Below are 57,671 nucleotides of genomic sequence, written 5' to 3'. Positions count from 1 at the left end.
CGTTCTTCCATTTCAATTTTGGCGAGGGATAATAAATCCTGGACGGATGCTTCCACATCGTTAATATCGGGTAGGGTCATGATTTATCCTCGATAGTATTTAATTATTTCAACTAAATTAGGTAATCACTGGCGTTCTTCATTAATAAAAATCCTCCGAATTGCGCTGGGATTCCCGGCTAACAACTCAGACGACTTTGTAAATGAATTTATTGTCAAGAAATAATGTCTACTACAGCTAGTGGAGAGTATGCATTGACCATAGCAGGGTAGATAGAATCAAGACAATCTATCGGTATTTTATCTTAAGTTAGCCTGTTTGATTTCGCGTGTGAAGATGTCAGAGTCCGCAAGGGGTAAGGGTTTTAACAAAACTGTACTGGGAATTACAGGAGGCATTGCCACAGGTAAATCAACCGTTGCCAATTATTTAGCCCAGGCCCATGCTGTCCCAATTCTGGATGCTGATGACTTGGCCCGCAAGGCAGTCGCCCCTGGAAGTGAGATTTTGCAAAGGATTCAGGTGCATTTTGGCAATGGAGTGCTTGATGAGCATGGGGCATTACGGCGGGAAACCCTAGGAAATCTTGTTTTTAACGATCCTCGGGAACGGCAATGGCTAGAGTCCCAAATTCATCCTTTTATCCGTCAGCAACTCATGATCCAGACCCAGGCCTTGTTAGGAACTCATGACCAAATTGTGATGGTGATCCCCCTGTTATTTGAAGCGGACATGAGGGATCTCGTGGATCAGGTTTGGGTCGTGGCCCTAGCACCAGAGTTGCAGTTAAGTCGCCTCATGGCGCGGAATCGTCTCACCTTAGCCCAGGCCGAGGCCCGAGTCAGGAGCCAAATGCCACTGTCAGAAAAAATAAAGCAGGCTGATTGGGTTCTCGACAATCAGGGGACACTGGCAGACCTATATCAACAAATTGACCAGGCCTGGGGCCATGTTGGAGCTTTTATGACTAGGGTAAATAATCAATAAGAATATCCTGGCCAGGCAGCGGGGCCAGACAACCAGAATGGAGCAACTGTTGACATACTCCACCGCCCTATAGCTTGCGTGCAGAGCAAGACGGTTTTTTTCAAACGAGGAAGCTCTACAGACCCAGGAGTTTTCGATGAGCCACTTTTTTACAGTTATTATCTCCTGACAAGATAGGGAATAGAACTTACTTTTTCTGCCCCGTCTGGTCTTGCCTGAAAACTCTTTCTCTGACTTGGCGGCGGCTGTTTACTGATCTCAAACTCGGGTTATGATAAGTTTTATTACAGTTTTGACCCTTCTGCCGACTCCCACTTGGGATTGAACACTATGAACCTTGATCCAATTCTGAAAACGCTCCTCACCTTTGCTCACCCTGTTTTGATGTGGATTTTGTTGGGGTTAACCCTCTATGCCATGTACTTGGGAATTCAAATTCGGCGGACAAGGACAGCAGACAAGGATGCTAAAAAAGAACTGATCCAGGCCAAATATAATCTTCGACATCACCAAATTAGCTCGATCCTGCTGGCATTTATGGTTTTAGGTACCATTGGCGGCATGGGCGTGACTTACCTCAATAATGGCAAACTGTTTGTCGGCCCCCATTTACTCGTTGGCCTGGGTATGACGGGGGTGATTGCTATTTCGGCTAGCTTGACCCCATTTTTGCAAAAGGGAAACGACATTGCTCGCTACAGCCATATTTTTTTGAACATTGTTTTAACGGCTCTCTTTGGTTGGCAAGCGCTCACAGGAATGCAAATTGTCCAAAAAATTCTCACATCGGCTTAGCAGCACCCTTGAGCGGCAAAAGTATTTGACAAAACTCCCCTTTTATCGCAATACTAAAGATCGCCCAATTTAAGCAATCAGGGGACTGTAGTTCAATTGGTTAGAGCACCGCCCTGTCACGGCGGAAGTTGCGGGTTCGAGCCCCGTCAGTCCCGTTCTAATTTAAAAGAAACACATTCAAAGTTAGATAGGATTTAGAAATTAACCATTTCTTATAAAATTCCTATAAAACAGTGATCAGGAAATATACATTTATTCTTATCTGCTGCTGTGGGCTGATTTCAATCTTAACGGCCTGCGCTGGGGACTCTCCTAAAACGCAGCAAGGCTTATTAAAATTGGTCTTTGAAGCAATTAAAAGTAATAACTCTCAAGAATTTAATGATTTGACTATTACCTCCGCTGATTTTGTTTTAGATGAGTATGATGCTGGCCATTTTCAAGAAAAAATGAGCTACGTGGGGCAAGTCTTAAAACCAGAGGAACTGGAAATTCAAGCCAGCCAATTTCAACGGGCCGTAGCTGGGGGCGAAGGGTACATTAACTTTCAGCAATCTAAGTTTTTGGGGTCTCGCTTACTCGAAGAGGGCAATTACGAATTAATATCTGGCAGTATGATTCAATACCAAACCTACAGCCTTATTCTTGAGACTAATGGACAAAAACAGGACTCTGAAACCTTGCAGCCTCAGTTTGTGATTACTCCCTGGAAGAAACAATACCGCCTCTTAGGCCTCAAGTTTGCTAACTAACTTTTTGTTTGATTCACAATCGGGATTTGAGCCTCTTCCCCGAAATGACTTCGATCTCCAGATTCTAGATTTAATGACTATGGAACAGTAATGACCGTTTCTCCTTCGGAACAATAACCGGTCAAGGGAATATCCCAGGCCTGTGTGGGTAACTTCTCAACACAAGCATCATGAAAAACAATTCCTAAGGTTTTTATTTTTTGCCAGGCCGGTTCCGCTAACATCCGGTCATAAAAGCCGCCCCCATAACCCAACCGATAGCCCCGCCGATCCACCGCCACACAGGGAACTAAAATTAAATCTACTTCTGCCGCTAAAATCACCGGAAAATCGGCTGGAGGTGTGAGAATCCCATAGCGATCCGGGCGTAACTGCTGTGCTTGACCCGGCCAAAACCGATGCCAAACTAAGGCCTGACCCTGAGTCCGTGGCAAGCCCCATTTTTTACAGGTGTTGGAGGTCTGAAATAATCCGCTTAAATCTGGCTCCTGTTGGTGGGGGATATAAGCAAGAATGGTCAAGGCTTCGATAAACCAAGGGAGGGCCTGGATGCGCTGACAAATTTTCTGACTTTTACTTTGCCAAATATCCCTCTCTAGGGCCTGGCGTTGTTGAAGGAATTCCTGGCGAAGTTTATCTTTACTCATGAGGGGTTAGTCTCTCTCCGTTGCCTCATTAACTCAATCCAACAACCATGCCAGAAAATCAGTCCCAGATTCCAGGCCCCAGGCCCGCTGAGAGCATCACCAGCAACAAATCTGAAAAAATTCTCTGTCCCCATTGTTTACGCACCGCGACAAACGGGATTAAATGTCAGGGAATTTGCGTGGCAGATAGTGATTACTAAGAGAGAAATGGATTTTATCAGCACCTTACTGATTAGTAATTCAGTCATTTATTGGCTTGAAGGTAAGGCAGCAGGCAGTGTTCTTTGGGTTAAGGGGGAAAACAAAAACTGTTGGGTCTGATTTAATTGTGCTCCTTGGACGGTGTTACGGACAAAGAGATAGGTTTCATTTTGCCAGAGAGGAATAAAAGGAACTTGTTCAGCGGTGAGTTCTTGGAGGGCCTGGAAAATCTGGCGGCGGCGATTGGGATCTGCTTCTTTGCGACTTTGGTTAATCAATTCATTGGCCTTGGGACTATAAAAAAACGACCCCCAAGCGGCACTCGCCCCCACCTTGCACCCCTGTTCTAAATTTCCCTCTTCACAACTGAGAAAGGGTTCGACATAATTATCGGGGTCATAGAAGTCCCCATACCAATCCAGCATTACCAATGGATAGGCTCCGGTATCCAAGTTGCGGTAAATGGTGGCCGATTCCGTACTATCCAATTCCACCTGAACAGCGGCCCCAATATCCCGTTCCAGAGAAGCCTTAAACACTGTGGCCGCCAAGACATTACTGGGAATATTAGCCCGATACCAGAGATTCACGACGAGGGGATTCGCTACGGAAAAACCAGCCTGCTTGAGCCATTGTTCGGCACTTGCGGGTGTCCCGTTGCCATAGAGTTGCTCAAATACAGGTTTACTGGCCGGAAAAATCGTTGGAATCATGGAATAAAGAGGCAAGGCCTGATCCAGAAATACTCGTTCTTGGAACCGTTGCCGATTGATACTCGCAGCCAAGGCCTGGCGGGCCCCAAGTTGATTCCAAGGGGGTTGGCGGAGGTTAATCGAGAGTAAAGAAATGACATTCCCCGGCCCCTGTAAAACCTGCCACTGATCTTTTTCTTGGAGCAAAACTCGGACTTGATTGGGGTCGAGGGGCGGTGTGGCTAGGTCAACATTTCCAGTACGAAAGGCATTAAAAAGATTGGCACTACTGGAAAAAATTTGAATATCCACTCCGGGATTGCGCGGCGGTGTTCCCCAGTAGTCTTCAAAGGGGGCCAGCCGGAGGGCATCACTACGATAGCTGACTAGGCGATAGGGGCCGGTTCCGACAAAGGTAGTCGGGTTAAATTCTCCTTTGCCGATTCGATAGGTCTGGGGCGAAACAGCACAGAGACCACTGAAGGCGAGTAATTCGGGAAAGGCAATAAAGGGTTCCTTGAGATGAATTTCTAGCTCATACTCCCCTGTGGCTTGAATTTTGGTGACACGACCGGCTAATAATCCCGCAGGTTGCCCCCCATTGTCCATAAACCGTTGCAGAGAAAAGACCATCGCCGCCGCATTAAAGGGAGTGCCATCATGAAACCGTACCCCCTGCCGCAACGGAATCCGGTAGATGCGCCCATCTGGACTAATCTCAGGCATTTGGGTTGCTAATTGGGGTTCCAGGGTGACACCATCGGTTCCATAGGCATAGAGACGATCCCCCAAATTGGTCAGCAGGTTTCCAGCTAGGACTTCATAGGCATCGGCCGGATCGAGGGTGCGAATGCGGGAGGTGGTACCAATGACAATTTGCTGGGAATGAGACTGTAGTTTCTCGGATGTTCCCAGGAACAAACCAACGTTCTGACATCCCCAGGCCAGGGCAAGGATGAATAGCCCCAAAAGCCAACGCCACGACCAAGATTTACGCAAGAGAGACTGCAAGGGGAGAAGTACGTCCTAAAATAACAGGCCAGGATTACGAAACTGGAGGCGGGCTGTCCCGGTCATATTGCCAATTACCTTTTCACCGAGAGGATAAACCGTAACCCCAAACAAATATACCCCAGGCACAGTCGGATTACGGACAGCGGTGAGAATTAAGGTCACGTTCTGGCCGGGTTGAATCGGGGGTTCCAAGAGAAACTCATTAGTACGGGGTGGATTATTCGCCATTTGGGTGATGGTAATGGGAATTTTGGGATTACCGGTCACAACCGCTTGATTCAGGCCGGATAAAAATTCAATCGTGCTATTGCCTGAAATTTGCTTTAACTGAACGCGACTGAGGGGGACTAGGCTTGTGGCAGGGACGGCCAGGGTGAAGTAATACTTTGGGCGGAAGGTGAACGTGATGGGGTCGTAGGTTTTGGCCCCAAGGAACTGGGGAATTTGATTAAAAAATACAGTTCCATCGGCAAACTGACTGACGGGGGGAAGTTCGGCCTGGAATTGCGGGTTGGAACGCGGTGTAGATTGGGCCTGGGCAAATTCTGGGGTAGCACCAAGGCCCATGAAACTTAATCCGCCCCCAACCCCGATTAAGGTTAACCGTTGTAATATCCAGGCCAGGTTTTTGAACGGATTCAAGATGCGTGATGTTGGCATTGGTCTAGGGTGACGGAGTGTTTAAGCTTTTTTTCAGAATACTCCAGGCCTGGGGGTGTCTGGGGGAATATTGGTGATGGGAAGGGGTTCTGTAAACCTTTATGAAACCTTGCCACAACAGATATCAGATTCCCACCCAGCCATAGTAGGCTTATAGCTATTGATCCGTTTTAATAAGGATAGATTCATGGTTCAACGTGGTTCTAAGGTAAAAATCCTACGTCCAGAGTCTTACTGGTACAATGAAGTTGGTACGGTCGCGTCCGTGGATCAAAGTGGGATTAAATACCCGGTGATCGTCCGGTTTGACAAGGTTAATTACAGTGGCTTCAGTGGCAGTGCCAGTGGCGTGAATACCAACAACTTTGCTTTGACGGAAGTTGTCGAAGTTGAAGCACCCAAGAAAAAATAACCACAATCCCTCTCAATTGCTCAATACCTTAGCGAGTCTGTTGGGTTAAGCCCTGTGCCGGAACTGCCTGAAGTTGAAACGGTACGTCGTGGTTTAGCCGAATTGACCCTTGATGTTCCCATTTTAGGGGGAGAAGTTCTCTATCCAAAAACAGTCGCCTATCCTCTTGATCCTGATGAATTTATTTCAGGATTAGTTGGGCAATCCCTCCAGGCCTGGGAGCGGCGAGGAAAATATCTGATTGGCAAACTCAATTCAAGGGGCTGGTTGGTTGTCCATTTACGGATGACGGGCCAGCTTTTTTGGTTGTCCCAAGAAATTCCGATGGCCAAACATACCCGTGTTAGGCTCTTTTTTGGGTCGGGGCAGGAACTTCGCTTTGTGGATCAACGCACCTTTGGGCAAATGTGGTGGCTACCGGCAGCAGATTTATTACCTCAACTAATGCCAACCCTAGCGGGCCTGGGGCCAGAACCCTTGGGACCAGATTTCACAGTTTCGTATTTAGCTCAAAAACTCCAACATCCCCACAAGCCAATTAAAAACGCCCTCCTTGACCAGGCCTTGATTGCGGGGATTGGCAATATCTACGCCGATGAAGCCCTATTTTTGGCTCAGATACATCCCCAGGCCCGCTGTTGTGATCTCACCCCTGTCCAAATCCAAACCCTCCACCAAAAAATCAAAGCCGTTTTGCAATTAAGCCTGGCGGTTGGGGGAACGACTTTTAATACCTTTACAAGCGTAGAAGGAATTAATGGGAACTATGGGGGCCAGGCCTGGGTTTATGGACGCAAAGGGCAACCCTGTCGAGTCTGCCAAACTCCGATTCAACAAATACGCTTAGGGGGTCGCTCGGCCCATTTTTGCCCCCAATGTCAGCCGCTAACAAATTGACAACTACCCTTAGACAAGGCGTATTGATATTGCTGAGATAAGTTTTTTGATGTTTTCTGGGACACGCCGGGAACTCGTTGTAACGCTGTACAGTCTGTATGCACTGGCAAAAGATGTTCCTCCTCAAGGTTTCAGGCTTTGACTAACCCAACACCAGCTTCCTCACCCGTTTTTGCTACGGATGCGAATGGCCGTGTCCACATGGCCTGGAACCAAAATGGCTTAATCTATCACTCCTACTATGATCCAACCTTTGGTCAGTGGGTCGAGGCGGCTCCCATTGCCGGAAGTACAAGTTCCAAGGAGCTAAAGATTGTCACTGGAGTCAATATCTCCGGAAATCCGAGCAACTCCGAAAACCCAACCGGAATCTTTGTGTCTTGGCTAGAAGGGGAGGGAAATAATGCCGATGTCAAGGGTGCCAGTGGAATCATTAGTAGCCTAGGGCAATACCAGTGGAGTGATGAACTCAAGCTCACTGAAGACAATGTCAACGATGGAAATCATCGCCTGATGGCAACCTCAGAGGGAAACTTAGTTCTCCTGACTGAAAAACTTAACCTTAACAATCCTGAGGCAGACAAAGACCTCTACAGCCAGGTTATTGACTTACGGGATAAGTCTCCTACGTTCAATTCCCTCACTCAATCTAAGCCATTGAGTACAGATAGCTCTATCACCAACTCAGTGGATGCGGGAAATGTTAATTTAACCGACCTTTTCCCCAGCAATTTCTTGAGAATTTATGATAAAGACTTGGGTGGAAAACTTCCACTCGCTTTCTTTGAATTGCAGTTTAAGAATACTGCTTCTTTTGGGGGATCGATTATTACTTCGGAAGAAAATGGGAGTATTAATCAAATAGAGCAATTTTTGCAATTAGATGATGAACTAAAGCTGAGCATTAGCGTTGGTAGGTTATCAGTTGTTCCACGACTCCGCGCTCTGGGGCGACTAAGTATCATTATTGATGATATTGGAGGTACTTTAGACGTAACTAGTTCCGCTCGATTTCGGACTGATGTTGAACTTAATCTTTTACCACCTAAGCTTAGCAGAGAATTCTTCGGGATTAGTTTTGAGCTTAAGGCAGGCTTACTCGGTTCAATATCTGTAACCTGGGCACAGAACTGGAATGCTGACCAAGCCTTTGCGGTTTTAGGGATATACGACTATCAATTAGTCCGAGCGGATGGGACTCCGGCCCAGGAGGGGGATGACCCTAATGAACTCTACTGGAAGATTGATTCCGAACAGGCTGCTGGTAAATTATTTGAACCACCCGAGCTGTTGGGAATTATTGAAGATGTTGTTAATACGGTCTCAACTCAAGTTGGTCTGGGTGTATTCGGCAAAGCAAAAAGTAAAGCAGGGGATGTAACCTTTTGGGACTTGGGGGCAAAACTCGAAACCTTTTTTACGTGGAACCTCTATCCTGAACCCGCATATCAAGGTATTTCATTTGCCGTTGAATTATCTGCCACAGTTTTTGGTTGGGGCTGGAAGTTGCAGAAGGAATTTGGTCCCTATCCAACTGAAACTGAGTTTAATAGCCAGAATCCAATCATTCCTGAGAATGAACTTTTCCTAGGAATCTCGCCCCGCCCAATTTTAGGAAGTTCAGAGGTCTATACAGGAACTCTATTGAATTGGGATAGTAGCTCAGAGAACCTGACCAATGACTCCAGTGCCAGTCTAGCCATAGCTCCGGATGGTTCAATTTTTGCCACTTGGATTCGAGATACCCACGTCACCGATTTCCAGGCCAGCAACTATCTTTCTGAAATTGTTTTATCTCGCTCCACCGATGGGGGTAAAACTTGGCAATCTTTACCAGCCATTCCCCAAAGCCAGGGCGCTAACTTTAATCCAGTTATTCAGATCATGCCTTCCGGTCAGATGGTCGTGGCCTGGGCTAATAGTAATACCAATATTTTCAACCCGGATGGTACGCCGAATCGCGAGCTTTACATTGATGCGGTTGGTTCATCAACGTTAGTATTTGCCACCTCTAGTGATAACGGCATTACTTGGAGTAATCCAACCCCTCTCCCCTCTAATATTACTAACCCAGGCCAACTCGTTTTAGACAAAACAGCCGATGGCCAATTACTGTTGACTTGGATTATTTCTGATGGTGCAGGGGAAACCGCTATAGATTCGCTCTATGGTGCGTTCTGGAATGGCACGGCCTGGAGCAATCCCCAACTAATTGGTTCAGGGACAATCGTGACCCTTGATGCGCCGGGGGGAATTGTCTTGGATGGTCAATCAGCAGTATTTTGGACGGCCGAATCCCCCTCAACAACCCCCAATGGAGAACCTGAATCAACGGTTTATTACAGCACCTTTAATAAAGATTTTCAACAGTGGACACCCGCCCAACTCTGGAATCCAGTCCAGTCAAATCTCGCCAGTCCCCAGGTTATTCTTGAGGGTATTGCCAATGCTCAACAACAGGCCACGCAACCAACCAGCCAGGTAAACGAAGCCCGTCAAGGTATCTACAACCGTGTTAGCCCAGAGCAAGACTTTAGCCTAGTTTTACCTGCCATAGCGGGTAGTAGCATTACCCAGGTGAAAATCACACCAACCGCCGCCCGTGAAACTGATGCCTTTGCTACAATTATCCTCCACCGAACTGGCAATGTTGAAAATGAGCTTAAGTTAAACTTTAGGACCATTGACGGCTCTGCCACCGCTGGCTCTGACTATGTGGCTAAATCGGGCCTAGTAACGTTTCAGCCAGGCCAAGCAACCCAAGAAATTCGGATTGCGCTATTAGATGACTCACTATCGGAAAGACGGGCTGAGAGTTTCCGAGTTGTTGTGAGTAGCCCCCAGCCAGAAGCCTATTTGACACTGAATGGTTTGCGCCTGAGTTCAACCCAGTCCGAACTTGTGACCACGGTGACGTTGATTGATGATGAGCCAACTAACCTGGCTGAAATCCAAAGCGGCTTTATTCTTCAGGGTGATGCCCTAGCCCATGTTGGGGAAGCGATTACTGCGGCTGGAGACCTGAATCAGGACGGATTTGACGACTTTCTGATTGGTGCTCCCCTTAAAAATGAAGGTTCAGGAGCTGTTTATGTTGTTTATGGTAGCTCCAACATTGGGATTGCCAACCAAAACCTAGATTTAGACAGTTTGAATGGGACAAATGGCCTAGTTGTTGTTGGTGAAACAAATAGTAATCTTGGGACTGGCTTAACAACGGCTGACTTTGATGGCGATGGCAAAACTGATTTAATTTTAGGCGCCCCCTCTACCTTTGTGAACCCGAGTACAGCAAAAGTCCACATTCTGGCAGGAACAAGTTTAAGTGGGAAAAGCAGAATTGAACTTAGCCAAACCCCAGGCCTGGTTTTAGAGTCGAATCAGCCTGGTAGCCTGGCCGGGGCCCGAGTGGCAGTTGGCAACGTTACCAATCAGTCAATTCCAGATTTGATCATCACCGCCCCAGTTACTGACACTGTTTATATTGTTTTTGGGCAAACGATTCGTGATGCACTTCGGAACAACACCCCAACTATTGATCTTGATAACTTAGGGAGTAACGGCTATGTCCTGACAACCGGTACTGGACAAATTGGGACTGGATTAACTCTGGCGGATATTAACCAGGATGGGATTAAGGATATTCTTCTCGGTGCCCCAACTGCCAATCCAGTCAGTTATCCAGCAGGTGTGGATGGTGACGCTAAACCCCCAGCCTATGGCGGCCAAGTGTATGCGATTTTTGGAGGCAGTACTCTCAACAGCAACCTCAACTTAAACGGGTTGAATGGGACGAATGGACTCATCTTGAAGGGGGAGGCTTTCTATAACCCTTCTAACGAAGATGGTAGTTCAGTGATTGATCCCAATGTTCCCCCCGACTTCACCCTTGCCGATGCAGCCGGTAGTAGTATCGCCAACGTTGGAGATATTAACGGTGATAACATTGACGATTTTGTCATCAGTGCTGAAACCTCCGGGACAGGTGGGATTACGAATCGCGGGCGGGCCTATGTTGTCTTTGGTAAATCGAATAGTCCAGCCTGGCCCAGCCTGATTAATCTGCCAGCTCTGAATGGCACCAACGGGTTCATGATTAATGGCATCTATGATCTAGTGCGCCAAACGGGGGGAAATACAGGATACACAGTTGCTGGCGTAGGTGATGTCAATAGCGATGGGATTAAAGATTTTCTTATTAGTGCCCCAACTCTCAGCACCAATGGTGACGACAGTGCCACGGGTCAAACCTATCTATTTCTGGGTACAAATCAGTGGAGTGATTTTCTCAACAATGGGGTTTTGGACTTAAGTGATATTGATGTTTTGACCCAGCGTGTATTTTTATTTAATAATCCCAACTCTGGAGAACAACTGGGCTTAGGCCTGGGCAGTATTGGTGATGTCAACAAAGATGGATACCTTGACCTCGCCATTGCTACACCCCAATCTTATCCAGGCCAGGAAAAGACGAACTTCTATGTTTCCTTTGGTTATCCCTGGGTCGGTGCAGGGGGGAGCATTGATGTCACCAAACTCAGAAGTGACAACGGCTTTATTTTTCAGCCCATTACTCGTAACGAAGTTGCTACCGTCCAACTGGGAGGGGATATCAATGGGGATGGCTATGCCGATACCCTAATTGCTGATGCAGGTTTTGCTGGGAGTGGCGGGCAAGCGTTTTATCTATTTTTTGGCAGTGACCCCCTTCAGCCCACAACCAACATCCCCAGTTTGCCCGTCACCCTCAAACCTGAAGCTGGAACCCTTAAAGGAAGACAGACCCTAGGCTTTGGCGACTTTAATAACGATGGCATTACAGACTTTGTTGTGTCTCGGAGTGGGGCAACGGACAACCATTTTGCAACTATTATCTTTGGCAATCAAGACAGTTCATTTTGGTCTGAGTTTGATCCCAGTACAGGAGTTGACTTTGATTTACTCTTGACGGAGAGTGGCGGTGTCAACATTAACTTGCCGACTAGCTTTGCCAATGCGGGTCAGAATGTCAATCTCACTAGCGGTGACTTTAATGGTGACGGTACGGATGACCTGTTGATTCAGAGTGCCTATTTCAATCCGTTTATTGTTTTTGGCAAAACGAGTTGGCAGCCTAGTACCGTAACCAACTACGATGCCCTCCCGCAACTATTACCCATTTTACCGGAGTACAACCTACCAATTTCCTATGTGAATAACTTGGGGGATATCAATGGGGATGGGTACAGCGATTTTGGACTAGTTGGCTTTAACTCTGATCCCAAAGTCCTTGCCTTTGCGGCCTATGTTGTTTTTGGGCAGTCTAATTTAAGTGATATTCCCCTGATTGATCTGGCAACACTGAATGGTCAGAATGGCTTCAAGCTAACAGAGGAGATTGTTTCCCCTAATCAAACTGTTATCCCCAGTATCAGTGAGGCTGGCGATGTTAACGGCGATGGTTTTGGTGATTTGCTGATTGGGGCCCAGTTTGGCGATGTCGGCCAGGCCTATGTGATCTTTGGCGGGCGGTCTGTGGGGAGCAATGGCCGTTTAAATCTTGATTCCTTGAATGGCAGTAATGGTTTTTTAATTGAGAAACAAGTTAATGGCTCAAAGAGTTCCTCCCTTGGCTACAGTGTGACGGGAGGGGGCGATATCAATGGTGACGGTTTCGATGACATTGTTCTTGGTAATCCAACACAACCGGGCGATCCAGCTTTTAAAGGTGATGTTTTCACTATTTTTGGCCGGGCAGACATTGGCTCTGGCGGTGTTTTCAATGTCAATACCCTTGATGGAGCTAATGGGTTTAAAACTGTGGGAGCCCAATCCTTTGCCAAGGCCGGTTCTTTTGTCAGTGGTCTTACGGATGTGAATGGGGATGGCTTTGCTGATATTGGGATTGGTGCCCAAGGTAACAACAGTGAAAGTGTGTCTGGGTTGGGCTACAACATATTCGGGAATCACTTCAATTTAGATATTCCGTCTAACTTTTTAGGAACTTTTGAGGACGATATCCTTTCTGCTACGTCCCTGGCCAGTCAAGCAACCCCTCACATCATGAATGGGGCCCAAGGGAATGACATTATTCAAAGTGCTGGTGTCGCCAACCCCAGTGACGGCAAATTTGTGGTCATGAATGGGGGGCAAGGGGATGACCTACTCTCCATCGGTAGCCTCAGTTTTGGTCAAATGAACGGGGGAACTGGGGTTGATACCCTCCAACTCAATTCCTACATTCTCAAGTCCAATAATCTGGATTTATTGGATACACGAATAGGGAGTCGCATCAGTGGAATCGAAACGATTGACCTTGGTTTTAGCAATCGCCTCACCTTTAATCTCCCCACCTTAACGGCTTTATCTGAGACAACTAACAGTTTTAAAGTCCTTGGCTATGGTGCTCTTCTGGTTGCTAATGACTTTGGCAACTGGATTAATCAAGGCACTGTGACTGAGTCGGGACTGACGTTTGATAAATATACGAATCAAGGGACGACTCTTTTAATTCAAAACAATAACAACTTAAACAATCGGGATAAGAATAGTTTTGTTGCGACTGCGACGACTCCCACTCAACACGCTGTTTATGGAACTGAAAATAACGATACTCTCAAAATCACGCCCTCTGAGGTTTCTCCTGCATCCAACCTGCAAATGTTTGCCTTGGGGGGTGATGACGTCATAGACGGAAGTTTGGGTTTAGGAAATAATACCCTCTACGGGGGTGCGGGTAACGACCAGTTGTTGGCAGGTAAGGTTGATTTTCTTTACGGTGGGATTGGCCATGACATTCTTGATTCCCGGCCTGGTAGCGGTGGTAATCATCTTTATGGTGAAGCGGGAGATGACCAATTCTACCTTTTGGAAAATGACTTCGCTTACGGTGGAGAGGGAGATGATCTCTTCTTAGTTCAAGGCGGTAAGCACAATGCCTTAACGGGTGGAGATGGGACAGACCAGTTTTGGTTAGCTGATGCAAATTTACCCCTCAATCTCAATGCGGTTCTTGACTTTGAAGCAGGTGAAGATGTCATTGGATTTAAGAATTTAGCCAGTCGCCGCAACGAGTTTTACTTAACCCAATATGGCCCTGATGTTCTGGTGAGACTTGGCAACGACTATATCGGGCGGGTTACCGGGGTCTATGTTCCGCAACTGGAATTTGTGACTCAAGGCAATGACCTACTTTTACAAGGAGCGACTGTCAATACCTTCAAGGTGACAAACGTTAATGATTCCGGGCCTGGTTCTTTGCGGCAAGCCATTATTGATGCGGGTAATGCCCCCGGCCATGATGTTATCGATCTCATTAGTGTTGGTAATCAAACCATTCGCCTTAACAGTGCCTTACCCAAAATTAATACGGGTAATGATATTACATTTCAAACCGCTGGAGTCTTGGGTAGCCCGACTATTCAAGCACCTGGAACGGGTTACAACAATATTTTTACCGTTGATGGTGCAATTGTTAATTTCTCCTATCTGAATCTCAGTAATGGCTGGGCTAAGGGCGGAAATGGCAATGTTGGCGGCGGGGGTGGCCTGGGTGCAGGGGGCGCTTTAACAATACTGGCGGGTAGTCAAGTCACCGTTGACCGCGTCACTTTTGCCGGAAACCAAGCTCAGGGAGGGGCTGGGGCAGTTGGCGCTTCTGGTGGGGGTGGCGAATTTGCTGGCACTCCTACTGACAGGCCAGATGCAGGTGGTGGTGGGGGTGGTTTCAATACATCTGCTACAGGCACAAGTGGAGGCTCGGCCGGCTCTATTGAAAATGGCGAGAGCGGTGGTAGAGGAGGCACAGGGGGAACAGCTAGCACCCTAGGTATTGGCGGTGGCGGTGGTGGCGGCGGCGGCGGCGGTAGTGGCGGTACGTTTGGGACTAAAGATTCCGATGGCGGTAATGGTGGGGCTGGGGGTAATGGTACCTACGGAGCTGGCGGTGGGGCCGGTGGCGGCGGTGGTGGAGCAGGCCCCAAAAATAGCTCTAATAGGGCGGGGTCTGGTGGTGCTGGCGGTAATGGCGGCGGAACAAATCAATCGACCAATGCCACACTTGCGGGTAACGGGACTAATGGTTCAGCAGGTAAACCCCCAGACGTATTTTCCGGTAGTGGCCCTGGCAGTGGGGGGACTGGGGGGGGCGGCAGTGGCCTGGGCGGGGCAGTATTTGTTTACGGGCCTGGTTCAAACCTGATCATTACTAACTCTAACTTCGTGGATAACAAGACCTCAGGTGGCTCTGGCGGTCAGGTTGGACAAGGTTTGGGCGGTGGCATTTTTATTTCACCCGACGCGACGGTGGCTGGCAATAGCCTAAGTTTTAGGAACAACACCGCTCCCAATAGTCCCGGCGGAACTTTCACCAATGTCTATAATCAGTTTCAAAACAATAACGATGTGTATGGGACGATTAATGCTTACTCTGGCAGCCCATCGGATTTATTTAACCTATCGCCTTTAACGCAGCAGCCCCAACTGACTGTATCTCCACTGGTAATCTCACCTGCTGATAACATTGGCTTCTTCAGGATTGAACGGAGTGGAAACCTAGAGCAATATCTCGGTATTAGTTACAGCACTCAAGATAGTCTCGGTAAAGCTGGCTTAAACTATCTGCCTGTAACTGGACGGACTACCTTCAACCCAGGGGAAAGGTTTAAGGAAGTTCAAGTTTTTCTACTCGACAACCCGTTATCTGATCCGACAAAAAATGTTGTTTTGAATGCAACAATCATTAATCAAGCCTCTAGTTCAAATGTTCTCAGGAATACTTTTAATATCCAAGGAGAGACTTCCGATCTAGAAATTAAGAATTGGCAACAGATATTTTTTGAACCTTCAACTAACAGCCTCTTAGAATCCGCACTTGCGTTCAATACAGCAACCCAACAAGGCAAGGCTGAGGTTAATTTGAATCTTCAGTATCAAGATGATTTCAATGATTTCTTAAATTGGAATTCTGAAGCCAATCGTTACGAGTCTTTCATGTTTGATGGTCAGACTGGGGCCCGTTTCCTCGCCCCTGAGATTGCAAATTCATCCTTAGATGCCTCCAAGAATGTCAACCTGGTTTTAGAGGATGGGAAGCGAGGTGATGTGGATCAGGGTGTGAATGGACTAGTCGGGACAAACGGTTATATCAGCCGCACTATCCCCGGTCTCATTACCAACAACAATCAAACCTTTAGGGCTCCAACGGCTGCGGACGGTAATGTTCAGTGGCGGCTCGTAAATGTGCCTCAAGAATCAGAGTTTGGTTTAGTAAAAGTAGAGGATGTCCAAGGGCGAATAAATGGCCTCTTACCCACAGATTCAGGCTATGAAGCTGCCGCACTCGCTCGTCGGCAAGTCTTGTTTGATAAGAGTTTTGGAGCCAGTAATCAGTCTCTTTCTCGAACAATTGCTGAAGATAGTTTCATCAATCCTGATTTATTGGTTGAGACAGAATCTGAATTCTTCGGAAGCTTACAAAACTCATTCCTCACTCCCAATGACTACTATATTCTTTACAGTCGCTCTGGAGATTCAACAACGTTTTCCACAACCACAGCACCTGATATTGTTTCAGATTCCCGTGGATATCACCAAGTGACTCTCGGACAAGTGATAGTGGAGGTTGGTTCAAGCGCGATTGTCATCCCTGGGGCTATCAATCAACCTGTTTCCTTTACATCTTCCCTAAGTCGGGCTGCTGCCTTTGATAACTTGATTGGTCTTTATCAAGTTGATAGCTTAACCGGAGGACTAGACATTGATGGGAATGGAACCATTGATGTTAGGCCTGGGGATTCTAACTATGCGCAATTAGCCCTACTCCGTGCCAAAGACTCATTAACTGGGCAAGTACTGACAACGCCAAACAATTTTTCCACCGCAACCGACACATTTGAGTTGACGGGGGGTGGAATGTATGGTGCATTTATTATTCCCAATGCGACTATTGATGACGTTCTGAAAATGAATCCGAAGAATCTAAATATTAATCAGCCTCAGGCTTTCTTCTCATTTGGAGCTGCTAACTCCGATAACCTTAACCACATGACTCGTTTAGGAGCAAACCTTTTTGGTTTTGAAGATATTGTTGGTGGTGGCGATTTAGACTATAACGATATGGTTCTTAAGCTAGAACTGATATAAAAATCTACTGGCTGAGTCGAGCATCAGTCCATAATTACTGTCTTTATTAAAACTTATCTATAGTTATTCTGGTTAAGAATAGGACATTAGGCAGTACAATAGTTTCGGATAATTTCATCAATAGAAGTTCCGGGTTCTGCGTACATTCTGGCTTGCTTTAGAGCACTGAAATCATGCTTTATCTTGTTATAAACCAACGGTCGTGCGAAACAGTCTGGGGAGTATTTGAGCAAAAAGAGGACTTGATGTCCGGCTACTTCAACAAGGTCTTGTAGACCAACGGTCGTGGGCAGGATCACTGCCTTTTGGTGTATCGGGGCATTATCCAGAATCAGGCGCGAGGGTTGTTCTAATGCTGGTAAGCAATAACCGCTCAACCATCTGGCAAATCCCACCACATCCAAAGAGCCGTTAAACACCATCGGTGCAATAAAATCCTTGATATGATTTTGCCGGGCTGCCACCAGGCTCTCTCGTTTTCCTTGTTGCGTTCTAAATAAACGTTGCCCCCGTTTTGATCAGCCATAGACGCAGGTAGGATTGGGGTCAAACCCAGTTTTACCGACGTAAACAAGACTAGAGCTACTCTGCTGTTTTGCCCACACTTGCAGTTTTTGTATTTTAGAAATAATATTGGTGGCTTGAGTAATTTGACTACCCTGTTGGAGATAGGCAATCACCTGTTGGCGTAAATCCAAGCTGTAACTCATAACCATTATGGATGACAACAATTATTGAGTTTAGTGCTTTTCTCTCCTCACTGTTCCACTCTTATCTGGAACAGCTATAAGCCTAAACCACTATTCATCTCACATTACTTCGTCATTTTTAATCTGTTAGGGATTTACAACCTTAAATACTATCCCGTAAGAATCTCGAAAAACAGGCTTATAGGTCTGGATATCTCTCAATAAATACTTAATATCTGGTGATACCTTGCCAGTAAATGGATCAACTGAAAAAACAATATATTCAGGATGCCATGTTTGTTGTGTCTGTTGAAATGACTGGTATTGCCAAGATTCTGGGCTGCCACCACTGATGACCCGGTTCGTAAAGGGAAATCCATACAAACCATAGGGGCGCAGGCCAACCGCATAAATTATCTTGTTGTGAATATTTTTTTGGATCCATGCATAAATTTGACTTTGACTCTTAGGACTATTTTGATTGATTCCAGTAAAAAGAATTGAACCATATCCAGGTAAACCCAGTGGAGGTTGATAGGTTGCTAGTTGCCCTAATCCCAACACTATCCCCACGGAAACACTACATCCTAAGTATTTCCAAGTTTTGTGAAGAGAACTAGTTTGATAAAATCGAGTTGTAATCTGCCTATAGAGTGATGTTAAGCGGAGATTCTTTTGAGGAATGGCGTAAAATAGTAAGGCGATAAGATTAATTAACAAAATCACTGTTAGTGGAATCAAAACAATCCCGTAGCGCAATTGCACGGATAGAATCATTTTCGTTCCAACCCAGTATCCAGCCCCGTGAGGTGTCAATATCCAGGCCCCGATTCCAACCCCATTAATCCAGGCCAACAGTTGTAATGGCTTTGAGTTTAGGGGCAAAAATAAAGTTTTTAGAGAAATCGTGATTATCGTGATTAATGAAGCACCAAATAAAAATAAAATTGGAAATTGAAGTTGATATAAATTTGGATTAAATAGATGCCGAATAATAGTTAACTCACGTCCAGGATATAGTATCTGATCTTGAAAAATTGTCCCCTGCACAATAATGTTGCGGGCATACCAAAATCCAGCTATTAATAATACTGGAATTCCTAACTCTGCAAAACGATGAACAAGTTGCTGCCACCATTTTGATCTTTGAAAAGCTGATTCAGCAGATTTGACCTCTTGAGAGCAGATCGGGCATAAACTTAGGATGAAAAAACCTAGCCAATAGTAAAGAGCATTGGGTTTTGTACCCACGGCAAATCCTAAACTAATACCTGTCCAAAGCAGCCAACTATGACGATTTTCTTGTGTGAAGCTAAAACGGGTGAATGTCCAAGTGGCAACCAACAGCCAAAAACCGACCGTTAAGTCATTTCGTCCCAAGTCAAACCAAATGGTCTGAAAGTCAGGCACGGAAAAGCAAAGTAACCAAAGGGCAAGAATCTGTAAACTTTGAGCAAAGGCGTTTCGAACTGTAATTACATCCCGAAGTAACAGGGTTGCCGCCAACATCAGTCCCAGGCCAAGCGTTAAAGTGGTCAAACCCAGCATCGTATCTAAACCAAGGGGCAAAAAACTCCAAATTAAGAGCAACTCATTGCCGCCCGGATATTGACTAAAATCCCCCTGCATTGTCCAGAGACTTGAGGTTTGCAGATAATCAACAGCATTGGGTAAATGATAACTGACCACATCCCAGCTTAATGGATGTACATTAAGGACTTGAATTACCAAATCAGACAGCATTGGCATGAAGGGAACTGCTAGAATAAAACCCAAAATTAGACTAGCAACAATACCGGATTGATTAAGTTCTTGATTTGCTGATTTTTCCGTAGCCACATTTAAGTCAGAAACCGTCATTTGCACCTTGATAAATTGATTACCAACAGTCAACACCAGGCCCAGACCAATACTAGTGATCACAATCATCAAAGGATGTAACTGGTTAAATAGGCCCAGACTCAAGATAATGATTGAAATTTGCCCCAAGACTAAGCAGATAAATAATAAAGTTGCGGGTAGAGGGGAGCGGGGCAAGCGGCGAGTGGATAACCAAAGGGCAACGACAATCACCACAAAACTTGAGCATAGGTAAGGAATCATCGGGATAGTGCAAGAACTGGGTCTAATGCCATATTGCCCGGAATTACTCTGCCTTAGTACTGAATTTGTAAAATCACCGTGGCTTCCACTTGTTGTTCTCCGGCAATGACTGGGGTTGGTGGGGCCGCATCAGCCGTGGCCGCAACACGCATCATCATTGGGTTCGGGGGGGGCATTGGGGGAGTAGCATTGTTAATTTGAATGCCAATAATTTGCTGAGGCTTGAGACCAAGGGTATTCAAAACAACACTGGCCTGGGCCTGGGCATCGAGGGTGGCCCGTTGGAGAGCAACTTTTTGGGCCGCAGAAAACTGGCTATCGGCTAGGATCAGGCTGACATTTTCAATCGTGGTCGCCCCAGCTTTGATGGCTGCATCTAAAATCGTGCCAGTGGATTCGGTGCTAGTGGTAAAGCTGACGGTATTCCGAGCCGTATATCCCCTTAAAATCCGTTGATTGTTGCTGTAGTCATAGTTGGGGGAAAGATTAATCCCAGTGGTTTGGAGCTTACTAACAGTATTGGCTTTCAAAACACTGACAACACTATTCATCCGGCGGGCGACTTCGGCCTGGGCCTCGGTGGCGGTTTTAGCCTGGATTTCAACCCCTAATGTCACCTGGGCCTGGGTGGGAGCTACAGCCTCTTTGCCACGGCCGGTCACAGTCAGAGTCCGGATCATCTCTTGGGCAAAAGCCACCGGAGTTATTAGACCAATTAAGGCAGCAATAACCGGAATGACCAGTAAGTTCTGGGGCCGAAATCTGGGGGAAAGAGCCTGAGAAGCAGTTCGTTTCATAGATGATGCAGAGTTCTTAAAGGAATTAGCTTCAATGTGCCATGATCAGGTCATAGTTCTTGTCTGAGTTGCAGGAATTGTAACGGCTAATGACCTAAAAGATTCGGAATCCCCTCACAGCCGCCGGGAATGGTCGCTCTGGTTTTTTCACCACCCCAGGCACAGCAGTAATAGCGTTGATCATCAGAAAGGGCCTGGACATCACTAAAGTCGGCATCTTCAATAATGGCTCCAGTTTGACTGCCAGTTTTGAAGTTAGGGGGGGTAACCCGATCTCTGGGGCTGGCGGTGGTAATGTCTCCATAAAAGAAGCGGGTGCGGCTGAGGTTTGCGGCTGTGAAGTCGGCTCCTTGGAGAACTGTTCCGGGCATATTGGCACGAGTTAAGTTACAGGCCTGGAAATTTGCACCCGTGAGATTCGCTTCACTAAATTCTGTCCACCGTAAATCTGTATGACTCAAATCTGCCCCGACTAACATACTGCCTAAGTTAATAATCCGCACCCCAAATTCAATGTCTTCTTCATAACCCCCCAGGCCATCAAAGATTGCCCGCCCCAGTCGTCGGTCGCGTTTGAGGGGAGCCAGTAATTTGGCACTGGAGAGAAACCGAATCACTTTGGCCTTGCCCTCAGCATCTAACCCGACCAAAATGGCTGCGGTGCGTCCTTCAGCAATGGCTCGTTCTGGAGGCCAGTCTTCGAGGAGGCCATCCTCTCCCAAGATCAAGTCGGAAATCCCTTGGAAGTAGCTATCAATGGTTTGCTGTTGGGTAATTCGGTTTTGTTGGGTGGTCAAATCTCGAGAAATGACATACTGTCGCCAGGCCACATAGGCAGCAAGCAAGGCCACCAAAATTTGCCCCAATGCGCCAAAGCCTTCTGCTAATGCCCCGACTGCGTCCCAATTTGTCCCCGCAAACCGCCCCTGAATCCACGGCCAAATCTCGGTCATTCCCACCAGAGCAATTAGGGAAAAGACGATACCAAACACCGCCAGGATGAACTGTCGTTGGGCAGGAGCTAAATCTTGCTGAACCCACCGCTGGGTAAAGTGCCAAAGGGTTGGAGCATTGACTAGGAACAAAACGCTTGCGGCTATGACCCCAACACTATCCCAGTCCAAGACCCAGGCCCCGACTAGGACTATCATGGCAAGCGTTCCTAAAACCTGTCGTCCCACAAGCAATACAGCAGAGTAGAATCGAGACGGCATGGGCATTTCAGAGGACTAGAGTATTAGAGTAATAAAGGTTTTAGCAGACAACAAGGCTTAAAGGGTTAATCTAAGGTTTTCAAAACATCACTGATGGTACTGACAATTTGTTCAATTTGGGATTTGTTAATAATTAAAGGCGGCGAAAGGGCAATAATATCCCCGGTCACTCGAATGAGGAGTCCTTTGGCATAACAGGCCTGGAAGCAGTCAAAACCGCGTTGCCCAGGTTGTCCAGGCCGAGGTGCTAATTCAATTCCAGCCACTAAACCCAAATTTCGTAGATCAATGACATGGGGACTGCCCTTGAGGGAATGAATCGCCTCCTGCCAAAAAGGGGCTATGGCCTGGGCCTGGTGGAAAATACCATCCTGCTTATAAAGGCTCAAAGTCGCGGCGGCGGCAGCACAGGCCAGGGGATGTCCAGAGTATGTATAACCGTGGAAAAATTCAATCCCAGCGCTGGGGCCATCCATAAAGGTTTGGTAAATACTATCGCGAGCAAACACAGCCCCCATCGGTACAGCCCCATTGGTAAGCCCCTTAGCTACAGTCATTAAGTCGGGAGTGACCCCAAAATAGTCAGCGGCAAAGGCTGTTCCTAAGCGGCCAAAGCCAGTAATAACCTCATCAAAAATCAATAAAATTCCGTGGCGATCACAGATGTCCCGTAGGCGCTGTAAATAGCCTTGAGGGGGAATTAAAACCCCAGTTGAGCCAGCGACGGGTTCGACAATCACGGCGGCAATGGTTGAGGCATCATGGAGAGCAACAATTTTTTCCAGCTCATCGGCTAGGTGCGCGCCCCAGGCCGGAACTCCTTGGCTAAAGGCATTTTGCTCTAGGTTGTGGGTATGGGGAAGATGATCTACACCAGAGAGTAAGCTACCAAAAAATTTACGATTGGGGGCAATGCCGCCCACAGAAATTCCCCCAAAGCCCACGCCATGATAGCCCCGCTCGCGCCCAATTAAACGTACCCTGGTGCCTTCACCCCGTTGCTGATGATAGGCCAAGGCCATTTTTAGGGCTGTATCTACTGCTTCAGAGCCAGAATTCGTGAAAAAGACATAATCCAGGCCTGGGGGGGTGAGTTCGGCTAAACGATGGGCCAAATGAAACGGCCCAGGATGTCCCATTTGGAAGGTTGGCCCAAAGTCTAGAGTTGCCGCCTGTTCTGTAATAGCTGCAACGATCTCCGGCCGACAATGCCCCGCATTCACACACCAGAGGCCCGCCGTTCCATCCAAAATTTGCCGCTGATCATGGCTGGTGTAATACATCCCCTGAGCAAAAACCAGTAGGCGGGGTTGGGTCTTAAATTGACGATTGGCGGTAAAAGGCATCCAGAACGCTTCTAAATCCGTGGGAACTTGGGTACTTAGGACAGGGGAGTTGAACATGACCGAAATGCCTGAGTTTTACTGACTTTCCCCATCTTAGCGAGTTTTTCTTACGTCTCTAAGAAATGTTATGAGTTTAAGTCGCGGTTAGGTTTTGGTTTAGTTACAATAGTATGGTGGTCACATCATTAAAAATGTGGTTATGAACTTAACCATTGAGATTAAACAAGCAGAAGATAGGTAGTAGATTACTGAAGTCATTGCTTTTGCGCTTCATAAATAAGGAAGAAATTGGCCCCAAAATTCTAGGGCGTGTCATCTCTGAGCGAGCAAAGTTCTACAAATGAGCCAAATGACAGAAGCAGCAAGATAAATTAAAACTACGGGTAGTTTTATCATAACGAGTCAAAGTTGCCTGGTACTACTTTAATTTTAATGCAAAAAAAGTTTACTACATGGGGCCAAGGTCTACAATCAGGCGGCGGGCTTTGTAGAGGCGTTTGTTGTAGGGATAAGGCACGTTGTGATTGACTTTTGAGGAAATAAGGGTGGCACAATTTTGCATTCGCTTGATTGATCCGAAATTCCATCGCGCTTAAACTTTGCCTAATTTTCCAGCTATATCCAGTTACTTTTAGGTATATTTCACAATTGTTTACATCTCTCAGAACTCAATCAGAGAGACAGTTTTAGGCTTAACTTCGTTGCCTGATTTTGCCATTAGGAAGATACCCCCAGGGGAATTCGAATCCCCGTCGCCTCCGTGAAAGGGAGGTGTCCTAGGCCTCTAGACGATGGGGGCAAAAACTCAGCATTTATTACGTTAACTAAACTAGGCCACTCTTGTCAATTCCTGGCCCGGTGTTTGCATAAACTTGGTTGACTCTGCCCTTAAACTTGAAGACATCCATCCACCATTTTGCTCTTATGCCCCAGGCCAGGCCGGAACTCAATTCTCTAGCAGTGATTGTCCCCCTATACAACGTCATGACCCAGCGGGGGGGGGATGTCCTTCAGGCCACCTTAGGAAGTATTGAAGCCAGTCTTACCTATTTCGATCACAAATACCCCCAGGCCGCTGCCATTAAAGCCGAGGTTGTCATTGTCGATGATGGCTCTACGGACAACACCATGGAGATTGTGGAACAATTTGCTAAAGATAAGCCCAATTACCAACTAATCAAGCTTCCGATGAATTTAGGTACGGCCGCAGCTCGTAATCTTGGGGTTAAATTTTCCCAGGCCCAGGCCCTGTTCTTTTGCGATGGCGATGACCGGTTTTTACCAGAGCATATTTTCATTGCCTTCTCTGTTCTAAATCAGGCTGTACCCCAGAGCTATCAAACCCAGACCAATCCAGAATATTTTGGGGCCGTGCGAACAGGCATCTATACCCACGATTCCCTGCATCCCCACTGGCAAAAAGCCTTGGAAAACAGTATTCCCCTCAATCTTTGTGTCCGACGAGAGGTGCATGAATTTATTGGCGGTTTCCCCGAAGATGCGGTGTTCCGAGACTTTAAGTATGGAACTGAAGATATTGCCTATGCGACTTGGCTGCAGCCCTTTTGTCACCAGGCCCGCTTAGGGCGCAAAACCGTTGAATATATTCGCTATCCTGGCAGTTATTTTGAGCGGCAATTGGCTAAGTTTCAGGCCCCCCCCGGAACCATAACCGATGATCTAGACCCTGCTGATCATGTCCATCAAATGGAGATTAATCAAATTATCCAAGACCGCCTGAATAAACTACACCAAAAATTAAGCAGTCCGGAACTGGTTACTTGATTTTGGAACCGCTCTAAATTAGAGAATATACAACAGTTACAGATTTCTACCAGTGGTTTTCATATTTATTTAGGTAGTTATTCCTGATGCTGTATTTTGCCCTCTAAACTGACTAGGCGTTATAGTAGGAATGCCTTTAACTTCTTCAATAATTAGTTGATAAATGTAGGTGTCTGGAGTTAGCTGAATATCATTAACACCCAAATTAATTATTTCTAAAGTAATAGTACCTTCAAAGCCAGCATGAATTGTTGGTGCTGTAAAGTGAACGAGTACACCACATCGGGCTAATGAGCTTTTTCCCTCAACTCGAGCTGCGTAACAATTTCCGCCTTCATTTATTGGAAAGGCTACTCTTTCTATAGTTCTTCCTAAAATAAATGTTGATGGTTTAAGTGTGTAGGGTTGAATATTAGTCAATGTTAGCCTTTGGGAATTGGTCGATAAGAAACTAGCTATCCCACCCTTAGAAGGACTCAACGCTACTGGTTGCTGAGTTGGTATAACAATTTCTGATGATAAGCGAAGATCAACAGAGGTAGTATTGAACGGGGGTTGGGCAGGATCATAGTTAGCTAGATTATCTATAAATATTTCTCCACGACTAATAGCAGCGAGAATTTCGAGATTACTCAATATCATTCTAAGTTACAGAATTAGCAACATACTGATCGGAACATTAATTACAGTTCTACCATCTTCTAATGTGCTCGATGGAAGTATTACATAAGTCGGCTCTACTTCAAAAGACTGTACTTTTAATTTTCCAGTATGTTCATTAATGTTAACTTCTTCTAGATCAGTTTTAGAAGCGAAAAGAGAAACTTTACGATTTCCCTCGACCATAATTGAAACAGCATACTCATCCCCGAACATTCCATCAAATACAGAGCACTTTAATAACGCAGGTTTTGTTGACACCTGAGACTTTAAGGGAGTTTCTTGGAGTATTTCTCTTGACATACTGAACCGCCTTTTAAGGTTCTCTAATATTACATTTTCGGCACTTAGTTCGGCAAGTATTTGAATCAAACTTCATGGCGATAAAGGTCATTTGAGAATATAAGACGCACTAAACCATCCTTTGATTTTGCAGCAAACGGTTTTATATCTGAATCTTCAGGCACTTTGTATATGAGAAATTCACTGAGCCTATATGAGTTTAGGTATAATAGGTTACGGATTAGGACTTATAGTGCCCCATTAACCGTCACTCATGAGGGACTCTTCGAGTGTTCAAATCACTCCAGGCGGATTTTCGGATTATCTTTGAGCGCGACCCTGCGGCCCGAAATTGGTTAGAAGTTTTACTCTGTTATCCAGGTCTCCAAGCCCTCTGGGTACACCGTATCTCTCACTGGTTATGGACATTAGGTTTACCCGTGGTGCCGCGCTTACTCTCCCAGTTTTCCCGCTGGATTACCGGCATTGAAATTCATCCGGGGGCAACCATTGGCCAGGGAGTGTTTATAGATCACGGCATGGGGGTTGTGATTGGGGAAACAGCTATTGTCGGGGATTACTGTCTGATCTACCAAGGTGTCACCCTCGGCGGGACAGGCAAGGAAACCGGCAAACGCCATCCGACCCTCGGTGAGAATGTTGTGGTTGGGGCCGGGGCCAAGGTTTTAGGCAACCTCTTAATTGGCAGTAATGTGCGGATTGGCGCGGGTTCGGTGGTGCTGCGGGATGTCCCTTCTGATTGCACAGTCGTCGGGATTCCGGGGCGGATTGTCTATCGGGCTGGGACAAAAGTTGCACCGTTGGAACATGGACAACTTCCCGATTCTGAGGCCGAAGCCATTCGTTATCTCCTCGACCGGATTGAAGCCCTGGAAACCCAAGTCAAAACCCTGCAAGCTGACCAACCCAGACCCGCATTAAACACGGATCAGATTCCTGTCGCAGTGGGGGCTTTAGAACGAGAACTCTCAGAGAAAAGCTGTAGTTTGCGCGATCGCGCCATTGAAGAATTTCTGAACGGTTCTGGGATTTAGGTAGAAAGTCCCTTCCTAAGCACCCCCCAACTGCTGTAACTGATAAAGGCTGGCATAGACCCCTCCGGCAGCCAGGAGCTCCTCATGGGAACCGATTTCCACCAATGTCCCCCGCTTCAGGACTAGAATCCGATCCACATACCGAATGGTTGAGAGGCGGTGGGCAATGATAATCGCCGTGCGATTGACCAAGAGTTTTTCCAAGGCGGCTTGAATCATCGCTTCTGTACCGACATCTAAACTGGCGGTGGCCTCATCCAAGACCAATATCCGGGGATTGCGAATCGCGACCCTGGCAAAGGCGAGGAGTTGTTTTTGTCCAGCCGAGAGATTCGTGCCCCGCTCTCGCAATTCTGTGTTGTAGCCTTGGGGGAGTTGCTCAATAAAGTGGGCCACATTCATTTGCCGGGCTGCCGCTTGGATCTCAGAGAGCAAGTAATCCTCTCCCAATGAAATGTTACTTTTAACATCTCCAGAAAAAAGAAAACCATCTTGGAGAATTACCCCGACATGCCGGCGCAGTTCAGTTTGGGAAAGGTTGCGGACATCGACCCCATCTACTAAAACTTGTCCCCGACTGGCTTCATAAAGACGACAGAGCAGCCGAATCAGGGAACTTTTACCGGCTCCAGTGGGGCCAACGATAGCTACTTTTTCCCCTGGTTTGATGGTAAAGTCCAGGCCCTGGAGGACATATTCATCATCTTTATAAGCTAACCAAACATCTGAAAACTTAACTTCACCGATGGCAGGGCTAGTGGCTGGACTGGGCAAAAGGGTGGGCTTTTCCGGGTCGCGGATGGCAATGGGTTGGTTCATCAAGTCGGTAATCCGTTCCACGGCCGTAAACCCAGCTTGGATGGTTGTAAATTTTTCTGCTAATTGGCGGAGCGGATCAAAAACCCGTTGGGAAAAGAGGATAAAGGTGGCCAATACGCCAAAGTCAATCTGTTGTTGCTCGACTAGTTTCCCCCCCAGCAGCAAAACCCCCGCCACTGCCGCAAAGGTGATCCATTCCAGGGTTGCGGATACGGCCGAATCATAAAAAATGGTGTGATCTACGGCTTTGACATAGCGTTTGTTAACGGTTTGAAAAAGCTGACTGTTAAATGCTTCCCGCCGAAAAATTTGGACGACCCCAATCCCAACAATGTTTTCCTGGAGGTTGGCGTTGAGGGCAGACAGCTCTTCGCGAGCTTTATAGTTGGCCTGGCGGTATTGGTTTTGAAAGTAAATAATCAACCCAGTAATTGGAATCACCATGCCCAGCAACATCGTCCCCAGCAACGGATTTGTCCAAATCATCGTGATTGCCACCACCAAAATTGAAAACAAATCACTGACGACCCCCACTGCACCAGTGGCAAACACATCCCCCAAGGCTTCCACATCACTGGTTAAGCGGGTAATTAGCTTCCCGACTGGGGTGCGATCAAAAAATCCCGCTGAGAGAGCGGTGACATGGCGAAATAAATCTTGGCGAATATCGGCGGTGATTTGCTGGCCAATTTTGGTTACCCAATAGCCCTGAATCCCTTGCAACCCAAACCGGACAACCACTGTTAAAAACAGCAGCAGGGTTAATAGATCAATCCCTTGGGTGAGTTCCAGCCCCTCGAGAAAATCATAGGTGCTCGGTTCTTGCTTGAGAAATGAAATGGCCTGACCAATGATAATCGGTTGGAGTGCCGCGGACAGGGCTAGGGGAATGAGCATGATCCCGGCGATAATTAGGGGCCGAGAGTAGGGTTGGGCATAGGGGAGCAGTCGTAAAAAGAGTCGCCAATCACTATCACGCCGGGGGGCGGAGTTGGGCAAAGAAGGTGTAGAGCTTTGCTCGTTCGTAGAAGCTTGCATAGTCCCAATGTAAATTTTCTTTAAAACAAAGGCAAATCTGTAGAGCTTGGCTCGTTCCTAAAGGTTGAGTCTCGATTGTGTCTGTCCATGTCTGGGGATGTATTAGAACTGATCCAGGCCTGGGTCAAAATACTCAACAATGTGGGAAGTACCGCGAGTTTGCCCATGCAGTTGCCCCAACGTCCCCTGATTTCCCCGTTGATTCTGATCTTGGTCACGATTGTGATTGATCGGATTGGGGAGAGTTTGATTTTTCCGATTTTGCCGTTTTTGGTCGAACCCTTTGGCCTGGATGCCTTGGCAATTACTCTGCTGTTCTCGGTGTTTGCGGCGGCGCAGTTTTTGGCAGCTCCGATTTTGGGGGCCTTGTCAGATCAGTTAGGGCGGCGACCCGTATTGCTCTTTTGTGTGTTTGGGACGGCCGTATCCTATTTTGTCTTTGCCTTAGCCAACCAGGCCTGGATATTTTTTCTTTCCCGAATTATTGATGGTGTCACCGGGGGAGTTGTTTCCACGGCCCAGGCCTATATTGCCGATAGCTCCAAACCGGAAAATCGGGCTAAGAACTTTGGCTTAACGGGGGCAGCTTTTGGGATTGGCTTTATTGTTGGGCCTGCGATTGGTGGCTCCTTGGCGGTAATTAACCCCCGCTTGCCGATTTTTTTAGCTGGAGCGATTGCTCTGGTTAATGTCGTTGTGGCTTATTTCACCTTGCCGGAGTCGTTACCCAAAGATCAGCGATCCCCAATGCGACTTCAGGATTTGAACCCGTTTCGTCAACTGGGAACCTTTTTGGTTGTGCCGCAAATTTCTGGGTTGATGGTGTCCCTGTTTATTTTTAACTTTGCTTTTGGTGGGTTTACCAGCGTGTTTGTCCTGATTTTGAAGAATGTCTTTGGTTGGGGGGTGGCCCAGGCCGGGTTAGTCTTTGTGGTTGTGGGCATTGTCAGTACGATTGTCCAGGCCGGGTTAATTCGGCAACTAATTCCTTGGCTCGGTGAAGTGCGCTTGACGATTGTGGGGTTTATTTGCTTGGCTGGATCGTTAATGATTTTGCCTTGGGTGCCGCGCCTAGAGCCGGGGGTGAGTATCGGGGTTTTTGGCAGTGTAGTGCTATTGGCTTTTGGGGTGGGGATTATGTCGCCTTCCTTGCGGGGGTTAATTTCCAACCGAGTTTCGGCTCAAGATCAAGGCAAGGTGATGGGCAGCAGTCAGGGGTTAGCCAGTGTGGCAGGAATTTTGGGGCCGGCCTGGGCGGGGTGGGTGTTTAGTGGCAGTCAATTAGCGCCGGCCTGGCAAGCGGGATTGTTGATGATGTTGGCTTTGGGATTTGCCCTCCTCAGTTTGCGCCCCGTTTCCATCAAACCTCTCTAGTGTTGACTCAAATTTGCGCTTGAGTCCGATCTAGAAGGGCTAACCACATTCGCCGGGAACCTTGGGGGCTACTGTAGAACAGCAAATCAATCAGTAAGCTTAAGGCTAATTCTGATAAATCCTCCCCAACAACCCCTTGGTGGCTCATCCGCTCTTGATAGAGTCCCGTAAAGGCATCGAGGTAATCACCGAGCAGGGGATCCTGTTGGGGTGAGCGGGCTTCTTTTTCGAGGGTTTCCCAATGTTCGATGGCCTGGCGAATTTGGGTTTGATGATTGCGGGCTAAATGGGTACTAATCAAGACTAGGGAACGGGCTTCCTCAATATCCAGTTTTTTGCGGCCGCCACTCCCCCGCCTTAAGGGATTGGATTGCCGGAGTCGCCACAGGCCCACCCGATCCGAGACAAAATCCACCAGTTTTAATTCTGAGGCTGCTTGGAGAATGGCTTCTGAACCCAGGCCAGTCAATGCTTCTAGGGCCAACAAGACCAAATCCAACTGGGTTTTGATATTATCCAGGTCAATGGCATCGCCCCCAGGCCCGACCGACCGCAATCCCTCATCCAACACCATCAACCCTCGTTAGACTCCGCAGCATACCCAAAGGCCAAGAGAAATCCATTTACCCGTAAACTCACTATCATCCAACTATACTGCCAGTCAATTCAGCTATCATTCCTCACTGTTACCGCCATTTATGCCCGTCATTACCTATAGCCCTGCTTTTACACTAGTTCCCACCTATGAATGTTTTAATCGCTGTACTTATTGTAATTTTCGGGAGGATATTGGTTCCGGGGCCTGGTTAAGGGTAGCTGAAGCCGAAGAAATTTTACGGGGGATAGCCGGCCAAGGAATTTGCGAAATTTTAATTTTGGCTGGGGAAGTCGCCCCTCAAAGTCCACAGCGCGGGGCCTGGCTAGAGTGTCTTTATCAACTGGGAGAATTAGCCTTGAACTTGGGCTTTTTACCCCACACCAATGCCGGAGTCTTAACCGCGACCGAAATGGCCGACTTAAAAACGGTGAATGTCTCCCAAGGCTTGATGTTAGAGCAGGTCACACCTCAACTTCTAAGTACTGTCCATCGCCAGGCCCCGACCAAAGCTCCGACTTTACGGATTGAACATCTCTACCAGGCCGGCCGACTCCAAATCCCCTGCACGACCGGGTTGTTATTAGGGATTGGAGAAACAGCCAAAGAACGAATGGACACCCTCAACGTTATTGCCGAACTGCATCACCGCTGGGGCCATATTCAGGAGGTAATTTTGCAACCCTATAGTCCAGGCCCCGACCAACATTTACCAGAACTTGGGTATGAACTTGATCAGTTACCGTCCCTAATTCACCAGGCCCGCCGAATTTTACCCGCCGATATTACGCTGCAAATTCCACCCAATTTAATCCCCAGTTTTGACCTCCTCTTGGCCTGTTTAGCGGCGGGGGTGCGGGATTTGGGTGGGCTTGTCCCCTATGATCATGTCAATCCAGCCTATCCCCATCCAGAATTTATTGACTTAAAAACTCGACTGGCCAAGGCTGGCTGGGACTTACACCCCCGCTTACCCGTTTATCCCCAATATTTGCAGCACCTCCCTCCCCATCTGCGCGCTCAGTCCCAGGCCTGGCAAACCCGTTTTGAGGCAGCCATAACCCTAAGCCCTAATCATTAATCCAGTCGCCTTTGTTTTCCCCCCTCATTTCTCCCTCCTCTCCCCTCGCTTCTTTCCCCTATGACCTTTCCTTCCCGCAAACTTCCGAATTGGCTGCGTTCTGGCTGGCAGTTTTCTCGTCCCCACACCATCATTGGCACGACGTTAAGTGTCTGGAGTATTTATACCTTGGCGGTGATGAATTCTGACCAGGCCTGGGACTTGCTGCCGGTCGCAATGGGGGCCTGGATTGCCTGTCTGGCAGGAAATGTTTATATCGTTGGTTTGAATCAGATTTTAGATATTCCCATTGACCAGATTAATAAGCCCCATTTACCCCTAGCAGCGGGAGAGTTTACGGTTCCCCAGGCCTGGATCATTGTTATCAGTATGGGATTGGTTAGTCTGGGACTGAGTATTTGGCAGGGGATGATTTTATTGGGCGTGATTAGCCTGAGTTTATTGATTGGCACGGCCTATTCTTTACCGCCTATTCGTCTCAAACGCTATCCTTTCTGGTCGGCTCTTTGTATTTTGGGAGTCCGGGGGATTATCGTCAATCTGGGCTTATTTTGGCATTTTCAAGCCCGACTCAATCAACCCCTAGCCATTACCAATTTAGTTTGGGCGTTAACTGGATTTGTGGTGATCTTTACGGTGGCAATTGCCCTTTGTAAGGATATTCCTGATCTAGAAGGAGATCGCCAGTTTCAAATTGCAACACTGACGGTTCAGTTAGGCACAAAAGCCGTTTTTCAGATGACCTTAGGTGTCCTTACCCTAGCCTATGGAGGGTTGATTCTAACCAGCTTTGTAGTAAATTTAGGCGTTAATTTAGGCCTGTTTGTTGGGGTACATCTGCTCCTCTGGGTCATACTCTGGCTCCAGGCCCGCCGGGTTGAATTAAACGATATCACCAGCCTCACCCATTTTTATCAATTTATTTGGAAACTATTTTTCTGGGAATACATCCTCTTACCCGTGCTAGCCGTCACAAATCATTGGCGTTAAGACCTAGAACACAATCTAGATCATCATCATGTCACCAGCCAAAGCCACAACCCCAATGGTTGATTCCCCGGACAGTACGGACTATCAAAGAAGCTGCTCCATGGCCTGAGGGATGTCCGAGTATCGCCAGCCGTGATCTCTATCCAGGGAGAAGGTGATCAAGAGGATAACAGTGCTACCTGTTTAGGTCTCGATAGAGTCAGGTTAAAACGGGTTGCGATGAGGCCAAGCCGTTACCGTTAGGCCGGGGCCGTAGATTTTGCCTTGGGGATTAGGCCTTGTTCCTGTCCGGAAAGAACCGGAAGATGTTAAGTTTTTAATCACTAAGCAAGTATGTATTTATTTTTCAAGAAAGGAGTAGTCAGTCATGGAAATTGTTGCTTATGGCCTCTGGATTGGGGGAGCTACTGGCATTGCCATTACCTTGTTCTATGGGCTGCGGTTGATCAAGTTAATCTAGGCCCGATTGTGGGTGTGATGACTGCCGATTCCAAATGAGTGGCAAGTCCAGGGTGCAGGAGTTGAACCTGCCTAAGGCGAATTATGAGTTCGCTGCCTCATCCGCTCGGCCAACCCTGGAAACTCTAGCAATCGTTGGCATTATGCTGCTGCATTAAGAGCTATTTTAGTCGCAATTTGAGTGCTGTTTTGTCATCCTGTCACCCCAACTTAACCATGAACCCGGAAAAGAGTTCGCGGCTTCAGCTTAGTCTTGTTCTTTTGGCAATTATGTTAATTGCTGGGAGTTTAAGTACTCTGGGGGGCTATTTCTTTGGCCGGGAGTCCCTGCGGGGTGTAACTCAGCCTGTGGTTAATCCAATCTTGGGCGATGTGAGTAGTGAGGCTGAAACATCAAGTCCAAGGCAAACCTTCCTGAAAGAATCCGACATTATTGCCCAGACCGAGGGGATTACGACTAACAAGCCCAGGCCGGCCCAGCCCACAGCAAGCGTTACGCCTACACCCACGCAGTCTCCTGTAAATGCTGAAGCTCCAGCGGGGGCCGGTTTTCCCAAGGTGGTAACGGTTGAGGGGGTCAAACTAGCAGTCAATTCAGTTTCTCAGGTGAATGATGATCTGGTGCTAGCCGTAACTCTGACCAATCAAAGTCCCGTGAACGTGCAATTTATCTATACCTATCTGGATATTATGAGTGATCAAGGCACGCCATTGATTGCCATTACCAAAGGCCTACCCACAGAGGTTCCAGCGAAGAGCGAATCATACTCTGGGACGATTCACATTCCCTTAACCAGTTTGGCTGAAGTGCAGACCTTGAATCTTTCCCTCACAGACTTTCCCAACCAAGATATCAAGCTTTCCATTAAAGATATTCCTGTTGAACCCTAATGCTGCTGTTGCTGACTGGGATGGTGACGTTTTGGCCCTCTGTAATGGCCTTGCCCGGAACTGCTGAACCCGGCCTGGGGTGGCGATTACTTTTTGTCATCTTCTTACTGGTGATCAATGCTTTCTTTGTGGCAGCAGAGTTTTCAATTATCAATGTCCGCCGGACGCGGGTTGAACAACTAGTTGCGGAAGGGCAACGGGGCGCACGCCAAGTTCAAATTCTCCAGCAGCGTTTGGATCGGTTGTTATCTACCACTCAATTGGGCATTACCTTGGCCTGCTTAAGCCTTGGCTGGGTGGGAGAAGTCATTGTGGCCCCCTTGGTCAGTCATCTGTTTGCCGCGGTTCCCTTTTTACCTAACCCCAACTGGAGCCATGCCTTAACAATTCCACTGGCATTTTTCCTGACGGCATACCTACAAATTGTCCTAGGTGAGTTAGTCCCCAAGGGCTTAGCCCTCCGTTTTCCAGAGGAATTATCTCGCTCTCTCGGGCCAGCTAGTTTGTGGATTGCCCGTTTAGTGAAGCCCATTATCTGGTTGTTAACCGCTTCGACTCAGGGTTTATTGGATCTCTTTGGCCTGGGCGATGCCAATTCTTTGCTTTCTTACCAAGTCACCCCAGAAGAGTTGGAAATTATGATTCGCTCGGAAGAGTCCAGTGGCCTGGAGGAAGATGAGCGGGAATTATTAACCAATGTCTTTGCTTTTGGGGATGTTCTTGTGGAGGAAGTGATGATTCCCCGAACTCAAATTGAAGCGTTACCTGATGTGGCGACCTTAAGCGATGTCCTCTCAGTTGTGGCAGAAACCGGACACTCTTACTTTCCCGTCATGCGCGAGTCTTTGGATTCTGTGCGGGGGATTCTGGCTTTTAAGGATTTAGCCGCCCCATTAGCCACAGGTGAACTGGCTCCAGCAGATAGCATTTTGCCTTGGATCAGGCCCGTTTGGTTTGTCCCAGAAGGAACTCAGTTAGGGGATTTGCTGCCTTTAATGCAACGCTATCGCCTCAGTATGGTGATGATTCGGGAAGCAGAATCACGGGGAACAGCCGGTCTGGTGACATTGAAAGACATGATTAACGAAATTATCGGTACGGACGAAGGTGAAGCAGACCCAACTCCCGCCATTCGCGCCCTAGACAATCAGACCTTTATGGTGCAGGCTCAAACTGACATTGAGGAGGTCAATGAGCGACTGGAGTTAGCCTTCCCAATCGTTGACGAATATCATACACTGGGGGGATTTTTGTTCTTTCACTTTCAAAAAGTTCCCGAAATTGGCGAGACACTGGTTTATGAAAACCTGGAACTGACGGTTATTTCCTGTGATGGCCCACGGCTGGATCAAATTCAAATCCTCAAGCACCCCAGTCTCCCTGAGTCAATAATAGACATCTAGATAATCCAACAACCGCCCCCTTCAATAGCGAACAGCAACGTCATGGGCGGGAAATTGAACCTCTCAAAAAACTTTGCTAGATTAGAGGAGTTATGAAGATTCGTAAACTAGACTAGCCCTTTATTTATTTTTGATAGGGGACTAGCTATTTAATATTGAACTCATCATCTCTCTATTCCTGTGGAGAAGTTTTATCTATGACCATTGCAATAGGGCGCGCACCAGCAGAGCGGGGGTGGTTTGACATCCTCGACGACTGGCTTAAGCGCGACAGATTCGTTTTCGTCGGCTGGTCCGGCATTTTATTATTCCCTTGTGCCTATTTGGCCTTGGGCGGTTGGTTGACCGGAACAACCTTTGTCACCTCTTGGTATACCCACGGGTTGGCTTCATCCTATCTGGAAGGCTGTAACTTCTTAACGGTTGCGGTTTCCACTCCAGCCAATAGCATGGGGCACTCCTTGTTATTACTTTGGGGTCCGGAAGCTCAAGGTGACTTTACCCGCTGGTGTCAGTTGGGTGGGTTATGGACATTTATTGCTTTGCACGGGGCCTTTGCGCTGATTGGCTTCATGTTGCGGCAGTTTGAGGTTGCTCGTTTAGTCGGGATTCGTCCTTACAATGCCATTGCCTTCAGTGCCCCGATTGCGGTGTTCGTCAGTGTGTTTTTGATGTACCCCTTGGGTCAATCTGGGTGGTTCTTTGCGCCTAGCTTTGGGGTGGCGGCTATTTTCCGGTTCTTGTTGTTCTTCCAAGGCTTCCACAACTGGACGCTGAATCCGTTCCACATGATGGGTGTAGCGGGTGTCTTAGGGGGTGCGCTCTTGTGTGCAATTCACGGGGCGACGGTCGAAAATACCCTGTTTGAAGATGGGGAAGGTTCAAGTACATTCCGGGCGTTTAACCCAACCCAGGCGGAAGAAACCTATTCGATGGTGACTGCGAACCGTTTCTGGTCACAGATTTTCGGGATTGCGTTCAGTAACAAACGCTGGTTGCACTTCTTCATGTTGTTTGTGCCAGTGACGGGGTTATGGATGGCTTCGATTGGGATTGTGGGTTTAGCGTTGAACCTGCGGTCTTATGACTTCATTTCCCAGGAGATTCGGGCCGCTGAAGACCCGGAGTTTGAAACCTTCTACACCAAGAACATTTTGTTGAATGAAGGGATTCGGGCCTGGATGGCTCCCCAAGACCAACCCCATGAAAACTTTATCTTCCCAGAAGAAGTCTTACCACGGGGTAATGCGCTCTAAGGAAGGTTGGTTAATTAATTTAAGTTTGAGGGCTGCACCAGATATTGAGTGGAGCCCTTTTTCATTGAGAATTTTAGAACCGCAAGATCAAGGCAATGGATTGATAAAGCGAAAGAGCACCATCTTCAACCAAGATGACTTTGCCACCTTTGGCCAAGACTAACTCGATAATTTCATCAACGGCATCATCCATGACATCAACACCACCAGGACTTTCGACTAATTGAAGTTGCCCGCTCTCGGTGACAATGGCCGGGACATGGTAATTCTTTTCAACCAAAAGCAGCTTGCCCCGGCCGGCCTGGGCCATATTCCAGATTTCTTCAATCATAGAAACCACATTTTGAGCACCGGCTGCCTGCCCCAATTCGTCTAGGGTCTGGTTTTGTTGGGATTCTCGCACTGATTGAATCAGCGGCCAGGCCTGGGTTAGCACTTCATGGGCAGGAACCCGGTCAAAGTTACCCCTGATGACGCCAGCAATGAAAGACGTGTATTGAGACACTTCTTGGAAAAAAGCCACCTGTCGATCCACACCCCCCAGAACCAGGGGTAGTTCTTCGCCTTGGGCATAGTCTGTTAATGCACTATCGACCTGCTGGAAAAAGCGGCGATGTCGATCATCAAGATAGCTAGAATCTGCCAGGGTCGGTATTGGGGCTGTGGCACCAGGCCCGGTCATTTCCATAGCAAAGTTAGCATCCGATACTTCTTCTAAGGTTTCCCCAGTACCCGCCAATAAACGGGTTGAAGCTTGGCTTAGGAGTAAGACCCAATAGCGGAGTGAGCGGTGGAGAGCATAAACCAAGTCTCTGGTGGCGAAGGTTTTGTCAATGACAACCCGCTCGGGGATAGTAAATGGCAGGTAGTAGAGTTTGGCAAAGTCGTGACTGACATAGAGAGCCAGGCCATCTAAGGTATGGGGGTAATCAATTTCGCTAACTAGGGTATCCAGGTGATTCAGTAATGGTTCTAATTCTCGCTGGGAAAACTCTGCCTTGAGGCGGTCAACGGCCTCACTTACTAGGTTCTTGACCCGAATTGGATCCTGTTTATTGTCGGGAGATACACGATGGGTGGGGAGCAAAATTGAGAGAGCTGGTACGTGGGTCAAGGATTGCAGATGAAGTAAGTCTTGGCGAGTGATCATGAAGATTTTTCCTAAGATGAGGGGGCAAAGCCCTGCTAGTTGGGGCCATTGTCACCAGGCCCTGCTCTATTCTAATGAACAACTCTGCACTGAAAGTATAGAGGTTTGCCTAGGGCTAAAGCTCAAGTTAACTCATTCGAGACAAAAGTTATCGTGATCCTGATTTGATGGATGAGGATGATATTCTAAATACTCTTGCACCAGTTTTTCAATACATGGTTCCAGTCCTCCACGCTACCCTACAGCCCAAACGTGCTTCCCCCAATATCGTTTTTGTATGTCTGGATATTCTTGCTGTAACAAGCGAGAGGTGCGTTCCTTGATCCGTCTAACAATTTCACTAATTGACTGGGATGGAGGGTACTCAATATGCATATGGACCTGGTCTTTGCTCACCACTCCCTGTCATGCTATAAAACCTGATCGCGATACTTCGTGCCCCATATGAGGTGGACAGTTAGACAGGTGATGGTATGACTTCCTCGGTGGGTAGTTTCGACTAGCGGGCTAGGACAATGAATAATCATCAGATGAGTGTACTCCCCCTTTATCTAATTCGGCATGGGATTGCCATTGACCGAGAACTCTTTCCCGGCCCCGATGCTGAGCGTTACTTAACTAATCAAGGGGAAAAGAAAACTCAACAGATTGCCGAGCGGTTAGTGGATTTAGGGGTGAGTTGCGATCTAATTCTCTCCAGTCCCCTAGTCCGAGCCAAACAAACCAGTGATATTCTCCTCAATGCTGGCCTGGCAGATGAAGTCCAGATCAACGAGGCCTTAGCTCCGGGGGGACGATTTGGGGATTGGCTACAGTGGTTAGACCAGTGGCACTCTCAAGCCAGAATGGGTTTAGCCTTGGTGGGCCATGAACCAGATTTAAGTCAGTGGGCCGAGTTATTGGTTTGGGGCAGTAGTCGGGGTGTATTAGCTCTTAAAAAAGCGGGAATCATTGGCCTGGATGTGCCATTAGGAGATCCAGTTGGGCAAAGCAGTTTGTTTTTGTTAACACCGCCCCGTTTTCTACTGGGAAAAGTCCCGAAGCCATAGCTCTTTTAACTAGATTTTGACTCCGATTCAATCTTAAAACCTGGGGGTTGATAGTCGGCCGGTAAGTAGTTCTCAGGAATAGTGGTTCGGTTTCCATCCCGCATGGCATGAAAGTTGGGAGACATAATTTCAATCCCGACCTGGTTGCAATAGTCTTGGAGGTTTTGATGAAGTTCTGCCAAAATCCAGGGCATTCGCTCCGGTCGGTCAGTGTAGGCATTGATCTCGTAACTAACATGGAAATCATTTAAGCTGGTTTGCCAAACAAAGGGGGCAGGTTCCTTGAGAATGTTTTGAGTTCCTAGGGCAGCATCAATCATCGCTTCATAGACCTTTTTCCAAGGGGTATCATAGCCCAAGGTAATGGTGGTAGAGAGGATTAACGGCTGACGAGTCGCGTCTTGACCGGCCGCACTAAAGTTAATAATTTGACTACTGACAACGGTGGCATTGGGAATCGTAATCGTTAAGTTCTTGGGTGTATAAATCCGGGTGACTAACAGGGTTTGTTCAGTAATTTGGCCTTGCGCCTCACCAATTTTCACGACATCTCCGACTTTGAAAGCCCTGGTGTAGGTGAGAATAGCTCCCCCGACAATGTTAGAAACTGCTCCACTAGACCCCAAGGACAGAAGTAAACCTAAAAAGACTGAAACCCCCTGAAAGGCTGGGCTTCCAGACCCCGGTAAATAGGGAAAGGCAATGATGGCCGCAAAGGCAATAATCAAGGCCCGGACAATGTTGTAGGTGGGTTTACTCCATTCTTGATAGAAACCGGGAAAAGTAATATTGCCGCGATCAATTTCCGTGAAAATAAATCGTGTAAATCGCAGGGTATAGAAGGTTACAAGAATAATAAAGCCAACAAAAATTAGGTTGGGAATGTAATTTGCAAAATCTTGCCAGAGCGTTGATACGGCAACTTGGATATTTTCGAGTAGGGACGCAGAAATTTGCCGAGTCCAGGGAAAATAACTGAGAACCAGGTGAACATAGGTATAGCTAATTAGCAGAATAAGAAAGAGAGAGACCAGCTTAAACAGTTCATCTAAACCATCGGCAACTCGATCTGCGGTGAGAATTTCTGTATCAAACAATCGAAGAGGGGGAATATGAGATCGTTCCCAGGCCTGGAGTTTTTCCTGTAGGGGAGTCCGAATTTTATTAAAAACCTTAAATATAAAAACTGTAATAATCGTCGTGATCACAGTCAAAAAAGCACCAAACAAAATCGAACTCGGCCGATGGGATTCTCGGTAATTACTGACCGCAGTTTTTATGGTCTCTAAGTGAGAGTTGGCTAACTCCTGGCGACTTAATCCCAGGCCTTGGGTATCTGTATCAAACACACTGAAAATAATGGTGTCCCCAGCCATAATATCCGTAAAACCACCTTTTGGATTATCGACAGTGCGAAATTGATCGAGTTCTAATCGAACATCTTCAGCTAATTGTTTTAAGCGTTCGGAAATGATTTTTGTCCGTTGTTCAGGGGTAAATGAACTAATTCGCTCCCGAATCGGGAATAGCTCTTGGCCATCTAGGGTGACATAGTAGGTGGGAGAAGTTGGGGAAACGGTCGGTGTGGGAGATTGGGCTAAGGCTGGCCAAAAGAGACTTAAACTCACTGCTAATAACAGGCCCAGGCCAAGGCCAATAAACCGTGACCACCATTGCAGTTGACGCGCCTTCATGCTCAATCCCTAGCTCTCAAATCGTAATAAAAATTAGCTACTTAATTATAAGCTGGATCAATTGGGACAACCTTAAGCCAAAAGAAACTTAATTCAGAGTCTTGTGGGTGAAGGATTTGGCATTGGGGCCGCTGTAATCTTGAACAACATGGCCATTCCCAACCAGTTGATATTTGTAAGTCACCAAGCCTTCTAAGCCCACTGGCCCCCGTGGTGGTAATTTGGCTGTACTAATTCCCACTTCTGCCCCCAGGCCATAGCGAAAGCCATCGGCAAACCGGGTCGAACAATTATGAAATACGCCCGCCGCATCCACATGAGCGAGGAATGTTTGAGCCGTTGCCTGATCCTGAGTCACAATCGCTTCTGTATGGCCTGAGCCGTAGGTGTCAATATGGGCCAAGGCCTGGTCAAGGGAGTCTACCACTTTGATCGAGAGAACTAAATCACAATATTCGGTGGCCCAATCGGTTTCTGTGGCAGGGGCTAGCTCGACAAATTGGCGTGAGGTTGCATCTCCCCGTAATTCGACTCCCTTGGCCTGGAGGGCATCACAAACCATTGGTAAGAATTTGGGGGCAATCTCGGCGTGAATTAAAAGGGTTTCAATCGCATTACAGGCGGCTGGATATTGAGTTTTGGAATCTACGGTAATGGCGACGGCCTGGGCTAAATCTGCGGCTTGATCAATATACAAGTGACAGATCCCATCGGCATGGCCGAGCACGGGAATCCGGGTATGGTCTTGGATGTAACGGACAAATTCATTGGAGCCGCGAGGGATAATTAAATCTACCCATTGATCCAACTCTAAAAGCTGTTGAATTTCACTGCGTTGGGTGAGCAGGGCAATGGCTGTTGGGGGATAATCCGTTTGGGCAAGTCCCTGATAAATCGCCTTGACAATGGCCTGGCAAGAATTTAAGGCTTCTTTTCCTCCTTTGAGAACGACCCCATTCCCCGATTTAATCCCTAAGGCTGAAATTTGGATCACCGCATCGGGCCGGGCCTCGAAAATGACCCCCAATAGGCCTAGGGGACAGGTCAATCGCTGCAAAATTAACCCATCACCCAGTTCCCGCTTAATCTGAATCTCCCCAACCGGATCCGCCAATTCCGCCACTTGTCTGACTCCGGCAATCGCCCCTTGGAGTTTATCGGTATCCAGTTTAAGGCGGGCAACTAAGGGGGGCGGTAATCCCTCGAGTTTGGCCTGTTCACAGTCCTGTTGATTCGCCGCTAAAATTTCGGGGGCAAAGGTTTCTAGGGCCTGGGCGACAGATTCAAGGGCCTGATTTTTTTGGGCCGGGGTGAGTTGGGCGGCCTGGCGGCTGGCCTGGTGCACCGATTGAATGGTTTCCAAGAGGGGCCGGGTGAATGCTTCGGTCATGATTCCTTTGCTACTCTGGCGATAAACTTGATACTTGAACAATTTTAGTCATGCTGCAACCAGGCCTGGAGATCCTGCCCCGTTTCAAAGTCAAAAATGGCCAGCCCCAGTTCCTCCAAGCGATCTAACGATAAGGCTGTAATTTGAGTCACCAGGCCTGGGTCGAGTTCTCCAAATCCCTGGGATAGTTGCCGCAAAATCAAAAGCTGCTCCCCTTCTTGCCGCCCTTCCTCAAGTACTTCATCCCTGATTTCTTGTTTAATTTCTTGATAGAAACGGCTCTTGTGCAATTCTGTGGTCGTAAATCCAAGCATCTCTTCAACCTCCTGCCGACTCAAATGGGTAAATTTAATAGGCAATGATCGTGGTGGCTAGGTTTATTATCGCTTGCTCTGTTGGGGGTGGATACTGCTTGGCCTGTTTGATGATATTTTCGACTAGTTCTTTTGAGTCTTCGGTCTGAGTTACCGTGAGTTGGATCAGTTGTAGGGGTAGAGAGGGGGCTGCGCCGAGTTCAAGTTCATCTAAATACACGCAATGGATTTGGGAACTGTTGAGAAGAGCTTGGTAAGGCGTAGGATTGCGTTGTTCAGTTTGGCGATTAGGTTAACACCCAAGTTAGAGTTTTTCCAGGTTCTTCTTAGAAGGCTCAGTGAATTGGTGAAATCGTGGCCCTTAAAACATAAGCCTAACTTTTGAGGTTCAGACTGATTGACGACTCCAATATTTTTCTATATGAGTTAGTTAATACTCAGGTTCAGTTTCCTTTTTCTTAACCTTTTCAGGACTCGGAATATTGACGCGAGGAGCTTTATAAGGTTCATCCTCTTGATTGCGCCAGGGATCCTGCTCAAGGTCGTCATCATATTCAATGGTTGGTTCTTGATAGGCGCGGGTCTCCGGGGTAGCTTGGTAATTAGGGCGACTCAAAGGCCGGGCTGGTGGTGTTTCATCCCAATTATCTTCTTCGTAATATTGTGGGGCCTTGGCCGGGCGGGGTTCCCGATATTCGTACTCCGGCTCTGGTTCATAGGTACGGCGGCGGGGAGCATCATAACGGCGTTCGGGGGGATAAACGGGGGTACGACTGCCTGCGGGTAATTGATTGCTCGTCGGGGTCATGGGTTGAATGTACTCATCTTCCTCCTGCTCCCAAGGGGGCGCACCCAGGCCAACCCGCTCCAAAAGACCGACAGTTAACTGATTTAAGCGACTTTCGGCCCCTTCAAAAACAATTAGCCGATCGGGGCCAGTACTGACAATTTCATCAATGGGCAATTCGTAGGTGCTGATTAACTGAGAGGGAATCCAAGGCAAGCCAAAGGAGGCAATCACTAAATCTGTGACTTTTCCAGTTTCCACCTCAAACTTAAAACCTCGGACTTTACCCAAGAGTTCTCCGGTTTCTGTAATCACTTCACTGTCAATCAGGGTGCTGTAGTTAAACACATTGACTGGCTCCAGGGAATCCTCAGTATCAACCAGCACCACGTCCCCAATTTGACGAATACTGTCTAGGTAAATGTAGCGTTGCTCCCCGGTGAAGAGAGTATTCCGCATCCCCAGGGCCACCACCGACCGCTGATCAATGTCCACCCAGACTTGATTAATTACACCCAGTTTCCGACCAGAATCCCGGGTAATTACCTGAGTTCCAATCAAATCGCCCCGTTGCAGGAATTGTTCCGAAATGGTCATGCTGCTTCTGCTTCCTAATCTAGTGTCCTGAGTGCGAACCTATCTCAATACTAGCGATTGAATATTACGAATCGTATCATTCTAGCCGAAGTGGGTTGTTTAGACAGGCAGTTGATCGAGTTCTGCCAGCAATTGGGAGGCGCTTGAATTGTGATCAAAAAAAGAAAATAGGTGCTTGTAGTGAAGTCGTCCGGCGGTGGTGATGATGAACTGGGCGGGTAGGGGTGCGCCGAGGGCCTGGCCAGTTTGATATTTTTTGAAGGTTTTGCACTCCGGGTCGCTGAGGAGGGGCATTTTGAGTTGAAGGTCTGTGACCACCATTTGACTTTGGCCAATGTCGGTACTGGTAACGAGTAAAAGCTCGGCTCCCTTGGCCTGGAACGCCTCATATTGTTGATTCAGGTCTTTAATGTGAGGCAAACAAAAGGGGCAGTATTGATGTTGGGTGAAAATGCGGGTAAAGGCAATCACTACAGGCTTCTCAACCCAGAGACTCGCTAAACGAATTCGGTCTCCCTGCTGGACAACGGGCAATTCAAAATCGGGAACCAGGCCCCCAAGGACAAGGCGATTAGTTGCTGGCACGGGGAAAAAGTTCTGCCAGAAGCGGTCATTGACCAGGCCTGTAAAGTTATTGGAACTAAAAAAGGGTAGCTGCACGTTCACCAGTGACCCCAACCACGCGTTCATTAAGTAGTTTACCCTGAGATCGGGATCAATACTCTCTCCAGACCTGGCAATGGTCAGCACAGCCTAGTAGCGTCATGTGGGTGCAAATCTTTTTGGCAATGTTACCGTTGGAAGAGTGACCAAGGAGTAATTTTATGCCAGAAATTTATTGCCGTCCCGATGGCGAAACAGTGCCGATTAACCCCAATGAGACGGTGCTGGATGCCCTGTTGCGAGCCAATATTGACCATACCCATGTCTGTGGTGGCCATGCCAATTGCTCGACCTGTCGCATCATGGTCTTAGATGGGATTGAGCATTGCACGCTGCCTTCGGGGCCTGAACTAGCCTTAGCCAAAAAGCTGGATTTTCCCTTTCATATTCGCCTGGCCTGCCAAACCAAAGTCTCCCAAGGCAAGGTAGAAATTCGCCGTATGGTGTTAGATCGAGATGACATTGGCCTGGTGGATCAGCAATTAGCCCATCAGGGGACTGGCGCAAAGAAAAATGTGGCTCTCCTGGTGGCTGGAATTCGGGGTGAGGCGGAGTTTGATGAGGTCAATTTTCCCTTTGATGTCGTTTATGTCATTAGCCGCTATTTTAATCGCCTCCATCAGGTCGTTAGCAAGTTTGGGGGTACACTCAACAACTTTTTGGGGAATCGGGCAATTGCTACCTTTGGTGTGGAGGAAAATGAGGATTCGGCTCGCCAGGCCATTTGGGCAGCTTTAGAAATGCAAACGGCGATGGGTGAACTAAACCATTTTCTCCATACCCTGTCCTACCAACCCTTGCAACTTACGATCGGTGTCCATTTTGGCCCCGTAGTTCTAGTCCCTGTGGATCCAACCCGTCCAGAATTTGTCAGCCCTTTTGGGGAAGCCGTCAATGTCGCCACCTTGATTGAAGCTGCGAATAAAAACGCTGGGACAAGCCTGCTGGTGTCTGGAGATGCCCATCAGCAAGTCAAAGATGCTGTGACGACTCAACGCACGGGCCGCCTGGCGAGAACCGGAGGAGATTTAACCCTGGTGGAAATTACTGCCATTACCGGAGAACCTCCCTTCGTAAATTCAATAGTTTCCCAGGCCACAGCACCAGGCCTATCTTTGGGACAACGGGTGACGGCATTCATGAACCGATTTAAAAAATAAACTCTGCTCAAAACCCAGAATACCTAGACATTTAGCAATGTAAACTTGCCTCTCAGCCCTGAACAGAGGCGTAGTCAGAACTTTCCAGTTAACCCTCAGCATTTTCTCAGATTTCGTTCAGGTAATTATCAGGCCGACAACCCATGATCTAAAGACAAATCAAGTTTTCGGTCACTAGGAAAAGTTATGAGAATTCAGCCTGCAACAGGATTCAAGTCTTCGGTTCGCGCTGTAATGGTCGGTTTAGCTGCGGCGGGCCTGGGACTCGTGGGGGGTATTCATGCCAGTTTCGCCAGCCCTGAGTTTTTATCTCCGACTCATCCAACCCAACTCCTTGCCCAGTCACCAAAAGTGATTAGTTCTGGCACATTTGTCTCAGGAGAACATCCCACTAAAGGCGGAGTCAAAATCCTTAAGGAGGGCAATAAACGGTTGATTCAACTGGATCAAGGATTTAGTACCTTCTCTATGGGGCCAGACTTGGTTGTTATCCTCCATCGGGCCAACAATGTCATTGGTTCTACCAAACCTCCGGCCTATGCTCTCAAAGCTGGAGATTATGTGGTGGTTGCGCCGCTGCAGAAATTTAATGGAACTCAGACCTACACTATTCCCGAAAATATCAATTTGGCAAACTATAAATCTGTAGGAATTTGGTGTCGGAAATTTAATGCCACCTTTGGTGCCGCCACTCTCAAGTAAGTTCTGGTTCTGCCCTACCTCTGCCACAATCGGAACCTTTTTGCCCCCATCCCAGTCCTGGCCTCAACTAAGATGCAAGTAGTGTCATTGGCAATTACCCATTAGCTATTAGTTGATCTCAGTGATGGTGTCTGTGCTCTCGAAAATTCTTGGGGTTGGCGTGATTCCACTAGTCTTGGGCCTCAGTGGGGAAATGGTGGTTCCGGCCCAAATCTCTCTTCCCTTTCGTTCAGTCCCAAGCAGTGAAGTCAACCCAATGGCTGGCCTGGATCAGGGGTTATGGGGGCCGGGGAATGACCGCTCAGGCTTATTACGGGCCATTGATCAGAGCTTGGCTTACCTAAACTCTCCGAAAGCCATCTCGGATTATAAAAAATATACAGCCCCCAATCAGCCAGGTGCAGTCCTTGGCCCTAATCTCAGACAACGAGTTATCCAAAGTTTACAGCGATTTCGCCAGTTGGTTATCCACAGCCCCAATCCCCAGGCCCTCAAAGTAGCGGTTAAAAATGAGTTTGCCTTTTATCAATCTGTGGGCAATGACCAGGCCGGGACAGTCCATTTTACGGGCTATTACGAAGCCGTCTATGCCGCTAGTTTGGTATCTACCCCTGAATATCGCTATCCCATTTATGGCCGGCCGGCCGATTTTCAGAATTGGCCCCATCCCCATCCCACACGGCGAGAGTTGGAAGGCGAGGACGGTTTGCAAGGCTCCCAAGGTAAATTAAAGGGCTTAGAGTTGGCCTGGCTCAAGGATCGGCTGGAGGCCTTTTTAATTCAGGTGCAAGGCTCAGCCCAGTTACAACTCACCAATGGGCAAATGATGACTGTCGGCTATGCGGGTAAAACTAATTTTCCCTACACCAGCATTGGTCAAGAATTAATTAAGGATGGCAAAATTCCCCGCGAGGAGTTGACCCTACCCCGTTTGATCGCTTATTTCCAGGCCAATCCCCTAGAAATGGACAATTATATTCCTCGGAATGAAAGCTTTGTATTTTTTCGGAACACCCAAGGAGGGCAAGCTGAGGGGAGCATTAATGTCCCAGTTACCGCCGAGCGTTCCATTGCCACGGATAAAAGTCTCTGGCCTCCCGGTGCTTTGGCGATTATCAATACGGTAATTCCTCCTAAGCCTGCACAAGGTCATAACGCTGGGCAGCCCGTCAGTCGTTTTGTCTTAGATCAAGATACGGGCAGTGCTATTAAGGGGCCTGGCCGAGTGGATATTTTTATGGGCACTGGAAATGCTGCCAAAGCGAGGGCAGGCCTGATCAATACCGATGGTGAACTTTATTATTTACTTTTAAAATAAAATTAAGTTATGATTGATACCTATCAGAAATAGGCATACGTCTAGATGCTTATTAAAACTCAGTCATCGAGATGTTTCAACAAGCCCTGAAATCCTTTTATTGAACCTTGACTAGGGCATCAATGGAATAATGATATGAGCCGATAGATCGAGGAATAGTGTAAAGATAGCGAAGTAGCTAGGGAGCAGTTAAAAGTGTCCTGCTGACAGAATTATGAAGATTTTTATAAATCAGCACAGTCTGGGTAAAGCAATCCAATCTAATTGATAGGTAGTAAAGGATTCAGGGGCTGTGTCATGGAACTCAGGTCAGCGTGCTATCAACATCGGGCATAAGGTATTTTAATCTGTCCATTTTTCAAGCATTTCCGTTATGATCAGCAAGTATAAAGGAGACTATTCTCTTTGGGATTTTAGATGCCTCGAATTTTACTCGTCGAAGACAATGAACTGAATCGAGATATGTTATCTCGTCGCCTGATTAAAAAGGGCTATGAAATTATTTTTGCCGTAGATGGTTCTCAGGCGATAAATCTGGGTATTTCCGAAAAGCCAGACATTATTTTAATGGATATTAGTTTACCCATTATTGACGGATGGACAGCAACACAAACATTGAAGAACAATCCCGAAACCCAACATATCCCCATTATTGCCCTCACAGCCCATGCAATGGCCGGGGACAAGGAGAAAGCCTTAGCCGCCGGATGTGATGATTATGATACAAAGCCCATCGAATTACCTCGTTTACTGGGCAAAATTGAGCAACATCTTCATCATCAGAACTGACACAAAAGAAATGAGATTCGAGTTTAGCTTATTTTTCATGGTTTTTGTGTCATGAGTACATCTGAATCTGACTCACTTTCCGCTTCTCATCAGCAGGTGACTGAGGTGTTGTCATTGCTCAGACATGAGTTACGCACCCCAGTTAACGGTATTTTGGGCTATAGCGAAATTATTTTGGATGATTTAGAAGGTGATGAATTTTTGTCGTCAAATCAGACTGTTATCAACGCGCTTAGCTCACTTCAAATTTGTGGACAAAAGATACTTACGAGTGTCAACAATCATCTAGTGCTTTCTACAGAGTTAGTCAATAATTTTGAATCTGATTTTATAACTGTTATTAATTTACTGACCCATGACATCGTTCCAATCATTGATAATATCTTTGAAGATTGTGAAACTCTTCACCATGAAGAACAACTGAAGGCATCAGGGACAGATATTGACAAAATTGAAAGCTCAACTAAAAATCTCAAGAAAATTATTAATTTAATTTCCCAGATAAAGATTGCCTCGGCTGAGGATATTCTTTGCATATTTAGAGGCGAAAGTAACCGTATTGAAAATGTCCAAGATAAAAATCCTCACGACAGATTAAAGAGTGATTCAGAGCAGAAATTTGGAGTCATATTAGTTGTTGACGATGTTGAAAATAATCGAGTCTTGTTCTCTCGACAATTACAACGCCAAGGGTATGAGGTTGATACAGCCGTTGATGGGTATCAAGCCCTAGAAAAGCTGTCACATCGGGCGTATGATTTAATTCTTTTAGATTATATGATGCCAGAACTGAACGGATTTCAGGTTCTAAGTCGCCTCAAGTCTGATCAAAAATTGCGGCATATCCCAGTGATTATGATTTCTGCTAATGATGAAATTGATCAAGTTATTCGCTGCATTGAAATTGGGGCAGAGGACTATTTACCCAAGCCCTTAAATTCAACTTTACTACGGGCTAGAATTACTTCAACACTCGATAAAAAACAACTCCGAGATCGGGAGCAGGATTACTTACGGCAAGTGGAATCTCTTTCTGCCAAAATGACCAAAGAGCTGGAAATGGGGCGGCAGATGCAACTTAATTTCTTACCTCGGGAATTAGTGCAGCATCCAAGTTGGCAGTTTTCAGCATTCTTTAAGCCTGCGCGGCAGGTGGCTGGAGATTTTTATGACCTATTTGAATTAACTGAAAACCGTGTGGGAATTGTCATCGCTGATGTTTGTGATAAAGGCGTTGGTGCAGCTCTCTTTATGGCTTTATTTCGGAGTCTAATTCGTATCTTTTCATTTCAGATTCAAATAGACTACAAGGCAACTTGCTCGCAGGGCAGTGATAGCTTCAATGACTTACAAATATTAAAGTCTGAGCAGATTTTGGAGGCTATCGCTTTGACAAATGATTATGTGGCAATTCATCATGGGGATTTGAGTATGTTTGCAACCTTGTTTTATGGGATATTAGACTTGAATACGGGTCAGTTGTCCTATATTAATGGCGGCCATGAGTCTTTGGTGGTTATTACCAGTGATGGAAAAATTAGAGAGCAACTCAAAGCAACTGGCCCAGCAGTGGGGATGATGCCCAAAATTACGTTTAAGATGGCTAATACTCAAATTGAGCGTGGTGAGATATTAGTGGGATATACCGATGGGGTTTCTGAAGCCAGAAATCTTGATGGGGAGTTTTTTTCCAGAGATGAGCTATATCGAATCATCCAGCAACCAGCTGACTCTGGCGCAGATTTGCTAGAAACGATTAAAGTAAACGTCTTAAAGCACATTGATACTGCCGAGCAATTTGATGATATTACGTTACTCGCCATTCACCGCAGAGAGTCTCTAAGCTCTTCCTAACTGTACAGCCTTGATCTTTTTGGGATTACAGTTTTTAATGACAATATTAGTCGGATCAAATTACTCAAATTAAAGTGATCAGAAAATAACTTTCAATTTCCTCATAAAACTTCTTTCTTATTTTATTCAGTGTGAATTTTATTTAAATTTCATAAAGAATCATGGCAAACGATAAGGACTTTATCAAAAATAAATCTCACTATTCAGACTCCATTGTGCGAAGCATTCTCCTAAAAACGAGTGCTGGTATCGCAGTTGCAATATTTTTTTCAACACTAATTGGGTATATTGTCACTTACCATAATGTTAAGGAAGAAATACTCGAACAAGAACTTCATAACCTTGAGCAAAAAGCAGAGCTTTACGGACAAAACTTTAGGGATGCCAAATTTAAGCAAACCATACTTAAGGGAGCAATTTTACGTGAGTTAAATACTCCTCATGCAGGTAATGTTGTTGATGAGTTTAACCGTTTATTTGTAAAAATGCCAGATGGATCGCTGCAAAATCGCCCTGAGTTTTCACGTCAAAGCTGGATGCCACGAATTTTTATTAAGCCAAATACGGCCTTATCAACTCAAGAGAAGCGGCAATTACTTGCTTACTATAAAGTTCTGAGTCACTATGGGCCGGCCTGGCAGACCATTTTTGCAAATCTATATATCGAAATTCCCAAGGTTGGTCTAATTATTTATTTGCCTCACTATCAGATTGATATTGAGAAATTTTTTAATGATTATGAAAGAGTCAATCAGAAACGAGGTTTAACAGTTTGGTCAGATGGTCATTATGATCAGGACTCTAAGGCCTGGGTTGTGACTTACGCAGCACCAGTGACGACCAACTCTAGCTCTAAAATTGTTTTGGGCTTTGATTTATTTTCTGAACGTTTTAGAAATTCAAAGTTATATTCCAGCCGCTCCCAGACACAAAGTATTTTGTTTGATCAAAATGGGACTTTAATCCGACATCCTGACTACGCAAATATCATCAAACGCAATGAATATTTTAATATTTTAGAAAGTAAAGACAAAAAATTAATAGAGCTATTTAATCTAGTGATTAATAATTTTGATAAAGAACAAATTATTGATGATAATGATCATGAACAATATTTGATAGTTGCTAGAATTGATGCCTCAGATCAATATTTGGTCACTACTATTCCGAAAGCTTTATCTTTCTATCAGGTCGACATCTTTAGACACACGTTTATATTTATAATTATCGGTCTTCTATTATTACTTTCCATCATTTTAATTTTAATGTTGATCATGCGCCGTCAAGTTTCAATTCCATTGTTGCAACTGACTGAAGCCACAGAAGCCATTGCATCTGGAAATTTAGATGTTAACTTAGATTTTAAACGCAGGGATGAACTGGGACGACTAGCCTTCTTGTTTAATCAAATGGCACAAGAGCTAAGTCATGCATTTAATTGTCTTAAGCAATCTAATGAAGAATTGGAAGTACGGGTTGAAGAGCGCACCCATGAACTTAAGGAAGCAATGGAGCAGGCTGAAGCTGCCAATAAAGCAAAAAGTTCCTTTATGGCCAATATGAGTCATGAACTTAGAACTCCTTTGAATGCGATTATTGGGTATAGTGAGATGCTCCAAGATGATGCTGAAGATGTAGGTGCAGATGATTTAATTGATGATCTAAAAAAAATTGAAGGAGCAGGAAAGCATTTACTTGGACTAATCAATGATGTCTTAGATTTATCTAAAATCGAAGCGGGGCGCATGGAGCTTTTTCTTGAAGATTTCGATTTAGCCCCCATGATTCAGGAAGTGATCGCGACAATTCAACCTTTAGTTGAGAAAAATCATAACAATTTACAGGTTGAAATGTCTGATAATTTGGGGGCAATGCATTCTGATGTTACTAAAATTCGTCAATGTTTGTTTAATTTAATTAGTAACGCAAGTAAGTTTACAGATAATGGTACGGTTTGTCTTACTGTTAACCGAACGAATGAAGGTGATGTGGATTGGATTATTATGCGTGTTAAAGATTCGGGAATTGGCATGACATCTGAACAACAAGCAAAATTATTCCAAGCATTTACCCAGGCCGACGCTTCCACAACCCGTAAATTTGGTGGCACTGGCCTGGGTTTGTCTATTACAAAAAAGTTTTGCCAAATGCTAGGTGGCACAATAAATGTTGATAGTCAATATGGTGTTGGTTCTACCTTTACGATTCGTTTACCAGCAATACTTAACACCCTTGTAAATATTAATTCCAGTCAAACAACTGACTCAGGTACTTTTGAAAGTACTATCTGGACTGGCAAGACAATTTTGGTAATTGATGATGACTTAGCAATCCATGATTTGATTCGACATTATTTTGAACCCAAGGGCTTTAAGGTGATGGTCGCTGATGATCCAGAAGTTGGCTTACAGCTTGCTAAGGATCACCACCCCCACGTGATTATCTTAGATGTGATTATGCCTAAAATAGATGGGTGGGGAGTTTTGACCAGGCTTAAAGCTGACCCTGATTTATCTTTAATTCCGGTGATCATGGCAACGATTGTTGATGATAAAAGTATGGGGATTACCTTAGGAGCCACTGATTTTTTAGTCAAGCCTATTCAACGAGAACAACTGGATAAATTATTGAAGAAATATCAAGAAAAATTTACTTCTAATCTTATTTTGGTTGTTGATGATGATGAGAATAATCGTGAATTAATTCAACGACAATTAGAAAAGGATGGCTGGGAAGTCTTAGTAGCAGAGAATGGTATTACTGCTCTCAATATTTTAAGACAATATACCCCTGCCCTTATTCTGCTCGATTTGATGATGCCTGGATTGGATGGGTTTGGGGTAATTGAGCAGTTACGCCAAAATGAACAATGGCAGGATATTCCCGTTGTTGTGATTACTGCCAAAACATTGACCGATAAAGATCGAGCGCGTTTACACGGTTCTGTTGAAAGTGTCCTCCAAAAAGGCAATTATAGTCGGCAAAGTCTATTACAGGAAGTTCGATTACTGATTGAGCAAAATCATTCTACTTTTTTACTGTAGCAAACATGAATTATTCATGACAACGTACCATACATACTGAGATGAGAAGAATGGAGAACAAAATGACTTAAGAACTGTTCAAACAGCCATTTAGTAATCTTAAATGTTTTCAATAAGTGCCACTCATTCCTCAAGAAGTTTTTAACTTGCAACCACACTGCTTCAATCAGATTTTGTTTCGGTGCGTATGGGGCTAATTTGATGTAGTGAATAGGCCATTCTTGTTCTGGCTTATCTCCATTGACTTGTTGTTTTTCAACCTCTGTAAAATATGCAGCTTTACCTTTGTAGCCCAGTTTTAGTCCATTAACGCCTGACAATAAAAAAGCTTGCTTCCATTTCGTAACAAATCCTGATGAAACTCGAAGAATATTCATAATCTGTTGATGCGTAAATCCTTCTAGTGTCATCTTTACTGCTAAGGCCCGCTTAGTCTCTCTTGAATCTAGACAAGCATTAATAAATTGGTTGAGTTCATCCATAAGACGATTCAAACTATGCTCTAATTATCTGATGTCTAAAAACCGATCACTATATGCCGTTCGCTAAAGGTTTCTTAGCTTTATCCCGCCGTTGTCTCGCATCTGCCAGCGTAATAGTTGGATAAATACCTAAGCTGATTAGCTTTACTTTGCCTTGGTAGCGATACTTGAGCCGCCATCGTTTATTACCCTTCTTTGGGACTTCCAGATAAAGCTCGGCGCCATCAAAGAGCTTTTGGGTTTTCTCAGTAGTCTTTGCCTTACGAATTGCCAACCCTGTCAGCATTGGGGGTAGCTCCCTTCACTGTTGGGGGAATTACCCTTAAACTCACTCCCACTTACCCCTAGCTTACCCTAGATAAAATGAGACTGAGTCAGACAATCGATAAGGCTGTAATACTTTACCAGTAATGGTTTATAGACAATCTCAGACGGTCTCATATTCTTTTTTGATGGGCGAGGTCGGACTCGAACCGACACTCCTCGCGGAACAAGATTTTGAGTCTAGCGCGTCTACCAATTTCGCCACTCGCCCGTGGATTATGATTGTAGCGTAGACGCGTAACAAATGTGACCAACTTATTTCGGGGAGTAAGGCAGGCTGATGACAGACTTTTTGGCCAGGCCGAGGGGAATTCACCCTCCTTCCACTCAAAACCTGACAACTCAACACAGCGGGGTATGATTTTATTGCTCTTTGCCCAGGCCTTGGCTGTACCCCATGAAGGAAAAAACAGATCCTTCCCCCTCCCCTAAAGACTCAAACTCAACAGATAATCCTGACGGAATAACCTCAACGGATTTGGGAACCCAGCCTACTCCGACCCATCCATCTAAACCTGTGCGGTCTTTAGCGACCATTGCCACAATTGTTGCCATCGCCACCCTGATTAGTAAGCTGGCTGGTTTAGTTCGTCAACAGGCCATTGCCGCTGAATTTGGAGTTGGAGCAGCGGTGGATGCCTATAACTACGCCTATGTAATTCCGGGATTTTTATTTGTCCTTCTGGGTGGGATCAACGGCCCTTTCCACAGTTCGATTATTAGCGTTGTCCTCAAGCATCCCAAAGAAAAAGCGGCTCCCTTGGTAGAAACAGTAACAACCTTAGTGGGTGGACTCCTATTAATTTTGACAGGATTATTGATCCTATTCGCCAGGCCCCTGATTCAGATCATTGCTCCCGGTGCTTCCCCAGACATTCAGGCCATAGCTACTGAACAGTTCCAAATCATGGCTCCCTTGGCAGTCTTATCAGGGTTGATTGGTATTGGTTTTGGGACTCTCAATGCTGCAGATCAGTATTGGTTGCCTTCCGTAAGCCCCTTACTTTCCAGCGTGACAGTGATCATTGGGATTTGGTTCTTTAGTCATCTTTATGGGCCAGCGGTCTTGGCCTGGGGTACGTTGGCCGGGGGACTGTTGCAATGGTTTGTCCAAATTCCGGCCCAATGGCAAGCAGGAATGGGGCGACTCCGACTGCGGTTTGACTTTAATCAGCCAGAAGTGAGGGAATTGGGTCAGTTAATGATCCCGGCAACTCTGTCATCGGGGATGTTGTTGATTAGCGTTTATATCAGTCTGTTTTTTGCCTCACAATTGCCCACAGGGGCAGCCTCAGCCTTGGGATATGCCCAATTATTGTTTCTAACGCCCTTAGGAATCTTGTCCAATGTAATTTTAGTTCCCTATATGCCCATTTTCTCCCGGCTAGCATCTCCTCCTGATTGGCCAGAGTTGAAACAACGGATTCGCCAGAGTCTAGTCTTAACAGCCTTAAGCATGATGCCTGTGGGGGCCTGGATGGCGGCGTTAGCACTGCCAACTGTGCGGGTCATCTATGAACGTTATGCCTTTGACTTTGCCGCCTCTCGTTTGGTCGCCGCCCTGTTGTTGGTGTATGCGGTGGGGATGTTTGCCTATTTGGCCCGAGATGTTCTGGTTCGAGTGTTTTATGGCCTAGGAGATGGTAGTACACCCCTCAAAATTACCCTCTGGGGCCTCGCCTTTAACTTTGGTTTTAACTTCTTCTTTACTCGCTCCTTTGGCGCACCCGGCCTGGCTATGGCTACCGTAGGGGTAAATCTGCTCTCATTTCTGGCATTACTGTGGATATTGCAACGGCGACTGGGGGGCTTACCTTGGCGAGATTTGCTTTGGCCCCTGGGGGGGGTGGCGTTGGCCAGTGTGGCTAGTGGTGGAGCGTGTTGGGGAGCATTGCAAGGGTTGAAGGGGGTTATGGGCACTGAGGGGTTAGTGAACCAGTTAATGCAACTAGCTGTGGCTGGCCTGGCGGGAGTAGTTGTGTTTGGGTTAATGATTTGGCCAATGAAGCTGACAGAGCTGGATTTTTTCTTAGCCAAGCTCTACCGATTTCTTCCCTCAAATTGGCGCAGAAATGGGTGAGCGGGAGATAGGTTTGTAGTCACAAAAAATATCAAGACTCTGGACACATATAGCAAACAGGAATAATTTTTGAGATCAAGTAAGCACTTATTTGTTGTCGTACAAATTCTGACTTAAATCCACGCTGAATGAATAGCTATTTTCTAGATAAGCTGACAACAATTAATTATTCTCGCCAATTAAAACAGGCAAACATATAATGCTTTAATGAAATCAAAACTTAGTTTGCACCGCTCAATGCAACTGCTAGGCGGCAAGCTGTCGTAGATAACGCTATGCTTCATAAAATGGGTCTTGAGGGATTAAAAAATGCAAAGTCAGAGTATAGCTTCTCTCCAAAACCTTTTCCAAAGCCGATTAGCGACTCTTGAGCACCTCTTGATGTCAGCTCAGTCCCATTTTGGTGACAACGACTCTTTCCTTCAAACGCGCATTACGGCAGATATGCTTCCCTTTGGCACACAGATTGTGTTCACCTGCAATCAGCCCCGCAACTTTGCTCTGTGGTATGACGGTAAACCGATGAATAATCTAGATCCAGATGTTCTCTCTCTTCAGCAGGCATCTGCACACATATCAAATACCAAAAAGCTCCTAGCGGACTTGAGGGTTGAAGACGAAAAGCTAGATGAGGTTACACATATTGACTTGGGACAGGGACTCTATGTCGAATTATCTGGTAATGCCTATGTGAATGATTTTTTGATTCCCAACTTCTACTTTCATCTGGTTACGGCCTACAACATTCTTCGTATGGCTGGTGTGCCAATCGGAAAACGGGATTACATGATGCACTTAGTACCATATGTCAGACAAAAATGAAGTCTAACTATTCCAATCAAATGCAGCAGACGGTCGAGCACCACTAATGCTGAATTTAAGACTATTATCGCCGCTGATTTGAACCGCTATAGCGTTACTCATTTAGGGCTAGACAAGGACAAGTCAGAAAAATTCTTTATGGGCGTTTTTTAAGATTTCTACTCTCTCAGAACAGTCTGCCTAACGCTATATAAGAAGATTGCGCCAAAAAAACAAGAACTGGGAACTAACCTAGAGCAACCCTATCTCAAGTCATTTTTAAGCCATAACTTCACAACCACCTCGGCTTGAACCGATCAAAGGTGATCAGGCCTTGTTGTAAGATCAAATAGTACAGTTTATCGCTCGTCTTTTAGGAGTATTTATGGCTTCGATCAAGAAAATTAATCAAGACTACGCTGGGGCCGACCAACCCAATGCTACAGATTTTCAAAAG

General features: G+C 46.4%; 46 protein-coding genes, 4 tRNA genes and 3 pseudogenes (2 of these 53 only partly in view). 26 read left to right on the top strand and 27 right to left on the bottom strand.

Annotation, left to right across the window (positions count from 1 at the left end; translation table 11 throughout):
• A protein-coding gene (locus SYN6312_RS12885; protein WP_015125323.1) for a DUF2325 domain-containing protein crosses the window boundary here: on the bottom strand, nt 1-80 show its start. Its footprint begins 946 nt before the window's first position; only the first 80 of its 1,026 coding nucleotides appear in the window; the start codon lies at nt 78-80; its stop codon lies off the left edge, out of view.
• A gap of 256 nt (nt 81-336) precedes the next feature.
• On the opposite strand from SYN6312_RS12885, the gene coaE reads away from it, so the two are divergent.
• From coaE to SYN6312_RS12865, 4 genes are all read left to right on the top strand, one after another.
• Complete coding sequence (gene coaE, locus SYN6312_RS12880) at nt 337-987, top strand: dephospho-CoA kinase (RefSeq protein WP_015125322.1); 651 nt, start codon at nt 337-339, stop codon at nt 985-987.
• Between the two features lie 330 nt (nt 988-1,317).
• Nucleotides 1,318-1,782 carry a DUF4079 domain-containing protein gene (locus SYN6312_RS12875; protein WP_015125321.1) on the top strand — a complete coding sequence of 155 codons (465 nt, stop codon included), beginning with the start codon at nt 1,318-1,320 and terminating at the stop codon, nt 1,780-1,782.
• A gap of 81 nt (nt 1,783-1,863) precedes the next feature.
• Nucleotides 1,864-1,937: transfer RNA gene (locus SYN6312_RS12870), tRNA-Asp, on the top strand.
• A 231-nt stretch (nt 1,938-2,168) separates the two neighbouring features.
• Nucleotides 2,169-2,534, top strand: a complete 366-nt coding sequence (locus SYN6312_RS12865) for a hypothetical protein (RefSeq protein WP_156804795.1) — start codon at nt 2,169-2,171, stop codon at nt 2,532-2,534.
• Between the two features lie 77 nt (nt 2,535-2,611).
• On the opposite strand, the gene SYN6312_RS12860 is transcribed toward SYN6312_RS12865, so the two are convergent.
• Nucleotides 2,612-3,181, bottom strand: a complete 570-nt coding sequence (locus SYN6312_RS12860; RefSeq protein WP_015125319.1) for a 5-formyltetrahydrofolate cyclo-ligase — start codon at nt 3,179-3,181, stop codon at nt 2,612-2,614.
• Between the two features lie 47 nt (nt 3,182-3,228).
• On the opposite strand from SYN6312_RS12860, the gene SYN6312_RS20130 reads away from it, so the two are divergent.
• On the top strand, nt 3,229-3,381 hold the full coding sequence (locus tag SYN6312_RS20130; RefSeq protein ID WP_015125318.1) for a hypothetical protein: 153 nt from the start codon (nt 3,229-3,231) through the stop codon (nt 3,379-3,381).
• Between the two features lie 48 nt (nt 3,382-3,429).
• Here the strand turns inward: SYN6312_RS20130 and SYN6312_RS12855 are convergent, their stop codons facing one another.
• Both SYN6312_RS12855 and SYN6312_RS12850 read right to left on the bottom strand, forming a co-directional pair.
• A complete protein-coding gene (locus SYN6312_RS12855) occupies nt 3,430-5,085 on the bottom strand; it encodes an ABC transporter substrate-binding protein (RefSeq protein WP_015125317.1) in 1,656 nt (551 codons plus the stop codon).
• Between the two features lie 15 nt (nt 5,086-5,100).
• Complete coding sequence (locus SYN6312_RS12850) at nt 5,101-5,748, bottom strand: DUF2808 domain-containing protein (RefSeq protein ID WP_015125316.1); 648 nt, start codon at nt 5,746-5,748, stop codon at nt 5,101-5,103.
• 187 nt (nt 5,749-5,935) lie between these two features.
• On the opposite strand from SYN6312_RS12850, the gene SYN6312_RS12845 reads away from it, so the two are divergent.
• The 3 genes from SYN6312_RS12845 to SYN6312_RS12835 all read left to right on the top strand — a co-directional run bounded on the left by SYN6312_RS12845 (nt 5,936) and on the right by SYN6312_RS12835 (nt 17,179).
• A complete protein-coding gene (locus tag SYN6312_RS12845; RefSeq protein WP_015125315.1) occupies nt 5,936-6,160 on the top strand; it encodes a photosystem I reaction center subunit IV in 225 nt (74 codons plus the stop codon).
• A gap of 54 nt (nt 6,161-6,214) precedes the next feature.
• Nucleotides 6,215-7,057, top strand: a complete 843-nt coding sequence (locus SYN6312_RS12840; RefSeq protein WP_015125314.1) for a DNA-formamidopyrimidine glycosylase — start codon at nt 6,215-6,217, stop codon at nt 7,055-7,057.
• Between the two features lie 138 nt (nt 7,058-7,195).
• Nucleotides 7,196-17,179 carry a Calx-beta domain-containing protein gene (locus SYN6312_RS12835; RefSeq protein ID WP_015125313.1) on the top strand — a complete coding sequence of 3,328 codons (9,984 nt, stop codon included), beginning with the start codon at nt 7,196-7,198 and terminating at the stop codon, nt 17,177-17,179.
• 86 nt (nt 17,180-17,265) lie between these two features.
• Here the strand turns inward: SYN6312_RS12835 and SYN6312_RS19905 are convergent.
• From SYN6312_RS19905 to SYN6312_RS12800, 7 genes and pseudogenes are all read right to left on the bottom strand, one after another.
• Nucleotides 17,266-17,679, bottom strand: a pseudogene (locus SYN6312_RS19905) (transposase); the annotation flags it as partial.
• A gap of 18 nt (nt 17,680-17,697) precedes the next feature.
• The gene (locus SYN6312_RS21050; RefSeq protein ID WP_371257359.1) at nt 17,698-17,889 is read right to left on the bottom strand and encodes an IS630 transposase-related protein; all 192 of its coding nucleotides are present in this window, start codon (nt 17,887-17,889) and stop codon (nt 17,698-17,700) included.
• A 126-nt stretch (nt 17,890-18,015) separates the two neighbouring features.
• Complete coding sequence (locus SYN6312_RS12820) at nt 18,016-19,971, bottom strand: hypothetical protein (RefSeq protein WP_015125310.1); 1,956 nt, start codon at nt 19,969-19,971, stop codon at nt 18,016-18,018.
• Nucleotides 19,972-20,024: 53 nt separating this feature from the next.
• Nucleotides 20,025-20,768: an SIMPL domain-containing protein gene (locus SYN6312_RS12815; protein ID WP_015125309.1), complete on the bottom strand. Its 744-nt coding sequence runs from the start codon at nt 20,766-20,768 to the stop codon at nt 20,025-20,027.
• An 86-nt stretch (nt 20,769-20,854) separates the two neighbouring features.
• Nucleotides 20,855-21,982 (bottom strand): pentapeptide repeat-containing protein, encoded by a 1,128-nt coding sequence (locus SYN6312_RS12810; protein ID WP_253276357.1) that lies wholly within the window; start codon nt 21,980-21,982, stop codon nt 20,855-20,857.
• A 65-nt stretch (nt 21,983-22,047) separates the two neighbouring features.
• Nucleotides 22,048-23,385, bottom strand: a complete 1,338-nt coding sequence (locus SYN6312_RS12805; RefSeq protein ID WP_015125307.1) for an aspartate aminotransferase family protein — start codon at nt 23,383-23,385, stop codon at nt 22,048-22,050.
• Between the two features lie 669 nt (nt 23,386-24,054).
• Nucleotides 24,055-24,127 (bottom strand) — tRNA-Glu (locus SYN6312_RS12800).
• 77 nt (nt 24,128-24,204) lie between these two features.
• Between SYN6312_RS12800 and SYN6312_RS12795 the strand changes: the two genes are divergently transcribed.
• Complete coding sequence (locus SYN6312_RS12795; protein ID WP_253276356.1) at nt 24,205-25,113, top strand: glycosyltransferase family A protein; 909 nt, start codon at nt 24,205-24,207, stop codon at nt 25,111-25,113.
• Nucleotides 25,114-25,182: 69 nt separating this feature from the next.
• On the opposite strand, the gene dcd is transcribed toward SYN6312_RS12795, so the two are convergent.
• Together dcd and SYN6312_RS12785 are read right to left on the bottom strand one after the other, a co-directional pair.
• Nucleotides 25,183-25,749 (bottom strand): dCTP deaminase, encoded by a 567-nt coding sequence (gene dcd / locus SYN6312_RS19045; protein WP_172636057.1) that lies wholly within the window; start codon nt 25,747-25,749, stop codon nt 25,183-25,185.
• A 12-nt stretch (nt 25,750-25,761) separates the two neighbouring features.
• Nucleotides 25,762-26,076, bottom strand: a complete 315-nt coding sequence (locus tag SYN6312_RS12785) for a hypothetical protein (RefSeq protein ID WP_015125304.1) — start codon at nt 26,074-26,076, stop codon at nt 25,762-25,764.
• 269 nt (nt 26,077-26,345) lie between these two features.
• On the opposite strand from SYN6312_RS12785, the gene cysE reads away from it, so the two are divergent.
• Nucleotides 26,346-27,110 carry a serine O-acetyltransferase gene (gene cysE, locus SYN6312_RS12780; protein ID WP_015125303.1) on the top strand — a complete coding sequence of 255 codons (765 nt, stop codon included), beginning with the start codon at nt 26,346-26,348 and terminating at the stop codon, nt 27,108-27,110.
• Between the two features lie 15 nt (nt 27,111-27,125).
• On the opposite strand, the gene SYN6312_RS12775 is transcribed toward cysE, so the two are convergent.
• Nucleotides 27,126-28,967, bottom strand: a complete 1,842-nt coding sequence (locus tag SYN6312_RS12775) for an ABC transporter ATP-binding protein (RefSeq protein WP_015125302.1) — start codon at nt 28,965-28,967, stop codon at nt 27,126-27,128.
• Nucleotides 28,968-29,054: 87 nt separating this feature from the next.
• Between SYN6312_RS12775 and SYN6312_RS12770 the strand changes: the two genes are divergently transcribed.
• Nucleotides 29,055-30,341, top strand: coding sequence for an MFS transporter (locus SYN6312_RS12770; RefSeq protein WP_015125301.1), 1,287 nt, complete (start codon nt 29,055-29,057; stop codon nt 30,339-30,341).
• Between the two features lie 7 nt (nt 30,342-30,348).
• Here SYN6312_RS12770 and SYN6312_RS12765 read toward each other — a convergent pair whose 3' ends face one another.
• Complete coding sequence (locus SYN6312_RS12765) at nt 30,349-30,915, bottom strand: DUF3038 domain-containing protein (protein WP_015125300.1); 567 nt, start codon at nt 30,913-30,915, stop codon at nt 30,349-30,351.
• 124 nt (nt 30,916-31,039) lie between these two features.
• Here SYN6312_RS12765 and cofG point away from each other — a divergent pair, with 124 nt between their 5' ends.
• Nucleotides 31,040-32,017, top strand: a complete 978-nt coding sequence (cofG, locus tag SYN6312_RS12760) for a 7,8-didemethyl-8-hydroxy-5-deazariboflavin synthase subunit CofG (RefSeq protein WP_015125299.1) — start codon at nt 31,040-31,042, stop codon at nt 32,015-32,017.
• A gap of 60 nt (nt 32,018-32,077) precedes the next feature.
• Nucleotides 32,078-33,007: a homogentisate phytyltransferase gene (locus SYN6312_RS12755; RefSeq protein ID WP_015125298.1), complete on the top strand. Its 930-nt coding sequence runs from the start codon at nt 32,078-32,080 to the stop codon at nt 33,005-33,007.
• 506 nt (nt 33,008-33,513) lie between these two features.
• Here the strand turns inward: SYN6312_RS12755 and SYN6312_RS12745 are convergent.
• Nucleotides 33,514-33,586, bottom strand: a tRNA-Ile gene (locus SYN6312_RS12745).
• A gap of 150 nt (nt 33,587-33,736) precedes the next feature.
• Here SYN6312_RS12745 and SYN6312_RS12740 point away from each other — a divergent pair.
• From SYN6312_RS12740 to psbD, 3 genes are all read left to right on the top strand, one after another.
• Nucleotides 33,737-34,357: a hypothetical protein gene (locus SYN6312_RS12740; protein WP_041430854.1), complete on the top strand. Its 621-nt coding sequence runs from the start codon at nt 33,737-33,739 to the stop codon at nt 34,355-34,357.
• Nucleotides 34,357-35,760, top strand: coding sequence for a hemolysin family protein (locus SYN6312_RS12735; RefSeq protein ID WP_015125295.1), 1,404 nt, complete (start codon nt 34,357-34,359; stop codon nt 35,758-35,760). The genes SYN6312_RS12740 and SYN6312_RS12735 overlap by 1 nt, the downstream gene beginning before the upstream one ends.
• A 197-nt stretch (nt 35,761-35,957) precedes the next feature.
• The gene (gene psbD / locus SYN6312_RS12730; RefSeq protein ID WP_015125121.1) at nt 35,958-37,016 is read left to right on the top strand and encodes a photosystem II D2 protein (photosystem q(a) protein); all 1,059 of its coding nucleotides are present in this window, start codon (nt 35,958-35,960) and stop codon (nt 37,014-37,016) included.
• Between the two features lie 73 nt (nt 37,017-37,089).
• Here the strand turns inward: psbD and SYN6312_RS12725 are convergent, their stop codons facing one another.
• Nucleotides 37,090-38,166 (bottom strand): hypothetical protein, encoded by a 1,077-nt coding sequence (locus SYN6312_RS12725; RefSeq protein WP_015125294.1) that lies wholly within the window; start codon nt 38,164-38,166, stop codon nt 37,090-37,092.
• Between the two features lie 132 nt (nt 38,167-38,298).
• Nucleotides 38,299-38,693: pseudogene (gene tnpA / locus SYN6312_RS19040) on the bottom strand (IS200/IS605 family transposase).
• A 3-nt stretch (nt 38,694-38,696) separates the two neighbouring features.
• On the opposite strand from tnpA, the gene sixA reads away from it, so the two are divergent.
• Nucleotides 38,697-39,215 (top strand): phosphohistidine phosphatase SixA, encoded by a 519-nt coding sequence (gene sixA, locus SYN6312_RS12720; protein ID WP_041431540.1) that lies wholly within the window; start codon nt 38,697-38,699, stop codon nt 39,213-39,215.
• 5 nt (nt 39,216-39,220) lie between these two features.
• On the opposite strand, the gene SYN6312_RS12715 is transcribed toward sixA, so the two are convergent.
• The 6 genes and pseudogenes from SYN6312_RS12715 to SYN6312_RS12695 form a co-directional block, all read right to left on the bottom strand.
• Nucleotides 39,221-40,909 (bottom strand): mechanosensitive ion channel family protein, encoded by a 1,689-nt coding sequence (locus SYN6312_RS12715; RefSeq protein ID WP_015125292.1) that lies wholly within the window; start codon nt 40,907-40,909, stop codon nt 39,221-39,223.
• An 88-nt stretch (nt 40,910-40,997) separates the two neighbouring features.
• The gene (locus tag SYN6312_RS12710; RefSeq protein ID WP_015125291.1) at nt 40,998-42,299 is read right to left on the bottom strand and encodes a glutamate-5-semialdehyde dehydrogenase; all 1,302 of its coding nucleotides are present in this window, start codon (nt 42,297-42,299) and stop codon (nt 40,998-41,000) included.
• A gap of 44 nt (nt 42,300-42,343) precedes the next feature.
• The gene (locus tag SYN6312_RS18400) at nt 42,344-42,613 is read right to left on the bottom strand and encodes a DUF4351 domain-containing protein (protein WP_156804792.1); all 270 of its coding nucleotides are present in this window, start codon (nt 42,611-42,613) and stop codon (nt 42,344-42,346) included.
• Nucleotides 42,614-42,647: 34 nt separating this feature from the next.
• A pseudogene (locus SYN6312_RS18395) lies at nt 42,648-42,845 on the bottom strand (DUF2887 domain-containing protein); the annotation flags it as partial.
• 198 nt (nt 42,846-43,043) lie between these two features.
• Nucleotides 43,044-43,997 (bottom strand): PRC-barrel domain-containing protein, encoded by a 954-nt coding sequence (locus tag SYN6312_RS12700; protein WP_015125290.1) that lies wholly within the window; start codon nt 43,995-43,997, stop codon nt 43,044-43,046.
• A gap of 99 nt (nt 43,998-44,096) precedes the next feature.
• Nucleotides 44,097-44,663, bottom strand: coding sequence for a peroxiredoxin-like family protein (locus SYN6312_RS12695; RefSeq protein WP_253276354.1), 567 nt, complete (start codon nt 44,661-44,663; stop codon nt 44,097-44,099).
• A 158-nt stretch (nt 44,664-44,821) separates the two neighbouring features.
• On the opposite strand from SYN6312_RS12695, the gene SYN6312_RS12690 reads away from it, so the two are divergent.
• The 6 genes from SYN6312_RS12690 to SYN6312_RS12665 all read left to right on the top strand — a co-directional run bounded on the left by SYN6312_RS12690 (nt 44,822) and on the right by SYN6312_RS12665 (nt 53,527).
• On the top strand, nt 44,822-45,820 hold the full coding sequence (locus tag SYN6312_RS12690) for an adenylate/guanylate cyclase domain-containing protein (RefSeq protein ID WP_015125288.1): 999 nt from the start codon (nt 44,822-44,824) through the stop codon (nt 45,818-45,820).
• A 186-nt stretch (nt 45,821-46,006) separates the two neighbouring features.
• Nucleotides 46,007-46,522, top strand: coding sequence for a DM13 domain-containing protein (locus SYN6312_RS12685; RefSeq protein WP_015125287.1), 516 nt, complete (start codon nt 46,007-46,009; stop codon nt 46,520-46,522).
• A 124-nt stretch (nt 46,523-46,646) separates the two neighbouring features.
• Nucleotides 46,647-47,840 carry a murein transglycosylase A gene (locus SYN6312_RS12680; RefSeq protein WP_015125286.1) on the top strand — a complete coding sequence of 398 codons (1,194 nt, stop codon included), beginning with the start codon at nt 46,647-46,649 and terminating at the stop codon, nt 47,838-47,840.
• A 417-nt stretch (nt 47,841-48,257) separates the two neighbouring features.
• Nucleotides 48,258-48,629 carry a response regulator gene (locus SYN6312_RS12675; protein ID WP_015125285.1) on the top strand — a complete coding sequence of 124 codons (372 nt, stop codon included), beginning with the start codon at nt 48,258-48,260 and terminating at the stop codon, nt 48,627-48,629.
• Between the two features lie 51 nt (nt 48,630-48,680).
• Nucleotides 48,681-50,483 (top strand): SpoIIE family protein phosphatase, encoded by a 1,803-nt coding sequence (locus SYN6312_RS12670; RefSeq protein ID WP_015125284.1) that lies wholly within the window; start codon nt 48,681-48,683, stop codon nt 50,481-50,483.
• A 161-nt stretch (nt 50,484-50,644) separates the two neighbouring features.
• Nucleotides 50,645-53,527 carry a response regulator gene (locus SYN6312_RS12665; protein ID WP_015125283.1) on the top strand — a complete coding sequence of 961 codons (2,883 nt, stop codon included), beginning with the start codon at nt 50,645-50,647 and terminating at the stop codon, nt 53,525-53,527.
• Nucleotides 53,528-53,541: 14 nt separating this feature from the next.
• On the opposite strand, the gene SYN6312_RS12660 is transcribed toward SYN6312_RS12665, so the two are convergent.
• From SYN6312_RS12660 to SYN6312_RS12650, 3 genes are all read right to left on the bottom strand, one after another.
• Nucleotides 53,542-54,009, bottom strand: a complete 468-nt coding sequence (locus SYN6312_RS12660) for a helix-turn-helix domain-containing protein (protein WP_015125282.1) — start codon at nt 54,007-54,009, stop codon at nt 53,542-53,544.
• A gap of 49 nt (nt 54,010-54,058) precedes the next feature.
• A complete protein-coding gene (locus SYN6312_RS12655; protein ID WP_015125281.1) occupies nt 54,059-54,295 on the bottom strand; it encodes an Arm DNA-binding domain-containing protein in 237 nt (78 codons plus the stop codon).
• A gap of 167 nt (nt 54,296-54,462) precedes the next feature.
• Nucleotides 54,463-54,544, bottom strand: a tRNA-Leu gene (locus tag SYN6312_RS12650).
• A gap of 186 nt (nt 54,545-54,730) precedes the next feature.
• Between SYN6312_RS12650 and murJ the strand changes: the two genes are divergently transcribed.
• The 3 genes from murJ to SYN6312_RS12635 form a co-directional block, all read left to right on the top strand.
• Nucleotides 54,731-56,413 (top strand): murein biosynthesis integral membrane protein MurJ, encoded by a 1,683-nt coding sequence (murJ, locus tag SYN6312_RS12645; protein ID WP_015125280.1) that lies wholly within the window; start codon nt 54,731-54,733, stop codon nt 56,411-56,413.
• A gap of 309 nt (nt 56,414-56,722) precedes the next feature.
• Nucleotides 56,723-57,235: a DUF1993 domain-containing protein gene (locus SYN6312_RS12640; protein ID WP_015125279.1), complete on the top strand. Its 513-nt coding sequence runs from the start codon at nt 56,723-56,725 to the stop codon at nt 57,233-57,235.
• Nucleotides 57,236-57,599: 364 nt separating this feature from the next.
• Nucleotides 57,600-57,671: the 5' portion of a beta-lactamase hydrolase domain-containing protein gene (locus SYN6312_RS12635; protein WP_015125278.1), read on the top strand. 375 nt of this gene lie beyond the right edge of the window; only the first 72 of its 447 coding nucleotides appear in the window; its start codon is at nt 57,600-57,602; its stop codon lies beyond the right edge, outside the window.

Source organism: Synechococcus sp. PCC 6312 (genome assembly GCF_000316685.1).
GTDB lineage: Bacteria > Cyanobacteriota > Cyanobacteriia > Thermosynechococcales > Thermosynechococcaceae > Pseudocalidococcus.
The sequence above is the reverse complement of the archived record's forward strand: the minus strand, read 5'-3'. Positions and strand labels throughout refer to the sequence as shown.

What these genes read in the sequence shown, in the direction of transcription:
- SYN6312_RS12675 (WP_015125285.1), top strand. Translation starts at nt 48,258, where the DNA reads ATGCCTCGAATTTTACTCGTCGAAGACAATGAACTGAATCGAGATATG.
- SYN6312_RS12680 (WP_015125286.1), top strand. Translation starts at nt 46,647, where the DNA reads ATGGTGTCTGTGCTCTCGAAAATTCTTGGGGTTGGCGTGATTCCACTA.
- SYN6312_RS18400 (WP_156804792.1), bottom strand. Translation starts at nt 42,613, where the DNA reads ATGCTTGGATTTACGACCACAGAATTGCACAAGAGCCGTTTCTATCAA.
- SYN6312_RS12775 (WP_015125302.1), bottom strand. Translation starts at nt 28,967, where the DNA reads ATGCAAGCTTCTACGAACGAGCAAAGCTCTACACCTTCTTTGCCCAAC.
- SYN6312_RS12770 (WP_015125301.1), top strand. Translation starts at nt 29,055, where the DNA reads ATGTCTGGGGATGTATTAGAACTGATCCAGGCCTGGGTCAAAATACTC.
- SYN6312_RS12725 (WP_015125294.1), bottom strand. Translation starts at nt 38,166, where the DNA reads ATGATCACTCGCCAAGACTTACTTCATCTGCAATCCTTGACCCACGTA.
- SYN6312_RS12810 (WP_253276357.1), bottom strand. Translation starts at nt 21,982, where the DNA reads ATGCCGTCTCGATTCTACTCTGCTGTATTGCTTGTGGGACGACAGGTT.
- SYN6312_RS12690 (WP_015125288.1), top strand. Translation starts at nt 44,822, where the DNA reads ATGCCAGAAATTTATTGCCGTCCCGATGGCGAAACAGTGCCGATTAAC.
- psbD (WP_015125121.1), top strand. Translation starts at nt 35,958, where the DNA reads ATGACCATTGCAATAGGGCGCGCACCAGCAGAGCGGGGGTGGTTTGAC.
- coaE (WP_015125322.1), top strand. Translation starts at nt 337, where the DNA reads ATGTCAGAGTCCGCAAGGGGTAAGGGTTTTAACAAAACTGTACTGGGA.
- SYN6312_RS12715 (WP_015125292.1), bottom strand. Translation starts at nt 40,909, where the DNA reads ATGAAGGCGCGTCAACTGCAATGGTGGTCACGGTTTATTGGCCTTGGC.
- SYN6312_RS12860 (WP_015125319.1), bottom strand. Translation starts at nt 3,181, where the DNA reads ATGAGTAAAGATAAACTTCGCCAGGAATTCCTTCAACAACGCCAGGCC.
- cofG (WP_015125299.1), top strand. Translation starts at nt 31,040, where the DNA reads ATGCCCGTCATTACCTATAGCCCTGCTTTTACACTAGTTCCCACCTAT.
- SYN6312_RS12850 (WP_015125316.1), bottom strand. Translation starts at nt 5,748, where the DNA reads ATGCCAACATCACGCATCTTGAATCCGTTCAAAAACCTGGCCTGGATA.
- sixA (WP_041431540.1), top strand. Translation starts at nt 38,697, where the DNA reads ATGAGTGTACTCCCCCTTTATCTAATTCGGCATGGGATTGCCATTGAC.
- SYN6312_RS12640 (WP_015125279.1), top strand. Translation starts at nt 56,723, where the DNA reads ATGCAAAGTCAGAGTATAGCTTCTCTCCAAAACCTTTTCCAAAGCCGA.
- SYN6312_RS12655 (WP_015125281.1), bottom strand. Translation starts at nt 54,295, where the DNA reads ATGCTGACAGGGTTGGCAATTCGTAAGGCAAAGACTACTGAGAAAACC.
- SYN6312_RS12685 (WP_015125287.1), top strand. Translation starts at nt 46,007, where the DNA reads ATGAGAATTCAGCCTGCAACAGGATTCAAGTCTTCGGTTCGCGCTGTA.
- SYN6312_RS12735 (WP_015125295.1), top strand. Translation starts at nt 34,357, where the DNA reads ATGCTGCTGTTGCTGACTGGGATGGTGACGTTTTGGCCCTCTGTAATG.
- SYN6312_RS12845 (WP_015125315.1), top strand. Translation starts at nt 5,936, where the DNA reads ATGGTTCAACGTGGTTCTAAGGTAAAAATCCTACGTCCAGAGTCTTAC.
- SYN6312_RS12660 (WP_015125282.1), bottom strand. Translation starts at nt 54,009, where the DNA reads ATGGATGAACTCAACCAATTTATTAATGCTTGTCTAGATTCAAGAGAG.
- SYN6312_RS21050 (WP_371257359.1), bottom strand. Translation starts at nt 17,889, where the DNA reads ATGAGTTACAGCTTGGATTTACGCCAACAGGTGATTGCCTATCTCCAA.
- SYN6312_RS12710 (WP_015125291.1), bottom strand. Translation starts at nt 42,299, where the DNA reads ATGACCGAAGCATTCACCCGGCCCCTCTTGGAAACCATTCAATCGGTG.
- SYN6312_RS12805 (WP_015125307.1), bottom strand. Translation starts at nt 23,385, where the DNA reads ATGTTCAACTCCCCTGTCCTAAGTACCCAAGTTCCCACGGATTTAGAA.
- SYN6312_RS12820 (WP_015125310.1), bottom strand. Translation starts at nt 19,971, where the DNA reads ATGATTCCTTACCTATGCTCAAGTTTTGTGGTGATTGTCGTTGCCCTT.
- SYN6312_RS12670 (WP_015125284.1), top strand. Translation starts at nt 48,681, where the DNA reads ATGAGTACATCTGAATCTGACTCACTTTCCGCTTCTCATCAGCAGGTG.
- SYN6312_RS12785 (WP_015125304.1), bottom strand. Translation starts at nt 26,076, where the DNA reads ATGTCAAGAGAAATACTCCAAGAAACTCCCTTAAAGTCTCAGGTGTCA.
- SYN6312_RS12815 (WP_015125309.1), bottom strand. Translation starts at nt 20,768, where the DNA reads ATGAAACGAACTGCTTCTCAGGCTCTTTCCCCCAGATTTCGGCCCCAG.
- SYN6312_RS12755 (WP_015125298.1), top strand. Translation starts at nt 32,078, where the DNA reads ATGACCTTTCCTTCCCGCAAACTTCCGAATTGGCTGCGTTCTGGCTGG.
- SYN6312_RS12875 (WP_015125321.1), top strand. Translation starts at nt 1,318, where the DNA reads ATGAACCTTGATCCAATTCTGAAAACGCTCCTCACCTTTGCTCACCCT.
- SYN6312_RS12740 (WP_041430854.1), top strand. Translation starts at nt 33,737, where the DNA reads ATGTTAATTGCTGGGAGTTTAAGTACTCTGGGGGGCTATTTCTTTGGC.
- SYN6312_RS20130 (WP_015125318.1), top strand. Translation starts at nt 3,229, where the DNA reads ATGCCAGAAAATCAGTCCCAGATTCCAGGCCCCAGGCCCGCTGAGAGC.
- SYN6312_RS12700 (WP_015125290.1), bottom strand. Translation starts at nt 43,997, where the DNA reads ATGACCATTTCGGAACAATTCCTGCAACGGGGCGATTTGATTGGAACT.
- SYN6312_RS12665 (WP_015125283.1), top strand. Translation starts at nt 50,645, where the DNA reads ATGGCAAACGATAAGGACTTTATCAAAAATAAATCTCACTATTCAGAC.
- SYN6312_RS12765 (WP_015125300.1), bottom strand. Translation starts at nt 30,915, where the DNA reads ATGGTGTTGGATGAGGGATTGCGGTCGGTCGGGCCTGGGGGCGATGCC.
- murJ (WP_015125280.1), top strand. Translation starts at nt 54,731, where the DNA reads ATGAAGGAAAAAACAGATCCTTCCCCCTCCCCTAAAGACTCAAACTCA.